The following is a 55,895-nucleotide window of genomic DNA, read 5'->3' on the forward strand; positions in this document are numbered from 1 at the left end:
TGTATAAAAAGTGGCCGGTCCCGGTTTTTCGCAGTCGAGCGATTCCCCTTGTCTAAGTCTGGCAGGGTATTGGTCCCATCGGAGCTGGGGCCTTGTACCCGGTCCCGCTTGTCCGGAGAATGTCCATTCCGACCCCTTCTTCCTGTGTGATCACTAATTTGATGCCTTTACTCTCCGCTATCTCCGCTATCGACTCTGCCCTCGCCAATTTCGCTTCCTTTGTTTGGGGAGCTCCGCTGCTGGTGCTTTTGGTGGGCGGGGGCCTGGCCCTGCTTGTCGTTTCCCGCGGCAGGCCCTACCGCCATCTCGGCCACAGCGTAGCCCTGCTGCGGGGCCATTATGACAACAGCGACGACCCGGGCCAGGTACCCCACTCCCAGGCGCTGTCCACGGCGCTCTCCGGGACCCTGGGCCTGGGCAATATCGCCGGGGTGGCGCTGGCCATCAGTACCGGGGGGCCGGGGGCAATCTTCTGGATGTGGGTGACCGCGCTGGTGGGGGTGGCGACCAAGTTCTACACCGCCTCCCTGGCGGTGATGTACCGCGGCCGCGATGCCGCCGGCGAACTGCAGGGCGGGCCCATGTACGTGATCCGCGAGGGGCTGGGCAGGCGCTGGATGCCGTTGGCGCTGTTGTTCGCCCTGGCGGGGCTCTGCGGCGCGCTGCCGGTGTTCCAGGCCAACCAGGCGGTTCAATTGCTGCGCGAGTCCTTTGCCCTGCCGCTGGGCTGGATTGGGGCGGACAGCGCGCTGGCTTTCAATTTTTCCATCGGCGTGGTGCTGGCGGCACTGACCGCGGTGGTGATCGTCGGGCGCATCCAGCGTATCGGCGCACTGGCGGTGCGCCTGGTGCCGGCCATGGTGCTGTTCTACCTGGCGATGACGTTTGTGGTGATCGGGGCTTTCTGGCAGCAGGTGCCCGCCGCTTTTGCACTGATCTTTTCCGATGCGTTCAGCGGCCAGGCGGTAGCCGGAGGCGCGTTGGGCACCGTGATAAAAATCGGTATCAGCCGCGGGGCCTTTTCCAACGAGGCGGGTATCGGCACCGAGTCCATGGCCCACGGCGCGGCCAAGACCAACGAGCCGATCCGCGAGGGGGTGGTGGCCATGGTGGGGCCGATTGTGGATACCCTGGTGATCTGCACCTGTACCGCACTGGTGATTCTGCTCACCGGCGCTTGGGAGCTGAGCGAGGGTATCGAGGGGGTCACCCTCACCGCCGGCGCCTTCTCCCAGGTGTTCGGGCACTGGGGGCCGCTGTTGTTGTTGATGATGGTGGTGCCGCTGGCGTTCACCACCATCGTGGCCAACTGGTATTACGGGGTGAAGTGCCTGAACTTCCTGTTCAACGGGGTTTACCAGCGCTACTACACGCCGGTCTATCTGCTGCTGGTGGTGATCGGTGCGGTGGCATCGCTCAGTGCGGTGAACAATATCATTATCGGTATGTACGCGATCATGGCGGTGCCCACCATGACTTCCACGTTGCTGCTCGCGGGCCGTGTGAACCGCGCGGCGAAAAAGTATTTTGAGGAATTGGCGCAAACCGGGAAAACGCAGGAGAAAGCGGGGACGGCATTGTAAGTATCAGTTCAGGCTCCATTGGCCCGTATCGGCCTTGAGCCGGAATGGCGAAAATTTTGCGGGGGCGAACGCAAGGACCGCCCCCGCAACAATCCTGTGAGTTCCACTCCCCGCTAATGTACAACGCTGACCCGGGTGCCCACACTCGCATTACGGAAGAAGATTTGCGCCATATGCCAAGGCAGGCGGATGCAGCCGTGGGAGGCGGGATAGCCGGGCACGTGCCCCGCGTGGATAGTGTAGGCGCCGTTAAAGCGCATCATGTAGTCCATGGAGGCGCCGCGGAAAACCGCTCCCGGGGGCCGGCGGTGACGGCGCACGTTCACATTGCTCCTCAGCACATAGCCGCGCGGGCTCACGTAGTGCCCGTACAAAGTGGAGCGGTGGTTCAATTTTTTCTCACTGATGCGGAAGCTGCCGGTGGGTGTGCGGTGGCCGGGTTTGCCGGAAGAAACCGGAGATACCCCGGCGAGGCGGCCTCCCTTGTAGAAATAGGCCTTCTGCTCACTGAGCACTATTTTGATATGTGGCGTGCCGCCCAGTACGTCGGACCGCCAAAAGGCGGAGCCATTGCGTGTTGCCTGCTGGCGCGCGTAGGGGTTGTACGACTGCTGGCGTGAAGTATAGGGGTTGGGGCCGTAGCCGTAGTCCACGGCCTGTGCTATGGAACTCAGCAGCAGTGAGCCGCCGAGCAGCAGGACACCCGCGAATGAACATTTCTTCAGAAGCGATGAGCGTTTTTGCATGGCGTACCTCTCTTACAACAGCCTTGCAAGCAAGCTTGCAGAAACAGCGATTTGCGAGTGCTGACCGCCGCGCGCACTTTTGGGCGCGCTCCGGCGACGTGACAACAGGCAGTGATTTTCCCCAAAGGCGGTTTGCCGGTGTGCCCCGGCCTTTACCGCGGAATGGGCCCGCCCCAGCCGCAGCGGGAGCAAGTGGGAACGATGGTAGGGTGGAGGGGGAGGCGCGATTACATCAAATGGGAATGAGGGCAGTTTCGGTTAGAGCGGATACCTGGTCAGCTCAGACGGGTGCTATGATCCGCCCATGTCCAGCCCACTAATCGACCTGCGCAGCTACGACCGGGAAACCCGGCGGCATCACCACGACTACCACCAACTGGTACTGCCGCTGGCAGGCTCACTGCTGACCAGCATCGGCGGGCGCGAGGGCAGGGTCAGCGAGGCGCAGGGCGCACTCATTTCCGCCGGTGAAGATCACGCTTTTGCCGCGACCAGCGATGACAACTACTTTATCGTTGCCGATATCCCTTCCGCGCTGGCACCGGAACTGGAGCGGCTGCCCGCCTTTATCCCGCTGGACAGCGCCCTTGGCCACTACACTGTCTTCCTGAGATCCGAACTGGAGCACTCCCGCCCCGGTTCCCGCGCCCAGCACCAGATGATGCTGTTGCTGGTACAGTTGCTGACCGAGCGTTACGGCGGAGAGCTGCAAATAGACCGGCGGGTCCAGGTCGCACGGGCCTGGATAGACGAGCACCTGGACCAGCCGTTGTTGCTTGCACAGCTGGCCGCGATCGCCCACCTGAGCCCGCGCCGACTGTCCGAGCTGTTTAAGAATTGTTTCGGTATGACGCCCCAGCAGTACCAAACGGAGCGCCGCATGCAGCTGGCCTGCACTTTACTGGAGAGCGGCAATTTGAATGTGCAGCGCATAGCCGAGCGGGTCGGGTATAGCAATCTCGCCGCCTTCAGTGACCGCTTCCGCCGCCACTTCGGCAGGTCGCCGCGCTATTTCCGTTCCTCTTCTGCCTGCTGAGCAAAAACTTCTGCCGTTTCGCCAAAGTGCTTTCCATTCAGTTGCCCTAATCTGACGCTCTCGGAAATTTATGGAGGCGACAGAGTGACTCGGGGAAAGGCGACGGCCATCGGCGGTATTTCTATTCTGCTCTGGGGCACGCTCGCGCTGCTGACCCAGCTGACCGATAACCGCATACCACCGTTTCAAATGCTGGCGATGACCTTCGGCATCGCCTGGCTACTGATGTTGATGAAGGCGCTGCTGCTCGGCCCCTCGCCGCTGCAAATGCTGCGCCAGCCGCCGCGCGCCTGGCTGTTGGGTGTGGGCGGGCTCTTCGGCTATCACGCCTGCTATTTCGCCGCCATGTCACTGGCGCCGGCGGTGGAGGTGAGTCTGCTGGCCTATTTGTGGCCACTATTAATCGTGATTTTTTCCGCGCTGCTGCCAGGGCAGAAATTACTCGCGATGCATATCGCCGGCGCACTGATGGCGCTGGCCGGCTGCTGGTTATTGCTGGATCGCGACGAGGGTGGCTTCGAATGGCGCTACTGGTCGGGCTACGCGCTGGCCATCGGCTGCGCGCTGATCTGGTCCACCTACTCGGTGGCCAGCCGGCTGCTTGCCCGGGTGCCGTCGGATGCGGTTGGTGGCTTCTGCGCCGCCACCGCCGCACTCGGCTTCGCCTGTCACCTACTGTGGGAGACCTGGGTCTGGCCCCGGGGGAGCACGCAGTGGCTGGGCATTGTCGGCCTGGGGCTAGGCCCGGTGGGCGTCGCATTCTTTACTTGGGATTACGGCATCAAGCGCGGCGACCTGCGCCTGCTCGGCGTGCTCGCTTACGGTGCCCCGCTGGTATCGACGCTGCTGCTGGTACTGGCGGGTTACGCTGAATCCAGCTGGGTCCTGGCCATTTCCAGCCTGCTGATCGTCGGCGGGGCCCTGCTGGCCGCCGTCGGGCCGGGATTGCGGCGGCCAAGCCGGTTTGTGGACGCTACTTCCGGCCCTCACCGCTCTGCGGTAGGGGATCAATAATGTCCTAAGTTTTTACCAATTAACTGGATGCTCATTCAACTTTTTATTGTGTTTTTCTAACCTGCTGAAAAGATGTTTCCGGCGCCAATAAAACTGAAGCAGGACGACACCAATAAATAAAAGAAGTCAGGCCCGTAGCGCCAATAGGGGAGAAGCTCGATGTCCATTTTGTCTAACCGGGATATGAGAGGTAATATCTCTGAAAGCCTGCTGCCTTGGGATTCTCTCCACAAAAAATACGGAATGGCCGGAGCCCATCTCAATGATCTACTTAAGTGTAATGTAAATTAGTTCACTTATGGCCGTCGAAAACCTGGCGGTGGTTGTTCGTTCTTCTCAATAGATCCCGCCCGGACGCAAATGGTGCAGTCGGGCGGTTTATATCGGAACATATGCAAAAACGAGGAGGCCCTGAAATGGAGGATGCGATGCGATCAATCTTCGACAATTTTGTTGTAATCTCTCCGGAGAAACAGGTAGTGGAGGAGAGCAATGATTCATCCCTGTATGAGCGGCTGGGAAGGGAGTACGACGGATTCAAAGGGCATGAGCTGATCTCTGCTTATGAATTTGGTGAAGACTGGGCGACATGGGAAATGCACCCGAAAGGAGATGAGGTGGTCATTTTGTTGTCCGGAAAGGTGCACTTCCGGTTGCAGCTGGAGTCCGGAGAGGAATTACTTACGCTGGAAAATTCCGGGGATTACATCATTGTTCCGAAGGGTGTTTGGCATACCGCAAAAGTCGACGCGAAGGCCGGGATGATTTTCATCACCCCGGGAGAGGGAACTCAGCATAAGCCCGCGTAATATCTGATCATACGTATTTTATCGGCGTGGGGATCTGCTTATAGAAATCCCACCGCGCGGATAACTGCTCCCTCCTTGTGGGAGCGGCCCATGACCGCGATTGGTCTAGCGAAGTGAGAGCTGATCGCGCTCCTACAAGGAAATATCTGCATTCCAGTTATACTCAGGGCAAATAGTTACCCGCGTGAGCTTTCGGTACACTTAAGGTAGTAGTGCATCTCGCGAAAGTTTCTCAGTCCGCAAGATCCAAGATTTCCAGGCTCTGCTCTTCGCAGTAGCGCCGGTAGAGTTCCTGCAATGTCCCGGCACTGTAGCGGGCGCTCACTTCGCCATCGGCATCCAGGTAATCCACCTCGCCCATGACTACTACAAGCAGTACCAGCGGCACCTCGCCGATAGCGCGCCACCTGTCCGTATTGCCGGGGGGCTCATACACATAGTCGCCGGGCCCTATGCGTTCGCCGGTGTGCAATTCGCGCGTGCCCTGCAGGTTGAATGCGTGGACCTCGCCGGTGTGGCGGTGCCAGCCGATCTCCACGCCGGGTTCGAGGCGCAGCAGTTCCACAAAGCCCCTGTTGTCGCACAGGAAGCGCAGCGGCTTGAATGCCTTGCCCTCGCCCAGGGGAACCCAGGGGGCGTCTGTATCGGAAACCGAGCGGGTCGGTAGCCCGGCAATGGCGGTCATATTCATCAGTAGTTTCCTCAGTAATCAAGGTTGTAATTGTTGAAGCAGGTTTTCATCGATACGCTGCCAGTGCCGGGGCGCGGCGCCATGGCGCAGCACTACCAAGTGGGGGAAATTCCGCACTGCGAAGTGCCGGGCAAATATCCCGGCCCTGTCAAAAACCAGGGAGTGATCGATACGGTATTGTTGCCGGTAGCGCTGCAGGCTTTCCGTATCGCTGCTGTAGCGGGTAGCGAAACCGATCAGCCTGACACCGGGTATCTGCCCGAGCCGATTGATGCCCTGGCGGAACTCCGCGCAGGCCTTGGCTCGCTCCGCATCGGTATCCGTAAGGTAGGATTCGCACCAGGTGGCAAAATGGTAGGCGACCAGTATCTCTCCCGGCCCGGCGACCAGCTGCAGTGTGTTGCCGTCCAGATCGGTCAGTACCGGCGGCGGCTCGGGCGCGGCGCTCTGCTCCGCAGTTGGAAGTTTTTCCAGTGCCTGCTTTAGCCGTTCATCGTGACGATAGCCGCTGAAGACAATTTCCCCTTCGGCATTGAGCAGCAGATACATGGGCGTGCCCATCACGTTGAATCGACTCCACAGTTCGCCCGTTTCATCGTAGGCCACTGGCATAGTCAATTCGTGTTCGCGCACCGCGGCGCTTACCTGCTCCGGCGAATCGTTGACGGCGACATTGACCGCGAGAAACTGCACCCGCTTGCCATACTGCTTATAGAGCTTCCGGTAGTCCGGCATCTGCTTAAGGCAGGCGCGGCACCAGGTGGCCCAGAACTTCAACAGTAGCGGCTTGCCCTTCGCACCCCTGTGCAGCGAAAACTCGCCGCCGTCGATCAGCTTTACGGAAAAGTCAGCCACCGGCTCGGCGATGCTTGAGCCCGGCAGCAGGAATAGCCAGAATAGCGCCGGCGTTACAAATTTTTTCATCGGGTCCTCCTCGTCTCGACCGGGTCCAGCTTAGAGGGGGGCCCGGGACGGCGGTAGATCCATTACCGCCGGTCCACCGGGTCCATTCATGAAACCGTCCACGGGTATTCCTTTCAGTTCCATCGTCTTCGACAGCAAAGACGATACGCCCCGCTACCGGCAGTTGTACGCCTATATCCGCGATATGATCCTGAACGGCAGTCTGACCGCCGGTGTGCACCTGCCATCGTCGCGGGAACTGGCGGCGGAAATTGGTGTGTCCCGCAATACGGTTATCGCCGCCTATGAATTGCTGGTGGACGAGCAGTTCGCCGAGTCCGCGGTGGGGCGCGGTACCGTGGTTCGCCCCGTACCGCTATTGGGGCGTTCGGGCAGTCCCTGCGAACCCACAACCCCCCGCGACATGTGTTCCGCCCCCTTGCGTATGGGTTTCGCCCTGCCCGACACGGATCACTTTCCTTCGCCTACCTGGCAGAAAGTGCTGCGGGCTGTGGTAAAAAGGGCTGAGCCGGCTGTGGCCAGGCCGCCGGTTGAAGGTATTGTGCGGTTGCGCAGGCTTGTGAGCGCTTACCTGGGTGCATACCGGGGGGTGCGCTGCCGGGAGGAGCAGGTATTGATTACCGGCGGCGGACAGCAGGCGCTCTATTTGGCCGCCAGGGTATTGCGGGAGATCAGCGGGCAGATCTATATCGAGGACCCCGGCTACGTGGGCGCCCGGCAGGCGTTTGAGGCCTGCGGCTTTGAACTGCGGCCCCTGCCGGTGGATGACGACGGAATACAGCCTGGAGAAATACTGCATTCCCCCGCCGGAGGACCAAAGGCAGTCTACTTGACGCCGTCCCACCAGTTTCCCCTCGGCTCCGTCCTGAGCCTGGAACGCCGGCTACAGATTCTGAATTGGGCAGGCGAATGCGGGGGCTGGATTATCGAGGACGACTACGACGCGGAGTACCGCTATGACGGAGAGCCGCTTACCGCATTGGCGGGACTGGACGATAGCGAAAGGGTGATTTACGTGGGCACCTTTTCCAAGGTGCTGTCCCCGGAATTGCGCCTGGGCTATCTGGTGGTGCCCGAAGCGCTGCTGGAGAGGTTCCGCTCAGTCAAGGGATTCTGCGATGGGGCCAGCCCGGTACTGACGCAGAACGCCGTTGCGGATTTTATCCAGGATGGATATTTCCAGGCTCATTTACGTCAAATGCGGACGCTGTACCGCGGCAAACGCGACCTGTTTTTGCAAACCCTGCGCGAGTGCCAGGTGCCGGTAACCGTACAGACGCGTCCGCACGGTATGCACATTACACTGAAGCTGGATGGACAAAAGCGCGACCTCGATATTGCGCGGCAAATGATGGCTCGCGGGTTTGAGGTACCGGCCCTGAGCAAGCACTACCTGAGGACGGAGCAAGTGCTTCAGGGACTGCTGGTGGGATTTACCAATGCGCGAGAAGAAGATTGCAGGGATTTTGCGGAGAATCTTCTGGAGATCATGGAGTGTACGGAAAGTTAATAGCGCAGGGAGAACAAACATGATGGCAGGCGCCGGCTGACTTTTGTACTCGTTCACGGCGCCTGGCACGGGGGCTGGTGTTGGTCCAACACCACACCGTGGAGTACCTTAGTGTCCTGTCTGGTATTAAATAGTGATATCAGCGGGCCGCTAAGCGGCCAGGTGCTAGGCGCACTTGCGCCGACGTAGTCATCTACGTCAAGCAAGCGCAACGCCGCAGATGGCTGCTTAGCGGCCCGCCCGAAGGGAGCCCCCCAGATTGCCCACAGCGGCGTTGCAGCTCTTGAAAAGGGAATGACCATTCCCTGCGAGCTGCGCCTAACTGTGAACAATCTGGGGGGCTCTGATATGAATGGCACTAAGTTAAGCCATAAGTTCGATGCGAAGGGCCTGATGCCGGGGGTTCTTTGCGGGACTGTCTGCGAGAGGGACCTCGCAGACAAGCCTACAGGGACGTATTCACGGCGTGTCCCGCAAAGAACCCACGGCAGCAGGCCCGCCCCTAAGCCTTAACTTAGTGCCATTCGGCTCTGATATCACTATTTAATACCAGACAGGACACTAGTTCAGCGGGGTATTCCGGCAATGCCCCATATCGGCCTGAGGCCGCAGCACGCCAACGCCATGGGCGGTTTCAAGGCCCAGAGGCGGGATGAGGTGGCCGTGGATCTGCTGGTACGGGAGGCCCGGCCCACGAACAGGGCGGGGGCCTTCTGCCTGTTGGTCGAGGGGGGTCTTTGATAGTGCCGCCCGGCGGATAACCGAGGCCGTTTCCATCCCCACCATCGGAATCGGAGCCTCTGCGGCCTGCGACGGCCAAGTACTGGTCACCGAGGATGTACTCGGGCTCTTCTCCGACTACACGCCGAAGTTCGCGAAGAAATACGTCGATCTCAGTGTGCAGGTTCGGGAGGTATTTGCCGAGTTTGAGCGGGAGGCCCGGACTGGGGCCTTCCCGGCTGCGGAGCACTGTTTCGGGATAAAGAAGTAGCCTGGGGACCGGTGGGATGGTGTAAAATCCCTATTCTTTGTAAGTGATTTGTCAGGATTCCCCCATGAGCGATATGCCCAACTGCCCCAGCTGCGGTTCCGAATATACCTACGATGACGGCGTAAATTACGTCTGTCCCGAATGCGCCCACGAGTGGTCCAAGGACGCCGCGCCGGAGGAAGCCGAGAGCGGCAAGGTGTTCAAGGATGCGCACGGCAATGTGCTGCAGGATGGCGACACCGTCACCGTGATCAAGGACCTGAAAGTGAAAGGTTCGTCATCGGTGGTCAAGGTGGGCACCAAGGTCAAGAACATCCGCCTGGTGGAGGGCGACCATGACATCGACTGCAAGATCGATGGTATCGGCCCCATGAAGCTGAAGTCGGAGTTTGTGAAGAAGGCTTGATAGGCGCAACTGGCGATAGCCCCGCTGTCAAACAAAAGCCCCGGTCGATCCGGGGCTCTTGTGTATCGAGTCAAAACTGCTTAACTTAGTGTTTCAGTACCTTACTGGGAGAGTAGCTGGTAAGGGTCAGCTTTCGGTCTTCGATAGCGTTCACAAAGCGGCCGTGGGCCTTGCCGGTTTTTTTCTTGATATCTTTCCACTCCTGGTCTGTCATAAATTTTTCCCACTGCGCTTTCATGGTTTCCTCGTCCGGCCATTCGAGAAGATAGGCGAACTCGGTTTTTTGGTCGTATTCGGTCTCCCATATGGAGACAATATTGAAATCGTATTTGTCCATGATCCGCATCGCGTGTTTGTGAAAGCGGTCGTGGAAGACGTCCTTGTTCTCCCTGGGTATTTCGTAGATACGCAGTTGGTGAACTACCGGGGGCTTTTTAATAAGGGGAGCCGCCCCGTTGCCGGCCTTTGACTGTACTGCGCCTGCGAGGCAAAGAATACACAGGAGTAATAGGGAGAGACCTGCGTTCGCCTTATTTTTTGATTCCATGGCATATTCCTCGGTGGTTGTCATGTTTTTAGCGCTGACAATATCCTACTGCAGAATGTTTTCCACCCGTTGTCGATTCATCTCCCTCTGGCAGTAACTGGCCGCATGAAATATTGCTATTTCATGGCATTCCACACGAGCCGCATAGGTCGATGCGGGCGGTACCGGACGGGATGGGACTAGGATGCCTGCTGGAGGAAACGGTGCGCGAGCACCTGGACGCGGGGCGCTTGCAGCAGATACTGGAGAGCTGGTGTCCCGACTTGCCGGGTTTCTACCTCTACTATCCATCCCGCCGGCATTTGCCAGCGAAGTTGCGGGTGTTTGCCGAGTTTTTACGCGAGCGGGTTTGAGCCGGTAAGCCCAATCTGTTGAGTTGGCTCCTACAGGCCGACATCCCTTGATTGACCGTAGGCCGGTAACTCCCCACCTTGTGAGGCTGCTTATGGAAAGTCGGGCCTACTGGTTTCCCGCCTGCAGCGCCCGAGATCGCCCGGCAATATATTCGTCTATTTCGGCTTCCAGAATACGCAGTGGCACCGCGCCGTTGCCGAGCACCCGGTCATGAAATTCGCGCAGGTCGAAATTTTCCCCCAGCGCCTGCTCCGCCTTGGCGCGCAGGCGCAGTATGGTCAGTTCGCCCATCTTGTAGGACAGGGCCTGGCCGGGCCAGGAGATATAGCGGTTTATCTCGGTGCGCACTTCGTGTTTCGACAGGGCCGTATTCTCCTCCATCATCCCGATCGCGCGTTCCTTGCTCCAGCCCATTGAGTGCATGCCGGTGTCCACCACCAGGCGCACGGCGCGCCACATTTCGTAGGTGAGGCGGCCGAAGCGGCTGTAGGGGTCGCGGTAGAAACCGGCTTCCTCGCCCAGGTATTCGCTATATAGCCCCCAGCCCTCGCCGAAAGCGGAGATATACAGGTTGCGGCGGAATTCCGGCAGCGCTTCCAGTTCCTGGGTAAGGGCCACCTGCAGGTGGTGGCCCGGAACGGCCTCGTGAAAGGTAAGCGCTTCCAGCACGTAGAGCGGCCGTTTGTCCAGGGCGTAGGTGTTGACCCAGTAGGCGCCATGTAAGCGCCGGAAATAACCGCGCCCGCCACCAGCGGCAACGGCATGCCGAAGCTGTGGCCGATACCGATCATCGCGATACCCGCAGTGCCGGCGGTGCCGAAGGAAGTCCCGGTGGCCAGGGAAGTGACGGCGCAGATCAGGAAGGCCGCGGGCAGGAACAGCTGCGGGCTCATCAGCGACAGGCCATAGTAGATGATACTGGGCACTATGCCGCCCAGTATCCAACTGCCGATCAGCGCGCCCACGGCGATCAGCACCAGCACAGCTTCCATGCCGCTGTGTATACCGTCGATCAGGCCCTGCTGCAGTACCGCATAGCTGTGACCGAGGCGCAGGCCCAGGGCGATGGCGATAAACCAGGCGGTGAACAGCGCCAGTTGGATCGGCAGCGCCAGCAGGTTTAGGAAGACGTAGATGGTGGCGATCAGCGCGACGGTGAGGGCGGCGACCTCCAGGCCACTGGGCAAGCGGGCTTGCGCCGATGATGACGGGAGCATCATAGTGGGTTCTCCGGAGCAGCTGCTGATTATTTTTATCGTGTATTACTTTGCATGCAAAATAACTATTTGTTAAGCACAATAAGAAGAATGTTGGAAGGTGTCAACCGGTTTGGGATGGGCGGATACGAGGAAAGCGGCCCCGGGGTTCCCGGCGGGAAAAATCTTTCTGCTATGTCGATTGCGGGCCGGCCCGTCCGACTAGGGGGTACAAACTCAAGCAAATACCGACCTCAACGGAGAAATAGAGATGTCCAAAAAGATTTTTGTAAACCTGCCCGTCGCTGAACTGGGAAAATCCATCGAGTTCTTTTCCCGGCTCGGATTCGACTTCAATGCCCAGTTTACCGACGAAACCGCAACCTGCATGGTTATCAGCGACAGTATTTTCGTCATGCTGCTCACCCGTGAGAAGTTCAGCAGCTTTACGCCGGGTATGGAGATCTGCGACACGGGCAAGAGCACTGAGGTGCTGATCTGTCTGTCCGCCGACAGCCGGGAAGAGGTCGATGCATTGATCAGTAAAGCCACCGCAGCGGGCGGCAGCGCCTTCAGAGAGCCGGAAGACCACGGTTTTATGTACGGCCGCGCTTTCCGGGACCTGGACGGCCATATCTGGGAAGTTGTGTGGATGGACCCCGCTGCGCTGCAACAGGCCGGTTGACCGGCGGCTCACGAAACCCTTCCTGCAGGCAGGAGTTCTGCCGGGAAAGGTCCTCAGCTTCGGCGAACCCAACCGAGGCTGAGCACATACCGTGTCCCCGATTGCACTTTGCTGACGGAGTGCTCAGATATATCCGGGTGGAAATATTTTATTCGCGGGCTTTCATAGATCGGCGAGTCACATAAAAACTCTCCACCTGCCTTCGCTTTCTTAACCACGATATTGAGCCGGTAGTGTCTTCCGGATTTCACACGATCCGTGTGCGGTGGAATACATATCCCTTCCCTGAATCGCAGCAGATAGAGGTCAAATGGGATTGGCCAGCGTGCCGCCAGAAGAAGTAATTTCTCGTAGCCGGTATTCTGCCTGCCTTTCTCCCAGCGCCAGAATTTCACTTTACTCTCCCAAACGATCCGTTAAAAACTCCACAAACCGCCGCACCCGCACCGGTCTGGGCCCCGTACCGGGATACACCGCATTCAGCGGTGCTGAGCTGCCCTGCCAGTCTCTGAACGCCGGCTCCAGCCTGCCGGCCTCGATATCCCCGCGCACATCCAGTTCGCTTTTGTAGGCGAGGCCGACGCCATCCAGCACCCACTCGCGCACCAGTGCGCCGTCGTTGCAGATGCGGTCGCCGCTCACCTCCACCACCACGGTTTCGCTGCGACGCTGGAAAAGCCAGCGGCGGTAGGGCTGGCCCTGACTCAGGTAGATGACACAGTTGTGGGCAAGCAGGTCCTGGGGATGGCCGGGCCGGCCGTGCCGTTCAAAATATTCCGGGGCGCCCACCACCAAGCGGCGGTTGGCCATCACACGGCGCGCCACCAGCGCCGAGTCCGGCAGTTCGCCGTAGCGCAGGGCGAGATCAAGGGGTTCTGAAACCAGGTCGCGCACCGTGTCGCCGACCAGCAGGGTGAAGCGTACCTGCGGGTGCAGAACCTGGAATTCGTCCATCAGCGGGCGCAGCCACTGGCGGGCAAAGTCCACCGGCGCGGTCAGGCGTATCTCGCCGCTGATATCGGCGCAGTCGAAGTGAACCGCGTGCTGAGCATCTTCCAGCAGCGCCAGGGCGGGGGCGACCCGCTCGCGAAACAGCAGTCCCTCCGGGGTGAGGCGCAGGCTGCGGGTGTTGCGTTCCACCAAGCGCACCTTCAACTCCTTTTCCAGCCGCTTGAGGCTCGCGCTGGCTGCCGCCGGAGTTCGCTCCAGGCTGCGCGCGGCGGCGCTTAGTGAGCCCAGCCGGGCGGCTTCGACAAATAAGCGCAGGTCGTTGAGGTTGGACATTTTCAAATTTTTATTGAGGACAGTTGCAATGGTGATTGATTATTGGCGATCGCGGACGGCACTACAAATCTTTCATTTCAGATCAGAGCCACCGCCATGCGGGGCTCGTGTGGCTGAGCTTTTGAAGTGGTTGTATTTCGTGCAAAGGGAGTGGTGTATCGGCGGAGCAGATACAATCGGCTGCACTTGCAGTTACTCCACTCCTGACCAATTTTCCTGGATTCGTCCACAGGGAATTCGGTGTTTCTGAAGATAGTGAATTCATTGACATCGTCCACTGGCAAGACCTCTCATCAGCCAAGTCTGCTGCAGAAGAAGTTATGACTATTCCCCAATGCGTCGAGTTTTATTCTCGAACGATATACGGGAATAGTTCCCGCTAATGCCTGGGGTGAGGAGCACGGTGCTGTCCGCGGAGAGATGGTGAGAAGTGCGCAGGGAGGGGCTTTCGGCAATATGGAGCAGGCCTGCCAGTCCAGCCGCCCCGGAAATCGTGCACATTGGGCCGCCGGCTTCGCGCAGTGCCGCAACCGCGGTTTGTAACAGGCCCTCGCTGACGACCAGTGGGCGGGTGTCAAAACGCTGCAGAATTTTCAGCGCCGGCGCCGAGGCGATGCCGCAGGACAGCATCTCCGCGGAAGTCTCCAGGTTTCCGGGAATGTGAACCGGTTGTCCGGCGGCCAGGCCAGCTGCTACGCAGGCAGCGGTCGCGGACCCCACGGTGAATATTCGTTTCGGTTTTTGCATTACTGCCCAAAGGCCCTCTGCCATCGCCGCGGCCAGGCCGCCTACACCGGCCTGGACAAAAAGGTGGCTCGGGTATTTATGAGCTCTACTCTGCAGCTGTGTCAACAGTTCCCGCGTGAGCAGCGTGTAGCCAGCCATAACTTCCCTGACGACCGGGTCTTCGGGATCTGCGCTGGTGTCGGGTACCAGCAGGCCCTCCCCCCGCGCGGCCGCGCCGGCCGCATAGCGCACTGCGTCGTCGTAGGTGCCGGCGATAGGGTCGACCTCTCCACCGGCGGCGACAATTCGCTTCACCCGTGTCTCGCTGACTGCCGCCGGCAGGAAGATAGAAGCCCGCGTACGCGCTGCCTTCGCCGCGGCTGCGACGGCGAGACCGTGGTTACCGTCACTTGCACAGATAAGACGCGGCATCGAATCCCCGGAAAGCCCGACCGCTTTCAGTTCGTGGAGATCTTCGGCGCCGACTGCTTTCGCGAGTATTTTCAGGGCGACGGTGAAACCGCCGAGCACCTTGAAGTTTCCCAGGGGGCGTTCCGTTTCGACTTTTACCAGGACGCTCCCGACTCCGATGTGTTGCGCCAGCCGGGGCAGTTCGATCAGCGGCGTGGGTTGGAATTGGTCTTCAGTAAAAGAGAAGGCCAGCTCCGGCCAATCAAACGCTTCACTCATATCGCAAACTCCGTCGAATACTTTGTCGATGCAGGTCATTCTATCGACGGCAGCCGCGGGAAAACCGCAAAAGCCGGCCTCAGCCTGCGGGAAAGTCCCGCGCGTCGATGCAGGCCACCCCCCTGTCGGGGGACACTCGGGACTAAAAGTTGACGGCATTGCCCCATACCCTCAGTTCCGGGCTGCGGAGGGCGGCCCGGAGCAACTCCATCTTCAAATTCTGGTTGAAAGTGTTTTATAGCTGAGAGCAATTATCAGCAGCGCTCCGCGACATCACAATAGCCCATCAAGCAGCAGATAAGCACTGAACGGGAGCGAGTTATGAAAATCGATCTTTCCGGAAAAACCGCCGTTGTATCCGGCTCCACGCTGGGTATCGGCTTTGCCATTGCCTGGGGCCTTGCCGAGTGCGGTGCTGCGGTGGTGATCAACGGCCGCAATCCGCCGGGAGTGGACGACGCGGTCGCCACACTGAAGAAGGATTTTCCCGATGCCGAGGTGCGCGGTGTGGCCGCCGACCTGGGCACCGCAGAGGGTTGTGCGGCGCTGGTCAAGGCCGAGCCCACGGCGGATATTCTGGTCAACAATCTGGGTATCTACCAGCTGCAGGATTTTTTCGAAATACCCGACGAGGAGTGGACGCGCTTTTTCGAAGTGAATGTGCTCTCCGGGGTGCGACTGTCCCGGGCCTATCTGCCGGGGATGCTGGAAAAGAAGTGGGGGCGGGTGATTTTCCTCTCGTCGGAATCGGCGCTGAATATTCCCGGGGACATGATCCACTACGGTTTTACCAAAACCGCCAACCTCGCCGTTTCCCGCGGCCTCGCCAAGCGTTTAGCCGGCACCGGGGTGACCGTGAACGCGGTACTGCCGGGACCGACATTGTCCGAAGGCGTTGGGGAAATGCTGGGGGAGGATGCGAAAAAGGCTGGCGTGTCGATCGAGGAAGCCGGTGTGAACTTTGTGAAAGAGGAGCGCCCCAGTTCCATTATCCAGCGTCCGGCGACGGTAGAGGAGGTGGCGAATATGGTGGTTTACGCGGCCTCGCCCCAGGCTTCCGCCACTACCGGCGCGGCCCTGCGGGTGGACGGGGGCGTGGTGGAGACCATCACCTGACAATGACAACGGAGAATATTTGATGGAATTTAATAAACACAGTGCCCCGCAGCGCCGTTTTCTTAGCCTGCTTCTGGTCTGGATTTTTTTTGCCGTACCGCTGGCACAGGCCTCGGGGGAAAGCGAAGGAAACTGGATTACCACCTGGACCGCCAGCCCGCAGCCGCGCTGGAACGGCGACTTCGCCCTGCCCACCAACACCCCCTTCCACCTGTGGAACCAGACTCTGCGCCAGGTGGCGCGGGTTAGCATTGGCGGCGAGAGGGTGCGGGTGGTGCTGTCCAACAAGTACGGTTCCCGGCCCCTCCGTATCGGTGCCGCGCACCTGGCGCTGGCCGGCGATGAATCGGAGGTTGTCCCCGGCTCTGGTCACGCGTTGGCATTTTCCGGTGACAAGTCGCCGATGATTCCGGCGGGTGCCGAAGTAATCAGCGACCCGGTGGACCTGGCGGTGACGTCACTGCAGCAACTCGCGATCAGTGTCTTCCTGCCCGAGCCGACGCCGCCGGAAACCTTTCATTGGGACGGGTTGCAGACTGCCTATATCGGTGCGGGCAACCAAGTGGACGCTCAAGAGATAGAAGCCCCGGAAACGACCAATACGCGGATTTTCCTCAGCGGCATCCTGGTGGATGCTGCTGAGGAAGCGCGCACGGTGGTGGCTTTCGGCGATTCAATCACCGATGGCAATGCCTCCAGCCTGAACGCCAACCACCGCTGGCCGGATTTTCTCGCCGCGCGCCTGACGGAGAAAGATATCGCGGTGGTCAACGCGGGCATTTCCGGCGCGCGCCTGCTCGACAACATTATGGGAGAGAATGCCCTGGCCCGTTTCGAGCGGGACGTATTGGCCCAGCCGGGTGTAGAGACCGTTATTGTTCTGATGGGAATCAACGATATCGGCTGGCCGGGCTCGGCACTGGCGCCGGAGAAAAAAGTTCCCGCTGCGGAGCGGTTGATCGCCGCCTATCGGCAGTTGATTACCCGGGCACATATTCGCGGTGTGCGGATTATCGGCGCCACCCTGACGCCCTTCGAGGGCGCCCTGGACCAGTCCCCGATGGCGGGTTACTACTCCGCGGAAAAAGAAAAGGTGCGGCGGGCGGTCAACCATTGGATTCGCAGTTCCGGGGAGTTCGACGGGGTGATCGATTTTGATGCGATAACCAGGGACCCGAAGCGCCCCTCCCGTTTCCTGCCCGCCTATGACTCCGGCGACCACCTGCATCCGGGAGACGAGGGGTACCGGGCGATGGCGGAGTCGATCGACCTTCGGCTGCTGTAACAAAAACGCCACACCGGACAAAAACAGACGAAGGCTCTCCCGTCTCTGTTTGCGACGTGGTAATTTCCCGCCCCCCAATCGAGCAGCTCATCCCCTCCTGTTGGGGGGGTGATGACAGGCTGGCACAAATAGAATTGGGTCCGCGCTTTTCGCCGTTGTTCACTCCGATGTGATGCCGACCCTCACCGAGCAGGCGGGTATGACCGAGTCCCTAGGGTCGCTGGTACTGACGCTGTTCGGAGTGGGCGGGATCCTCGGCAATCTGATCGGCGCGCGGGTGGCGGACTGGGATCTGCTGCGTGCAATTCCGCTGATTCTGATTTGGTGCGCCGCGGTGCAGGGGCTGTTTTACTTCGCCGCCAATACTCTGTGGCTGGGGATGCTGTTCGTCGGCCTGGTGGGGGCCAGCATGGCCCTGGGCGCGCCGCTGCAGACGCGGCTGATGGACGTGGCCGAGGGTGGCCAGACCCTGGCCGCCCCTCTCAATCATGCAGCCTTTAACCTGGCCAACGCGCTGGGCGCCTGGCTGGCCGGTGTGACGGTGAAGGCCGGTTTCGCCTGGCCCTCCACCGGTCTAGTGGGCACGCTATTGGCTCTCGGCGGCCTGCTGGTGTTTTTTGTCGGGCGCTGGGTGGAAAAACGTCGCGGCGGGGTGGTGCCGGTGAGCAGTTGATCGGCCGTGGCCAACAGGCGCTGCATCTTGTCCCGGTAGCAAGGAAAGACGTTAGAAACCCTGCAGGAAAGAGAGCCTGTGCCACACTGATTTACCAACTCTGTTCAGCGGAGCGATGTTGGATCAGGTGCCGGCTCCATTGCCGGCGGGACTAAAACAGTCAAAGGAGCAACTTATGAAGGCCATCACCCGTGAGGACCTGGAACGTATGAATGAAACCCAAAAGGAGGATTTTGTACTTATCAATGTCCTCCCCCGGGAGGACTTTAAGAAGGAACATATCCGCACTTCCATCAATATTCCCCAGGACAGCGAGGACTTCATCGAAACAGTGGAAAAAGTCGCCGGTGGCAAGGACCGAGAAGTGGTAGTGTATTGCGCGAACTTCGACTGCCCTGCCTCGCCGGAAGCCGCCAAAAAACTGGACAAGGCCGGATTCCGTCATGTCCTCGACTATGAGGGTGGTACGGAAGACTGGATGGAACACCACCACTAAATAATTTCACTGTCCGGATAAGCAGGTTGCCTGACCGGATCGGCCCAGCGGCAGCCTTGCTCAATCACCATTGAGGAAGCGCACTTCGGATACTTGCCCTTTCTATTCGGTGACGGGGCCGGCCTTATTCAGACCGGCCCCGAAAATTCAGAGGAAAAATTCCTGCCGCGGGCTGCGCTGGTGACTCAGAAACTGGCGAGCACATTCTTGCCGATACTGCGCCCGCTCTCCTGCTTCCCGTGCGCCCTGCGCAAGTTGGCGGCATTGATGGGACCGAGCTCTTCCCTCATCGTGGTCTTCAGTACGCCGGCGTCCACCAGCGCGGCGACCTCGCTGAGCAGGCGATGTTGCTCGATCATATCCGCTGTCTGGTAAACCGGCCTGGCAAACATATATTCCCAGTGCACCGACAGGCCTTTGCTCTTGAAGGGCTTGATATCCAGCGTCGCCGGATCGTCGATCACAGCCATCGCGCCCAGGGGTTCGAGCAGTTCGATGATGGCCGGCAGGTGCTGTTCGGTGCCGGTTAGGGAGGCGACATAGCGCACCTGGGGAATGCCGATTTCCTTCAGCTCGCGATCCAGCGGGTTATGGTGATTGATCACATGGTGCGCGCCCATCGACTGGCACCAGGCGGCGGTTTCCGGGCGCGAGGCAGTGGCGATCACCGTGAGGCCGGTCAGTCGGCGGGCGAGCTGAGTCAGGATGGAGCCTACTCCGCCGGCGCCGTTGATAATCAGCAGGGCATCGTTTTGGGTTTTTATACCGTAGGGGACGCGGAGCCGGTCGAATAGCAGTTCCCAAGCGGTGATGGAAGTCAGCGGCAGGGCGGCGGCCTCGGCGAAGGAAAGGGATTCCGGCTTGCGCGCGGCGATGCGCTCGTCCACCAGTTGGAATTCGCTGTTGCTGCCGGGCCGGTCGATGGCGCCGGCATAGAAGACCTGATCCCCCTTTTTGAACAGCATCACTTCGGCACCGACTTCCTCGACCGTTCCGGCGGCATCGAAGCCGAGGATACGCGGGCTGCCCTCCGGCGGCGCGGCGTTGGCGCGCACCTTGGTGTCCACCGGGTTGACGGACACCGCCTCAACCTTGACCAGGATGTCCCGCGGCCCCGGGGAGGGCCTGGGCAGTTCCAGGTCGACCAGGGATTCCTCGTCGTCGGCGGGCAGGGATTTGTAGTAGCCGATCACTTTCATCGGGTTGCTCCTTATCGCTTCGGGCTGCGTATGGGAAGCCGAAACAATCGCGCCAGCGGGAGCCACCTGATTGCGTCTCTCGCTGGCGTTCCATTTGGTTAGTCGGCAAGCGCCTGTCGAACCATGGCACTGTCGACGTACTGCTCCATGCTTAGCCCCACTTCATTTCGCCCTTGGCGACCTTGGCGCCGATTTGCAGGGCGATGCCCATACCGGCGTCTGGATAGCGCTTGGTCATTGCTGCAATGAGTTCAGCGCTGTCAGCCGCCTTGGCCAACTCCTCTTCGAACGCCAGGAGGTAGTCCCGGGTATAGGTAATTGCAGAGATGTCGGTTGCCGCTCCGGGAGCCAGATGTCCGGGAATTACGGTGACCGGTTTGCGCGCCGCCATGGCGTCCAGGTTCTTCACCCAGTCTGCGCGAACCTCCGCGCTCGCCGTATCTGCCGTCCATACGTGTACGCCAGAGAAAACCATGACGCCACCGAAGATGGCATTGAGCGAAGGTACCCAGAGATAACGGCGGTTGGCCAAGCCATCGGCATCGACGATCTCGATCGTCTCGCCCTCCAGGCTCAGCGTGCGACCATCGAAAGCTTCCGGCAGTACTATGTCAGCCATGGTTTGGGGGCCGTTTTCCTTGAGTTGTGGTCCCCAGGTGACCAATTTCTTGTCGACATTGCCCTTGATCGCAGCAATTGTCGCGGAAGCAGCTATCACGCGTGCATCAGGGAACGCCGCCTTAACCGGAGCGAGGCTGAAGTAATAGTCGGGATCACTCTGGCTGATGTAGATGGTGGTCAACGTCTTCCCGGTAGCCTTGATCGCTTCAACCAGCGCTTTGCCGTCGGGAAAAGTAAAACCGCCGTCAATAAGAATGGCTTCGCGAGCACCGGTGATCAATACCGGGGCGCGAAAGAAGCCGTTTTCGCCGGCCGGGAAATGCTTCCAGTTCAGACCGGTTTCTGCGGCCAGGGCACTGCCGCTGCCGATAAAGGTCGCTGCAACACCGGCTGCGGCAATCGTCTTGAGAACATCGCGTCTTGTCTTCATGGTTTTCTTCCTCTCTATACAATGAAGTGAAACTTCGGGCGGTTTTCGGGCTTACAGGCAAAGTGATGCTGTTCAAGCAGCCCTTAACTGATCTATCAACGCTCGAGGGTTGGAGTAGATTGCGCTTGTATGCAACATTCGACGCTCTTTCCCGGTGTCGGCGACAAAAACCGGCACACCGCGCGCACCGAGTTCCCACATGAGAGTTCCTGCCCGGTTAATGCGGATTCGATTGGCTTCGAGAAGATCCGTATCGGGATGCTCCATCATCACGGCGGCCTCATCCAGGCCGAGTGAAGCCAATAGGGAGGCCAGCAATTTCAAGTCAGTTATGTCTTTGCCGTCGACGAAGCGCGCGCGCTGTATCGCCTTGAGGGCTTCCAGTTCCCGTGCCGGGGCCGTCAGTGACACCGCGGTCAGCGCTACGGTGGTGGGGCCACTGTCGAAAAATTGCCGGCGATCTCCGAGTACCTCTTCGCGATAGCGCTCTGTGAAGCTCTGCCCCGTGAGGCGGGCGATACGCTGGTCGTTGCTCCAGGCGTAGGCCGCGAAATCGTCGTCCATGGGTCTTGCCCCCTCGCCTGAAAACAGGCCGGTGGGAAGCAATTCGATGGTTGCGCCCGGAACTTCCTCCAAGGCAGACAGGGCCGGTGTGGCGCCGTAGCACCAGCCACACAGGGGATCAAACAAATAGCGAAGGGTCGTGTTCATGGCGAATTCCTCTGTTGACGGCGTCCATCATAGGGAAGAGGTATTGATCTTTAAATGCACACGTGATACACATTCTGTATGTCAAAAATATACAATCAAAGTGAAGCCGGCTTGGGAGAGTTGGGAAACCTGAGGCGCCTTGTGTACTTTGCCGCGGTCGTGGAAACGGGCTCCTTCACCGCCGCGGCGGAGCGTCTTGGTATCACCAAGGCGGTGGTCAGCCAGCAGGTTGCCCGTCTGGAAAAGGAGTTCCGAACCTCGCTCCTGGTTCGCACTACGCGCAAAGTGCAGCCTACCGAGGCAGGACACGCCTTTTATCAGCGCTGCGCCTCCATTCTGCGTGAAGCGGAAGATGCTTTCGGTGAATTGGCCGAAGCGCAGGGGGAGCCTGCCGGTACCCTGCGGCTGACAGCGCCCTTCGACTATGGGATCAGCGTGGTGGTGCCGGCTATCGCCGCGTTTGCCAAGCGTTACCCAAATTGCAAAGTGGATGCAGTCTTGAGTGATCGCACGCTCGACCTGATGTCCAGCAATATTGAACTCTCGATTCGTGTTGGCTGGCTCGATGAATCCAATTTGCAAGCCCGGCAAATCGGAACTTTCCGCCAGCTGCTGGTCGCCCCACCGGGAATGCGATCCGAGATTGAACGGCTCACCGGTCCGGCGGATATTGCCGGACTGCCTTTCGTCGCCAATACGGCCCTGCGCGACCCCTTGCGCTGGAGTTTTTCCCTGAACGAGATCGAGCGCCGGAATGTCAGTGTGCAGGCGTCCATATTTTTGGATACCACGCTCGCGGTGGGCGAAGCCGTGCGCCAGGGCGCGGGTCTCTCTGTACTGCCGGATTATGCGGTAGCGGACGATCTCGAAGCCGGGCGCCTGCTGCAGGTACTGCCGCAGTGGTCCCTTCCCGCCGGCGGCATTTATGCTGTTTTTCCCTCTGCACGCTTCCGTCCGGTCAAAGTGCGTGCTTTTGTCGAGGTACTGAGCCGTGAAGAGAAGCTGCGCTATTCAACAAAAGCTTCACGTTCCTGATATCCGCAAAAAAAGCCGGCACAAGTTCGGCGAGGGATACAGATTTCGAAGAGCGCGTTGAAAATCAGGGGAGAGCGGGTTTGGGCGGCCCGGCCCCCTCGGCGGTGCCTCTTTAGGTCTTTGGCCTAACCTGGGTCAGGTGGAGAGCAGCACCCAGGTGGTGATGGCGGTCAGCGGCGGCAGGGCCGCGGCCTTGGCAAGGGCAGGAATATCAACCCGGCAATAAACGTTGCCGGGTTGATAGTAGTGCTCCTATTGATACCGGGAGGCGTCCCTTCCGACCTGGAGCAGGCTCCTATACAGCTTGTCCGGAGGGATCGCGAAGGGCGGCCTTCAGCGCGACGAACTCGAGCCAGGCAAGGGCTGCAACGGCAAGCGCCTGTATACCTATAAAAGCGATGCCGAAAATATTCGCTGAGATCAATCCGGAAATGAGCGCCAGGCTCGCGGCCACCCAAAGTCCATTCCCCGCGATCACTAACCAGACAGCCGGGGGGCGGTGGAGCCAAAACAAAGCGACCAGCAACATAAAAACAGCGATGGGAAACAGACTGAAGCCGGCATAAATCAGCAATAGCTCCGGGATCTGTGTCAGGCCGCCAATGGAATCGTGGGCCAGCGTAAGGAGGATACCCATGGCGGCGCATGTCACGGCGTCGGCAAGCAGAATCTGGCGAAGGGAAATGGGAAGTCTGGCATTTGGCATAAAGCCTCCTCGTCAAGGATGAATAACACTTCTTTCGAACTTCTGCCGTCAACTATCTAACTTCCATGAAGGGAAATCGATTACGTTAGAGGTAATAGGAACCAGCAATTTGGCGTGTTACTGTTCGAATATGAACACTGCATCCAATTCGATCGGTCCTCTGATTCGCGAGTGGCGCCGACGCCGGTCGCTGAGCCAGCTTGCTCTTGCGGCCGAAGCAGAGGTCTCCCAGCGGCATTTGAGCTTTATTGAGTCCGGTCGCAGTGTGCCAAGCCGCGATATGGTCATCCGTCTGTCCGAACGACTTTCCGTTCCGATGCGGGAACGCAATAAACTGCTGGTCGCTGCCGGGTTCGCACCGGTTTACCGGGAGCGAGCCGCGGATGACCCTGAGCTTCACGCGGCGCATAGTGCCGTGGAGCGGATACTAAAAGGTCATGAACCGTTTCCGGCGCTGGCTGTCGATCGGCACTGGACGCTGGTTTATGCCAATCGTATGGTCCCGCAGCTTCTTGAAGGGGTCGATGAATCCCTGGTGCAGACGCCGGCCAACGTTCTACGTCTCAGCTTGCATCCGCAGGGGCTGGCGTCGCGTATTGTGAACTTCCGCGAATGGCGCGAACACATCCTCGTCCGGCTCGCAAATCAAATTGATATCACCGCTGATTCGGCGCTGATGACCCTGCAAGAGGAATTGAAAGCCTATCCAATGCCACCGGGGGCGAAACCCTTTCGGCCAAGCGAGCAGTCGACCTATGGCAAAATCGCAGTCCCGCTACAGATTTCAACAGGGCTGGGCGTCTTGTCTCTTATCAGCACAACAACCGTGTTCGGGACAGCGCTCGATATAACCATGTCGGAACTTGCCATTGAATCCTTCTTCCCGGCCGACGAGGCCACCGCCGATAGATTGGCGGACTTATATAGGGCGGCAAACTAGCCGGCCGCGGTGATGGCGGTCAGCCCCACTTCATTTCTCCCTTTCTCTGTTTGTTGAAGTGGTCAAATGCTGCTGTTTAACTGATTGAGCAGCGCCTGGGAGTTGGAGTAAATAGCGCTGGTATGCAGCATCCGGACTCCAGCGGCATTCACGCAGTTTTCCATCTGCGCGATTTCATTGGGGGTACTTAGCAGTGAAGAGAGATGCGGCGGTACTCAACGAAAGCTTCACGGCCCTGATTCGACTGCGCCGAATTCTATGCCTCGATAAGCCCGCGCTCCGCGAAGACTTCCCGGGCCGCAAAGGCCCCGTTCACTGCGGCCGGGAAGCCCGCGTAGACCGCCATTTGAATAATGACTTCTATGATTTCCTGAGGAGTACAGCCCACATTCAGCGCCCCGTGGATATGCACCTTCAACTGCGGCGCCGCGTTGCCCAGGGCGGTGAGCGCGGCGACAGTGGCGATCTCCCGGGATTTCAGGTCCAGCCCGGGGCGGCTGTAGATGTCGCCGAACGGAAATTCGATCGTATAGCGCCCCAGGTCCGGGGCGATACTTTTCAGGGATTCGATAACCCGCTCGCCCGCCTCCCCGTCGATTTCCCTGAGTTTTTCCCAGCCTCGCTGAAATCGCTCGTTGTTGTCCACATTCATGTTTTGCTCCCAAAGATGTGAAGATTGAATGGGTTCACAACCGGCCAGGCTGCTGTGTCCGCACGCCACTGTGGTCAGCAGGGCCGCGGTGTGCAGAAAGTCTCTTCTACCCGCTGCCATTGGGATTGAGCATAAGGGATAAAAAAGCCGGCACAAGGCCGGCGAGGGGGGGCAGACTCCGCGCGTCGAAATCGTCAGGCGAGGGCCAGTTTGGCAGGCTCGTCAGCGGCGGTAACCTCCTCCGGATCGGTTTCCGGCTTGCGCTCGGTCGCGATCAGCGAGTAGAACACCGGCACCACGAACAGGGTGAACAGGGTTCCCAGCACCATGCCGGTGACCAGCACGGTGCCGATGCTGTTGCGCGCCTCGGCGCCCGGGCCGGAGACCAGTACCAGCGGCAGGTGGCCGAACACAGTGGCGGCGGAGGTCATCAGCACCGGGCGCAGGCGGGTCAGGGAGGCCTCGCGCAGCGCCGCCATCTTGGCCAGGCCGCGGCTTTGCAGGGTGTTGGCGAACTCGACGATCAGGATGCCGTTCTTGGCGATCAACCCCACCAGTGTGATCAGCCCCACCTGCGAGTAGATATTCAGGGTGGTGAAGTCCATAAAGGTGAACAGCAGCGCGCCGGAGATGGCCAGCGGCACCGAGCCGAGCAGCACGATCAGCGGATCGCGGAAGCTCTGGAACTGGGCCGACAGCACCAGGTAGATCAGCAGCACCGCAAAGCCCAGGGTGGCGGCCAGGGTGCCGCTCTCCTGGCGGATCTGGCGTGACTCGCCGGCGTGGTCGATCACTGTGTGCGCGCCGCCCGCGCTCATAGCGGCCTCTTCCAGCACCTGCAGGCCTTCCTCCTTGGTGACCCCGGCACTGACGCCGCCGAAGATGCGCACCGCGTTGCGCTGCTGGAAGCGGTGCAGGGCCCGCGGCGCTGTGCCGGTCTCGATGCGGGTGAAGGTGGAGACCGGCACCAGTTCGCCGCCGGGACCGCGGATCTTCAGGTCCAGCAGCGGCGACAGGGTGGCCCGGTCCTCATCGCCCACCTGCGGGATCACCTTGTAGCTGCGGTCGTAGTAGTTGAAGCGGTTTACGTAGCCGCCGCCGAGCAGGGTGCCGAGTTCCTGGGCCACGCCCGCCAGGTCCAGGCCCAGGTCGGCCACGCGCTCCCGGTCGAGCACCACGCGGGCCTCGGGCAGGTCTATCTTGAGGTCGCTGTCCACGTACAGGAATTTGCCGCTGGCCCAGCCGGCGTTGATCACCTGCTGGGCCAGCGCCTGCATTTCCTCCAGCGGCGCGTCGCTGAGCAGCACCATTTCCACGTCATACATGCCCGGGGTAGGCAGCGGCGCATCCAGGCTGGGGAAGACGCGCAGCCCCGGAATCTGGGACACAGCGGTGTAGACGTCGCCGAACATCTCCGCGGTGGAGCGCTCGCGCTCGGTCCAGTCTTTGGCCACCAGACCGCCGAAACCACCCCACGCCGAGGTCAGCGACCAGTTGAAATCGGTCTCAGGTAGGGCAGTGATGGCCTTGGCCACTTCCTGGGAGTGCCGGTTGGTGGCGGCCAGGGTGGAGTCCGGTGCGGCTTCGAAGAAGAGGCTGATATGGCTCTGGTCCTCCACCGGCGCCAGCTCCTTTTTCGAGAAGTGGTGCAGGGGCCAAGCGGCTGCGGTCACGATCAGCGCCGCGGCCACCACTGCCCAGCGCATGGACAGGGCGGAATCCAATGCGCGGGCGTAGAACCGGCTCACCGCGTCAAAGATGCGGTTGACGCGAATCGTCAGCCAGGCCTCCTTGCCGTGAGGGTGCACGAAGCGCGAACTCATCACCGGCGACAGGGTCAGGGCGACGAAACCGGACACCACCACCGCGGCCGCCAGGGTGATGGCGAACTCCAGGAACAGCGCTCCAGTTAGACCGCCCTGGAAGGCGATGGGGGTATACACGGTGGCCAGGGTAATGGTCATGGCGATCACCGGCCCGCGCAATTCCCGCGCGCCGGCCAGCGCCGCCGCCACCCGCGATTTGCCCGCGCGCACGTGTCGCTCGACGTTTTCCACCACCACGATGGCGTCGTCCACCACCAGGCCCACCGACAGCACTATGGCCAGCAGGCTCAGCAGGTTGAGGCTGAAGCCGGCGCAGTACATCACCAGCCCGGCGCCCACCAGGGACACCGGCATGGCGATCAGCGGCACCAGCGCGGTGCGGATCGAACCCATAAACAGGTAGACCACCAGGCCGACGATCAGGATGGTCTCCACCAGGGTCTTGTTGATCTCCTCCAGGGCGTCGCGCATAAACATGGTGCCGTCCCAGACCAGGCGCATCTCCACGTCCTGGGGCAGGGTCGGGCGGATGCGTTCCATCTCATCCTTCAGTCGCTGCGCCACGTCCAGTTCGTTGGAGCCCACCAGCGGCCAGACACCCAGGTAGACGTTTTCCTGGGTGTTGTACTTGGCCACCATCTCCGCTTCCTCTGCGCCCAGCTCCACCCGGGCCACGTCGCGCAAGCGCACGGTGGCGCCCTGGCGCTCGGCCACGATCAGGTTGGCGAATTCCTCCACCGAGCGCAGGTCGGTGTTGGCCAGCAGGTTCACCTGCACCAACTCGCCCTTGGTGCGGCCCACGGCGGCGAGGTAGTTATTGCGCCGCAGGGCGGCGTGCACGTCGCCGGGGGAGAGGTTCAGCGCCGCCAGGCGGTCCGGGTCTATCCACACCCGCATGGCGACTTGCTGCGCGCCCTCGAAGGTGACCCGCTGCACGCCTTCCAGGGTCGACAGCTGCGGCTGCAGTGTGCGCGACAGCCAGTCGGTCAGCGCCGGCACGGAGCGTTCGGAAGAGGTGAAACCTAAATAGAAAGTGGCGTAGGGCCGGTCGGCCCGCTGCACCTCTACCACCGGCGGCTCCGCCTCCGCAGGCAGTTCTGAGCGCACCTGCTGCAGGCGCGCGGTGACCTCGGCCAGCGCCGCGGTACTGTCGTGGTTGAGTTGCAGGTGCACGGTGACCGTGCTCACCCCGGCGCGGCTGGTGGAGTCGATATGGTCCACCCCGCTGATGGCGGCGACGGCGCGCTCGATGGGGGTGGTGAGGAAGCCGCGCACTGTCTCGGCGCCGGCGCCAGTGTAAACGGTGGTCACTATCACCGAGGAACTCTGCAGGGTTGGATACTGCTGCACTGGCAACGACGACAGGGCCCGCCAGCCGACCAGTAGCAACAGCAGGTTGGCCACCAGTGCCAGCACCGGGTGGCGGATGAAAATATCGGTAAACGCACGCATGGGAAGTTTTCCTTGATCCTGTGTCCGTTCAGGCCCCAGTTCTGTGGGAGCCAGCGCTGCAGGCGATTCGCCAGCAGGGCTGGCTCCCACAGGGATAAGCCTTAACTCAGCGGTATTGGTTCTGTCGCTCTATCAGTTGCTGGCCAGTTGAGCGCCCGCCACCGCCACCAGCGCGCCGTCATAGAGCTTGAAGGAACCGGTCGCGGCGACCGCTTCGCCGGCCTCCAGGCCGCCTTCAACCACCACACTGTCACCCAGCACGGTGCCCGCTTGAACCCGGCGCAGGTGGGCGCGGCTGTTGCCTTCGGCGTCCCGCTCAATCACGAACACCTGGTCGCCCTCCGGCCCGCGGCGCAGGGCGCTCACCGGGACCGTGACTGCCAGGCGGGCGGGTCCTACCGGTACCCGCACCTGCACTGAAGCGCCTGGTGCTGGCATCCGCTCGGCGCCGTCGACGCGTGCGCGCACCGCGGCGTTGCGCGTTTCGGGATCGATGCGCGCGTCCAGGGCGACGACCCTGGCCTCGGTCGGCTGCGCGGAAATGCCGGAGAGGATTTCCAGCGTGTCTCCCTCGCGCAGTTGTTCCGCCACCTGCTGGGCCACGGTGAAGTCCACGTGCACGCCGTCGCCCACACCCTGCAGCGTGGTCAGCAGTGTGCCCTCGCTCAGGTACTGGCCCGGGTGCACGTCGGCGAGGCCGACCCGGGCGCGAAAGGGAGCGCGAATGGTCTTGCGCTCGATAATCGCCTCGGCGCGGCGGATTTCGGCCCGGGCCACGTCCCACTCGGCCTTGGCGCGATCCACTTCGTCCTGGGAGGTGGCCCCGGTCTTGCGCAGTCGCGTCAGGCGCAGGTACACGGTTTCGGCCAATTGAGCCTCGGCCCGGTGCGCCGCCAGTTCGGCCTCTTCAACAGACACGTCGAGCATCACCAGGGGAGTGCCGGCCTCGACGATGGCGCCCGGGGTCAGGTTCATCCGGCGCACCGCGCCCGCCAGCTCGTTGCGCAGGCTGACGGAGCGCAGCGCCAGCACGGTGCCGACGGCGGTGGTGGTGGGCCGCTGCTCGCGCTGTTCAGCGGTTACCGCAGTTACGGTTTCCATCGGTTCGGGCTGGGTTGCGGAAGCCGCCTCGGCCTGTTGCAGGGCGCCGTACTTCCAGGCGCCGAGCATAGCGCCGAGGCCGACGACGGCGCTCAACAGGGCCAGCGGCGCGATGCGGTTGCGATAATTCATAGCGAAACTCCTTCTTCCCGGGGAGCAGACCGCCCTTGACTCGGGGGCCCGCGCTCGGAACAATGTGGCGATACCGATCGGTAACATTCGAAATGTTACTGACCGGTAACTCACAGGTCAATAGGGTAAATGCCATGTGCGCTGCCAAAACTGAATCCGCCGCCTCCGAAAGCCGCCGCCCGGCGCGGGATCGCATCTTCGAGGCGGCCAAGGATCTCTTCTACCGCTACGGCATCCGCGCGGTGGGCGTGGAGAGCATCGCCGCCGAAGCCGACGCCACCAAGATGACCCTATACCGCAATTTCAACTCCAAGGATGAGCTGGTTGCGGAGTGCTTGCGCGATCACGACCGCGAGTTCTGGGAGTGGTGGGCCAATGTGCTGGCCCCGCATGCCGATGAACCAAAGGCGCAGCTTATGGCGTTAATGGAGGCGTTCAGCCGCGATTGCGAGGAGTGCTTGCGCGGCTGTCCGATGAACAATGCGGTGGTCGAGCTACACGAGGAGGGCCACCCCGGGCGCGCGGTGATCGTGGAGAACAAAATCCAGATTCGCGAACGCCTACTCGCCCTGTGTCGGGAAATAGGCGCGCGCGATCCCGAAATCCTGGCGGACGCCTTCTACCTGCTTATCGAAGGCGCTTATATCTCCCAGCTCACCCTGAAGGGCGAAGATGGGCCCGCCAAGACCCTGCCCCGTATCGGGGAGACGCTTATCGCGGCCGAGACCGGGAAGTAATTACAAAAAAAAAGCCGGCACAGGGCCGGCGACGAAGCTCGTCATTGGAGGAGAGAGCAAAAGCAAAAGGTAAAAATAAAGCGCTATTCGCCTGCAAGCAGTTAAGTAGGATGGTCACGCTGCGCTTTGCCCATCCTACTTAACTCAGTTTTTTGCGGTGCAGCACCCGCACACCCGCCAGCGGCAATACCAGTTTCCCGTCCCGGCGCTCGCCGGCAAACAGCGCCGGGGTGATATCTTCGGCATCGGCAAATTCCACCGGCAGGTCAAAAGTCTCTTCGTCTTTGCCCAGGTTCAGCGCCACTAGGAATTCCCCGTTTTCGGCGCGGCGGCAGAACACCAGCAGATCGTTTCGCGTATCCACCACTTCCTGTTGCGCGGTGGCCAGTTCCGGCGGCAGCTGCCTGTGCCAATCGATCAGCGCGCGGAACTGGTTGAGGGTGGAGTGGGCATCGTCCTGCTGCAGACTCACCGCTTTGCGGTGGTGTTCTTCCGGTACCGGCAACCAGGGTTTCACCTTGGAGAAGCCGGCGTTGACCTCGCCGCTGTTGAACCAGGGCATGGGGGTGCGGCAGCCGTCGCGGCCCTTGAATGCCGGCCATAAATTGATGCCGTAGGGGTCCACCAGATCCTCGAAGGCGATTTCCGCTTCCGGCAGGCCCAGTTCCTCGCCCTGGTACAGGCACACGCTGCCGCGCAGGGTCAGCTGCATCAGCAGGAACAGCGGCGCGCGCGCCAGGGCCTGTTCCGCATTGAAGCCCTTGTTCCAGCGGGTGATGGAGCGGGGCACGTCGTGGTTGCTGATAGACCAACAGGGCCAGCCCTTTTCGATCACCTCGCGGTTTTTCTCCAGCGTATTGCGCAGGAATTCGGCACTGCTCTCTTCGGTCAGCAGGTCGAAGGAATAGGCCATGTTCAGGCGATCACCGGTGGTGTATTCGGCCATGATCTTGTGGGTGTTGTCGTCGCCCACTTCGCCCATGGTGACAGTGCCAGGATACTGATCCATCAACTGGCGGACGCGGTGCAGGAAGTCGAGGTTTTCCGGCTGTGACTTGTCGAATACGTGCCACTGGTACTGGTAGTGATTGACCGGTGGCAGGCCTTTTTCGTCCAACTGGAGCGGGCGCGCCGGGTTGTCGCGCAGGGACTGGTGGTGAAAAAGATGATTCACCGCATCGAGCCGGAAGCCGTCCACGCCGTGTTCGAGCCAGAATTTCAGGTCTGACAGCAGCTGCTCCTGTACCTGCGGGTTGTGCAGATTCAGGTCCGGTTGTTCTTTCAGGAAGTTGGCCAGGTAGTACTGGCGGCGGCGGGTACACCAGTGCCAGGAGCAGCCGCCGAAATTGGAGACCCAATTATTCGGCGGGGTGCCGTCGGCCTTGGCATCGGTCCATACATACCAGTCGGCCCTGGGGTTGTCGCGGCTGGCGCGGCTCTCCTCGAACCAGGGGTGCCGGTCGGAGGTGTGGCTGAGAATCTGGTCGATGATCACCTTGAGGCCGCGGCTGTGGGCGGCCACGATCAGTTGGTCGAAATCCGCCAGGGAGCCGAACAGAGGGTCCACGTCGCGATAGTCGGAAACGTCGTAACCGAAGTCCACCATCGGCGATTTGAAGAACGGCGATATCCAGATGGCGTCCACACCCAGGGACTGCATATAGTCGAGCTTGCGGCTAATGCCCGGCAGGTCGCCGATGCCGTCGCCGTTGGCGTCGCAGAAGCTGCGGGGGTAGATCTGGTAGATAACGCTGTTGCGCCACCATTCCCTTTTGTTGCCGCTGATGGTGTTGCCACTCACACTCATGGGTTACTGCCTATTTCATTATTCGCTGCGTCCGTAGGGCGACTGCGGGACGATCCTCCAAGGATAGGGTGAGTATGGCGGGGCGGGGAGGCGGGCGCCTCCTCCCCGGGTGGGGAGGAGGGGGAGGGCGGAATCCCAGTGCCTTCCGGCAGCTTGCGGGAGGTGTGATGGGGTCGCTGACGCGGGTTGTCTTTTCGTTCTCGGGGCCGGTACGATCCGGGTGACCCATTGGACTGAGCTGTTCACGGAGCAGCGAAAGCGCCAGATTGGGGCGTCCGGCGACTGTGAAGCACCAAAAGTGTGCGATTCGAAGGTTGCTGCCGGAAGGCGCACTGGCTGATATCCCCCCAGCGGCGGGCCAGGGAGAAGCCCCGCGACCTGGCATGGCTTTTGCTGCAATCAGGATGCAGAGCATTCTTGGTGGTCTCAAAAAGAATGCGGTAATGGGGCCGGATAGTCGCAGACCTAGGTCAGCGTCAGAAGCGCCTCTTCACAATGTGCAATGGACAGCTAGGGTTCCGATCAGTTGACTGATGACTGGACCGAGAGCTGTCGACCTTTCGTGGGTATCGGGATGAGCGCGGCGCTCATCTCAGGAAGGTTACACGGCGGGATAAAAGCCCGGGAGGATACTTCGGCAATAGTGCCGGGAATGCCTCTGCGTGTATAACCATAACCACATGAAAGGTTCCGCTATGAAATCATTTTTTTCTCAGCTGTTTATACGCTCTTTCCTGGTCGCTGCACTATCCACCCTTTGTATTATCCCCGCGCAGGCTAAAGAAAGTTTCAAACTCTGTTGGTCGATTTATGTCGGCTGGATGCCCTGGGAGTATGGCGACAGTTCCGGGATCATCGACAAGTGGGCGAAAAAATACGATATCGATATCGAAGTTGTACAGATCAACGACTACATAGAGTCCATCAATCAGTATAGCGCGGGCGCCTTCGACGCCTGCGCCATGACCAACATGGACGCTCTTACCATTCCATCCGCCGGCGGTGTCGATTCCACGGCGCTGATCGTCGGCGACTTTTCCAATGGCAACGACGCTGTCATCCTCAAGGAAAAAACCTCTATCGAGGATATCAAGGGGCAGAGAGTCAATCTGGTAGAGCTGAGTGTTTCCCATTATCTGCTCGCGCGGGCGCTGGATTCGGTGGGGCTGTCCGAGCGCGACGTGCAGGTGGTCAATACTTCCGACGCCGATATGGTCGCCGCCTACGGCACAGATCAGGTAACAGCCGTTTCCACCTGGAACCCTCTGGTCAATGAAATCCTGAACATGCCGAAGAGCAACCAGGTCTTCGACAGTTCGCAGATTCCCGGCGAAATCATCGACCTGCTTGTTGTGCATACCGAAACCCTCGATAAATATCCCGCTTTCGGCAAGGCCCTGGTAGGTGCCTGGTATGAGATCATGGAAAAGATGCAGGGGGATGAATCCGTGCGTGAACATATGGGCATTGCCTCAGGCGCCGATCTCGCGCGTTATGAATCACAACTGGCGTCTACGAAGATGTTCTACCAGCCCGGCGACGCGGTGGAGTTTGTCCACAGTCCGGAGCTGAAGAAGACCATGGCGGATATCGCCGAGTTTTCCTTTGACCACGGACTGCTCGGTGAGGGGGCGCCGGATGCGCAATTCATCGGCATTGAAACTCCCGCCGGCATCTATGGCAATGCTGCCAATGTCATGTTGCGCTTCAACCCCGAATATATGCAGCTGGCCGCCGATGACAAGTTGTAACGAAAAAATTGCTTGCGAGTCGTTATTAAACAATAAGAGTTCGCCATGAAGCGCCTGATCAACCGACAACCGTCATCCGTCACGCGGGCCTTTCTCGGGATACTGCCACTTGTCCTGGCCCTGCTGGTGTACCAGTGGGGTTCCACGGTGCGCAAGGCAGAAAACCCGCAGGACAAGCTGTTGCCCGGATTCGTCGAAATACACGATGCGATGGAGCGGATGGCCTTAACCCCGAGCAAGCGCACTGGCGAACTGCTGATGTGGGAAGATACAAAAAGCAGCCTGAAAAGACTGGTGAGCGGTGTGGCGATTGCGGCCGCCATCGGTCTGACCGTGGGTCTGCTGACAGGCGCCATTCCGTTGTTCGGGGCCAGCCTGACACCGGTGATCACAGTGATTTCACTGATTCCACCGATGGCTCTGCTGCCGATACTTTTTATTGTTTTCGGTATTGGTGAGGTTTCCAAGGTGGTGCTGATCGTGATCGGGGTTGCCCCTTTCCTGATCCGCGACCTCTATCAGCGTACCTGTGAGCTGCCGCGCGAGCAGTTGGTCAAATCCATGACGCTCGGCGCCAACTCGGGCCAGATCATCTTCCGGGTGCTGTTGCCGCAAATACTGCCGCGGCTCTTCGCCTCAGTTCGCCTGAGCCTGGGCGCGGCCTGGTTATTCCTGATTGCCTCTGAAGCGGTGGCTTCTACCGACGGCTTGGGTTACCGCATATTTCTGGTGCGTCGCTACATGTCGATGGATGTGATTCTGCCCTATGTGGCCTGGATTACGTTGCTGGCGTTTCTTATCGACTGCCTCCTGCAGCAGGGCAGTAAGCGGCTGTTCCCCTGGTATCACGCGGCGAAATAGGAGCCGAAGAATGGGCGGCCCGGATTTTTGTTGTCGACTTCGCCTGTGCAAAGAGAGTGAAACCCATGATTGAATTCAGGAATTTGTGGAAAAACTATGACGACAATGTCGTCCTCGAAAATCTGAGTGCGCAGGTAGGCAGCGGAGAATTCATTACGCTGGTAGGAACTTCGGGGTGCGGCAAAAGTACCTTCCTGAAACTGTTGCTCGGCACGGAGGTGACGAGCAGGGGAAGCATACTGCTCGATGGCCGGCCCATCGCCGATGAGCCGGGCCCGGACCGGGGCATTGTTTTTCAGAAATACTCGGTCTTTCCGCACCTGACAGTCAGGGAAAACGTGGCTCTTGGGCGCGAGTTCGAGTGCGGGCCGATTTTCGGCAGGGTATTCGGCAGCGCCAGAAAGGCCATCCTGGCTGAAGCGGATCACTGGCTGGAATCGGTGGGCTTGACCCCTGCCAGGCACCGATACCCCCACGAGTTATCAGGGGGCATGCAACAACGCCTGGCCATCGCCCAGGCCCTGATCAAGCAGCCGCGGCTGCTGCTCTTGGACGAACCTTTCGGCGCGCTCGACCCGGGTATCCGCAAGGACATGCACCAGTTGGTATTGAGCCTGTGGGGGCAGCATAAACTGACCGTATTCATGGTCACCCACGACTTGAGTGAGGGCTTCTATCTGGGAACCCGGCTCTGGGTGTTTGACAAATGCCGCATGGATCCGCAGGCACCAGAACGCTTTGGCAGCACCATTACATTTGATCTGCCCGTGGGGAAAACCGACCGGCAGAGTCTTGACAAGATTAAGGAATCACTCGCGCGATCCGCGCAAATTCCCGTCGCGGTCTGACACCGAAGGGCGCGCGACAAGGTCAATGGACATAAAAACAGTGGAATTTGGCACTCCTGGAGTTTACACAAGCATGAGCCTTAATATTCTCAATCCCGGTTCAAACGCAGTCCGTTATACAACAACCCTCTCTCCCGCGGCGCACTGGTCTCTGGTGGTGCGTCGCGGCGTCAGCCTGACCATGACGGACCTGGAAGGCGGCGCCAATGTGGGCCTGCTGATGTACAACCCGAATCTGCTGGCCGAAAAATACAACGCACCGGATACCCTGAAATGCCAGCATACCTTCAAGCTTACCCGGGGAAACTGTCTCTACTCGGATATGGGGCGGATCTTCTGTTCGATTGTCGAGGACACTTTTGGCTGGCATGACACTGTCTGCGGTAACAGCGATGCCGATATTGTCCGCCAGCGGTGGGGCGGTCGCGATTACCAGAGCGACAGAAACCTGTGGCAGCAGAATGGCCGCGACAGCTTTTTGGTGGAGCTGGTCAAGTATGGATTGAGCCGCCGTGACATGCCGGCGAATGTCAATTTTTTCAGCCGGGTCGAAACGGACCAGCAGGGCAATCTGCAACTGGGCCGGCGGGCAGCCGCCGGCGACAGGGTCACCTTGCGATTTGAGATGGACGCTCTGGTAGTTCTGCACAGTTGCCCCCATCCGCTCAACCGGGAAAGGACCTATCCGCGCCGGCCGGTCAAGCTCGAACTGTCTGAATCCCGGGAGATACGGGCGGACGATCCCTGTTTGAATCACTGTGACGAAAACAGAAGGGGGTTTGAGAACAACGCGCTGTACCACCTCGGCCTCGGGACCGCCGGCATTCGGGCGGAAGAACCGTCGGTCGCCGGTGCCTGAGCCGGCCCCGCAATCAAGAAATCGACTATTGGGATATCCATGATTGTCCACAGCAATTTACATGTTGAAGATGCCGTTTTCCGCCGGGTGATCGAGGCGGGAGATTATGGTATTCACCGGGTCCGTGAGGGCCAGTTCCTGCGTATCCTCGATTTGGAGGGTAACCAGGCCGCCGACACCCTGTTTTACAGGACTGACGATCCGGGGGAGCGCTACTGTGCGATGAACACGGTGCGGGAGCAGGGCAATGTGTACCTGACGGCAGGGTCCACCCTGAAAACCAACGAAAACAATGACATGCTGCGAATTGTCGCCGATACCTGCGGGCGTCACGACACGCTCGGTGGCGCCTGTGCCACTGAGTCCAATACGGTGCGTTATGGCTTGGAAAAGCGCTTTATGCACGCGTGCAGGGACAGCTGGATGCTCGCCATTCAAGAGCATGAAGAATTCGGCCTGAGCAAGGAGGATATTACCCACAACATCAACTTCTTCATGAATGTGCCCATCACCACAGACGGCGGCCTCACCTTCGCTGACGGTATTTCGGGCGCCGGCAAGTATGTGGAACTGAAGGCGCTTATGGATGTGGTGGTGCTGATTTCCAATTGTCCGCAGCTGAACAACCCCTGTAACGGATACAACCCCACGTCTATCGAACTGCTGGTCTGGGACAGCTAACGCTCCCCGGTATTGGGACGACCCAACACCGTATCGCCAATGCGGGACGGCCCGCTCCACGCTAAAGTGTTCGCCATGATTGAAAATGGATTATTCCGCAAGGTGCTTGTGGCCAACCGCGGCGCCATCGCGACGCGGATCATCCGCACTCTGAAACGTCTCGGCATCCATGCGGTCGCTGTATACAACGAAGCCGACGCGGAGTCACTGCATGTGCGGCAGGCCGATACTGCTATCAGTCTCGGCGCCGGCAGCGCTGCCGAGACCTACCTGAAAATTGATCGGATACTGCAGGCCGCTGAGGAGAGTGGCGCCGGCGCCATTCACCCCGGCTACGGTTTTCTGAGTGAGAATACGGATTTTGTCAAAGCCTGTGAGGCGCGCGACATTGTCTTTATCGGCCCCACTGCCGAGCAGATGAGCCTGTTTGGCCTGAAACACCGCGCCCGCGGGGCGGCCGAAGACGCCGGTGTGCCCCTGGTGCCCGGTTCGCCCCTGTTGACAAGACTGGCCGACGCCATCGATTGGGCGGAAACCGTGTCCTATCCGGTGATGCTGAAAAGTACCGCAGGCGGCGGTGGAATTGGCATGCGGGTTTGTCGCGACCGAAGCGAACTGGAAAGTGCGTGGCACAGCGTAAGACGGCTGAGTGAAACTTATTTCGCCAATGATGGCGTTTTCCTCGAGAAGTACATCGCCCGCGCGCGCCATATCGAAGTACAGATATTTGGCGACGGCCTCGGCAATGCCATTTCCCTGGGTGAGCGGGACTGTTCGGCGCAGCGGCGCAACCAGAAAGTCATTGAAGAGACCCCCGCGCCCAACCTGCCGGCAACTGTGCGGGAGCAGCTGCACCGGACAGCGGAGCGGCTGATGGCATCGGTCAACTACCGCAACGCGGGTACGGTGGAATTCATTTTCGATGTCGACAGCAAGCAGTTTTATTTTCTCGAGGTGAATACCCGCCTGCAGGTGGAGCACGGGGTCACGGAGGAAGTTTGGGGCCTGGATCTTGTGGAGCTGATGATTCGCCAGGCCGCCGGCAATCCAATCGGTCTTTTCGATTTCAAAGCGCAGTTGACGCCGCGCGGTCATGCCATCCAGGTCAGGGTCTACGCCGAGGACCCGGATCAGGATTTCCGCCCGTCGGCGGGGCTGTTGTCGGAAGTGATCTGGCCGGAGGCGGACGGGCTGCGCATCGACCACTGGATAGAGGCGGGCATTGAAGTTTCCGGTCTGTTCGATCCGATGCTGGCAAAAGTCATTGTCAGTGCCGAGAGTCGCGAACTGGCGCTGGCGCAACTCTGCGCGCACCTGGACGCCAGTTCGATATATGGTATAGAAACCAATATCGACTACGTCGGCAGTGTTCTGCGCACACCGGAATGCGCAGCAGGGCAGCTGCTGACCCGCAGCCTCGCGCAGCATCGCTTTCAGCCGGCCAGCGTGCGGGTTCTGGCAGCCGGCACCCAGACCACCATCCAGGACTACCCCGGGCGCGAGGGACTGTGGCATATCGGTGTGCCGCCGTCGGGTCCCATGGATTCGCTCTCGTTTCGCCTCGCCAACCAACTGGTGGGCAATGCGTCCGGGGCCGCGGCGCTGGAAATTACCGTTAACGGGCCGACGCTCCAGTTCAGTCGCGACGGTTGCATCGCCATTACCGGGGCAGCGATCGAAGCGGAATTGGATGGTGAAGTGATAGCACTTTACCAGACTCAAAAAGTAGTGGCCGGCCAGGTGCTGAAACTCGGCAGGGTACTGGGCAACGGGGCCCGCGTCTATCTGGCTGTTGCGGGCGGGGTCCGGTGCCCGGATTATCTCGGGTCCCAATCCACTTTCTGTCTCGGGCAGTTCGGCGGCCACGCCGGCCGGGCCTTGCGGGCCGGGGACGTGTTGCACCTGGCAGAGCAGGCCGGGCCGGCAGTGGTGCCGGAACTGCGGCTGGGCGAATTGCAGCGGCCGGAAATGCCCGGGATCTGGACGCTGCGCGTGCTCTACGGCCCTCACGGCGCGCCGGACTTTTTTACCCCCGCGGATATAGAGACCTTTTTCAATAGTGAATGGGAGGTGCACTACAACTCGAGCCGCACCGGGGTGCGCCTGATCGGGCCCAAGCCGGAGTGGGCCCGTCAAAGCGGCGGCGAGGCGGGATTGCACCCGTCCAATATTCACGACAATGCCTACGCGTTTGGCACCGTCGATTTCACTGGTGACATGCCGGTGATCCTCGGCCCGGACGGGCCGTCGCTGGGCGGTTTCGTCTGTCCGGCGACCGTTATTCAGGCAGACCTTTGGAAGCTGGGGCAGCTGAAAGCAGGTGCTCGCATTCGCTTCCAGCCGGTCACTTACGAGCAGGCGGTGGCGCTGGAGCGCCGGCGGGAAGAACTGATCGCGCAGCTGGGCGAAATGGCGCCATTGAATACGCCGGCGGATGCGGTACCTGTCGAACACGAGCAGCTGCCGTCACCGGTGTTGGCCCAGTTCAACGTGGCCGGTGAAGAGGTCGTCATCCGTATGGCCGGGGACCATTTCCTGCTGGTAGAGCTGGGGCCCCAGGAACTGGATATCGAGCGCCGTTTCAAGGTGCATGCCCTGATGCTGTGGCTACAACAGCATCCGCTCGACGGCATTCTCGAGCTGACACCGGGTATCCGTTCGCTGCAGGTTCACTACCGGCCGTTGCGCATCGACCTGCGTCGATTGCTGCAGCATTTGCAAACGGCGTGTCAGGCACTGCAGCAGGTCGGCGACCTCTCCCTGACTTCGCGCATCGTGTATCTGCCGCTGAGCTGGGACGACACAGCCTGTCAGCAGGCCATCGAAAAATACATGCAGTCGGTGCGCACCGATGCGCCCTGGTGCCCGAGCAACCTCGAGTTCATCCGCCGTATCAACGGCCTGCCGGATTTGGAATCGATCAGGCGTATCGTGTTTGACGCTTCCTACCTGGTGATGGGGCTGGGGGACGTCTATCTCGGCGCTCCCGTTGCCGCGCCCCTCGACCCGCGCCATCGTCTGGTGACCACCAAGTACAACCCGGCTCGCACCTGGACGGCGGAAAACTCGGTGGGGATCGGCGGCGCCTACCTCTGCGTGTATGGCATGGAGGGGCCCGGCGGCTATCAGTTTGTCGGCCGCACCCTGCAGATGTGGAACCGCTACCGCCAGACGGAGGTGTTCGAGCAGCCCTGGCTGCTGCGCTTCTTCGATCAGATTCGCTTCTATCCGGTGAGTGCCGGGGAGCTGGAGCAGATCAGGCGGGATTTCCCGCTGGGGAATTATCCGCTGAGAATCGAGCAGACACAATTCAACCTGGCGGAATACAAGGCATTCCTGCAGTCGGAAGCCCCCGGCATTGCCGACTTCCAGCGCCGCCGCGAAGACGCTTTTGCCGCCGAGCTGGCGGACTGGGAAGCCCGGGGCCTGCTGACCTACCGGGAGCACGACGAGGGGGCGGCCGTCGTCGATGAACTCAGCTTGCCCAGCGGCGTCGAGGGTGTGGACAGTCCGGTTTCCGGCAGCATCTGGCGGGTGCTGGTGGAGCCCGGCCAGGCGGTGGCGGCCGGCGAACCGCTGATGATTCTCGAGTCCATGAAAATGGAAATCGAAGTGCAGGCGTCGCGCGCCGGACGCGTGGAAAAACTCTTGAAAGAACAGGGGCAGGCCGTCACCGCAGGGCAGGGCCTGGTCTGGCTGTCAAGCGAACCACAGGAAGCCTGAACAGGGGGAAGACGATGGCGATACACAATCTCAGCTTGCGCGCCTTGCGCGAATCCTACCGCAACGGCGACCTGGAGGTCCGCGCCCTGGTCGCGGAACTCCGTGCTCAGGCCCTGGCGCAGAGCGATTACAATGCGTGGATCACCCTGCTGGATGAGGCGCAGTTGGAGCCCTATCTGGTCCGTCTCGACGGTGTTTCCCCAGACAGCCTGCCGCTTTATGGTGTGCCGTTCGCGATCAAGGACAATATCGACCTGGCCGGGCTGCCTACCACGGCGGCCTGCCCGGACTTCGCCTATACCGCCGCCGAATCGGCTCCGGTCGTCGAGGCATTGGTCGCGGCGGGGGCTATTCCACTGGGCAAGACCAACCTGGATCAGTTTGCTACGGGGCTGGTCGGCGTTCGCTCGCCCTACGGAGAGGCCAGGAACAGTTTCAATCCGGATTACATTTCCGGCGGCAGTAGTGCGGGCTCAGCGATTGCGGCGGCACTGGGGCAGGTGAGTTTTGCTCTGGGCACCGACACCGCCGGCTCGGGGCGGGTGCCCGCAGTCCTCAATAACCTGATCGGCCACAAGCCCAGCAGGGGCTTGCTCAGCAGCCGCGGCCTGGTGCCTGCCTGCCGCAGTCTCGACTGTATCAGCCTGATGACCCTTAACTGTGAGGATGCGGCCCGCCTGTTCGACATTGTGGCTCGCTACGACAGTGGGGATTCCTTTGCGAGGGCCAATCCGCACTACAATCGCGCACGCTACTTTCACCACTCGGCCGCCGGCGGCATTGACCGCCGGTTTCGCTTTGGCATTCCCGCGCAGTTGGAATTCTGCGGCAATCCGGAGACCCGGGCGCTGTTCGAGCGCAGCGTCGAGCAGTTGTGCGCCCTGGGTGGGGAAGTGGGAGCGATTGATTTCGCCCCATTTGAAGAGGCCGCGCGCCTGCTTTACGAGGGGCCCTGGGTCTGTGAGCGGGCGCTGGCGACCCAGGCCGTAAGCCGCTCCAGCATGTTGCCGGTTATCGCCGAAATTATCGCCCAGGGGGACGGCAGAACCGGTATGGAAGCCTTCGCCGCGCAATATCGCCTGGCCGCCTTGAAGCGCCGCTGCGACCAGTTGATGACCGGATTTGATTTCGTCCTCACGCCGACGACTCCGACGCTGTTCAGCCGCGCCGAACTGCGGGCGGAGCCCATTGCGCACAATGCCACCCTGGGCAGATACACGAATTTCATGAACCTGCTGGATTATGCAGCCACTGCGGTTCCGGTGGGTTTCACCGGTTGTGGCGTGCCCTGGGGAGTGACCCTGTTCGGGCCGGCGTTCAGCGATATCCGCTTGCTCGGATTCGCGGATCTTCTGCACCGGGATTGCCAGCTACCTGTCGGGGCCACGGATCTCGCGCCCGTCTATGCCGCAGTGCAGCGGGCTGCCGCGCCACCGTCGGAAACGGTTGATCTGGTGGTTTGCGGTGCGCATCTGGAAGGACAGCCGCTCAACTGGCAGCTGACTGAGCGGGGTGGGGCGTGTGTGGCGCGGACCCGTTCGGCGGCCGCTTACCGGCTCTATGCACTGAGCGACGGCGTGCGCCCCGGCATGGCGCGCGATGAGGCTGGGGGGGCGGCCATCGAGGTGGAAGTCTGGCGACTGCCGAGCGAGGCATTGGGCAGCTTTGTCGCCGCGATACCGGCGCCCCTGGGGATCGGCAAGGTGGAAGTCGCCGACGGCCGCTGGTTGAGCGGTTTTATCTGCGAGGCATATGGGCTCGCCGGCGCCACGGATATTACCGAGTTCGGTGGCTGGCGCGCCTGGCTGCAGCGCGGGGTCAGTGACTAGTTTGGTGTAAGGTACTAAATATGGGATATCAGCGGGCCGCTCAGCGGCCAAATGCAAGGCGGCGGATTTGCGCGAGCGTAGCCCGCTACGGCAAGCAAATGCAACGCCGCAGATGACTGCTTAGCGGCCCGCCCGAAGGGAGCCCCCACTATCAACCGCTATCCTGCACCGAGCGCAGCATCTGCTCCGCCAGAGCGATGGCCTCCTGCCGGTCCTTCACGTCCAGCTTCTGGTACAGGCTGCGGATATGGGTCTTGATGGTGCTGGGCGCCACTTTGAAGTGGCGCGCGATACGCTCGTTGGAGAGGCCGGAGTGGATGGCGTTGAGCACCTGCCACTCCCGCGGCGTGAGCGGCGAGTGGCGCAGGAAGTCGGGCACGGCGTCGCTGTCGAGGATCTCGCGGATGATGGTCTCGTCCAGCTCGATGCGGATGCCGCCGTCCAGCTCCGGCTGCTGCTGGGCCAGGCGGATCAGTCCCCGCGCCCGCGCGGCCTGCTCCTCGCCGGGTTCTCTCTCGAGGAACGCCTTCAGGATTACGATCAGGGTCTTGCCGATCTGCAGGAAACTGGCGCTGAAGTCGCGTCCGGCGGCCAGGTCGAGGGCCTCGCCGATAGCTTGCAGCGCGCCGTCGCGCTGTTCGCGCAGCCACAGCAGGTGGGATTCCAGCACCAGGTTGCGCAGGGTGTCGGTTACCAGGCCGCACTCCCGCGCCACCTGCTGCAGGCGACTGAGCAGGCGGTTGGCGTCGGACCAGCGGTGCACTTCGATCAGCGCGCGCACATGGTTGCGCCCGTGACACTGTTCGAAGTGATTGGCGGGCCTGTCCACAACCGGCTGGGCCTGTTCCAGCCACGCGGCGATGGCCTCCCGGTCCCCAAGCGCGCGCCAGGCCCGCAGCCGCGCGGCGTCGGCGTTGGCCACCCAGTCGCGGTGGTAGCGTTCGCCGGCTAGCAGGCGGTCGATGCGCGCCAGCCACTCCAGGGATTCGTCCTTCTCGCCGCGGGCCTGGGCCACCTTGAGCAGCAGGGTGTACTCCGGCAGCAGCCAGCGCTCCCCCACCTTGCGGTTGATCTGCATGCCGTGGCGGGCGGATCTGGCCGCCGCGTCCAGTTCGCCGCGCTCCCACTGCAACTGGCCACGCAGGCGGCAGATGAATTCGGAAATGGGCAGGCCGGACAAATGGTGTTCCTGCACCAGCCGGTGGGCGCGCTCCTGCAGTGCGGCGGCCTTTTTCAGTAGGCCCTGGGCGATGGCGATCTCGGTCTGCTGGCAGGTGGCCCAGACGGCACTGGGGTAGTCGCCCTCGGCACTGGCCAGGGCTTCCACCTCCTGCATATAGGCGATGGCCCGGTCAAGTTCCCCCAGGCAGAAACTGGTCTCGCCGGTGACCAGCAGCGCCGCGGTGCGCTCGCCCCGCTGCTCCGGGCGCAGCAGTCCCAGGGCCTCCTCGGCGTATTCCTTGGCCACAAGGGTCTGGCCGCGGGATACCGCCGCCTGGGCGCGCATGGTGGCGAAGGCACCCTCGTATTCGCGCCACTGGGCCGGGTCCTCGCGCTGCAGCCAGCTCTCGGCGGCGGCCAGGTATTTCTCGCACTGGTCGTATTCGAAATTGTCCCGCGCCATCCTGGCCGCGAGCAGGGTGAAGGGGGCGTTTCGGCGCAATGTGTCCGCGCCCAGCCATTCCAGGCAGTCGGACAGCACGCGGTTGTGGCCCTCGCGCAGGAACTGCTCGCCCTGCTCCCCCAGCAGCTGTTGCAGCCGCTCGCCGTCCTCCGCTGCCAGCGCGTGGCGCAGGGCCTCCAGCGGCTGGCCCAGCTGTTGCCAGCTGTCGCTGGCGGTCCTGTGCAGCTGCTGCAGTCGGGATTTGTCGGTGAGCTGGCGCTGCAGGAAACGGGCGAATACCGGGTGGAAACGGAACCACTGGCGGCTGGAGTCCTGGGCCTGCAGGAAGAGTCCGCGCCGGGCGGCCTGCTCCAGCAACTGCTGGCCGCCGTCGAGGCCGCTGAGGTTCTCCGCCAGCCTGGCGTCAATCCGGGTGAGGATGGAGGTGCAGGCGAGCAGTTCACGCAGTTGCGGCTCCAACCGTTCCAGCACCTCTTCCGCCAGGTAGTCGAGAATATGGCTGTGGCCCTGTTCCAGTTCTCCCAGGTAGCGGTCCACCTCCTCGCGGTCACGCACTGACAGCGCGAACAACTGCACCGCCGGCGGCCAGCCTTCGCTCAACTGGTGCAACTGCCCGATACGGTCGCTGCCAAGCTCGAATGGCAGCCGTTGCTGTAGCAGTTGGGCGGTCTCATCCACAGTCAGCGCCAGTTCCTCAGTGCCGGTTTCCCGCAACCGGCCCTGCACTCGCAGTGCGGCCAGGCCCAGGGGCGGCTGGCTGCGGCTGGTGAGCACCACGCCGATGCCCGCGGGGGCGTGGCGCAACAGGAAGCGGGTGACATCGTGCACCGCCTCGCTGTCGATCTGGTGGTAGTCGTCGAGCACGATACGCAGTTCGCTGGGCAGCCCGCGCAGTTCCGCCAACAGCTGGCTGATCACCAGCGCCGGGTCCGGGCGCCGCTGGGCGGCGAGCAATTGGTGGGTTTCCGGCACGCCGTTGCCGGTGGCACGGTGCACGCTCTCCACCAGATAGCGGCAGAACTGGCCCGGCTCGTTGTCGCCGGAATCGAGGGAGAGCCAGGCCACCGGGTCCTCCTGGGCTGCGGCCCAGGAGGACACCAGGGTGGTTTTGCCGTAGCCCGCCGGCGCGGTGACCAGCAACAGCTGGTCACAGTTGCACGCGTCCAGCAGGGAAAGCAGACGCGGCCGCGCCAGGGTGTGCTCCGGGCAGTCCGGCAGGCTGTATTTTGAGGCTAGTAGCATCGCTGAGTCGGGTGTTTGTTTTTTGTACAGGCGCAATTATGCACTTTGAGTCTGCCTTGGCTACCGCTGCGTTACCTCCTCCCCCGGTGGGGCGTAGGCCGGCCTTTCTTTCCAAACCGCAGGTGAGGTGGTAGTTTCGTTCAATACGGCGACGCACCTCCCTATGTCCGGGGGAGACGTCACGGCACAATAAGAAAGAGGCGAATATGGCCGATATAGTCATTCTGGCGGCGCCGGGCATGGGGGCGGTGGACGAGCGTTTCGCCGAGCCGCTGTTCGCGACGCTGCGCGAGAAACTGGGGGGCGACTGGTCTCGCATTCACTGCGACACCATCCTGTGCCAGGGACACCTGCAGGGGAATATCGATCGGGTGTTCGAGGCGATGCAGAAGCGCGATATGGATTTCCTGCGCGCGCGCAAATTCATGCTTTACGGGCTGGCCGAAAGTGCCGCGCAACTGGGGGATATCCAGCAGCGCGGCGGCAACTACGACAAGGCCCAGCAGGCGGTGTACAGCACCCTGGAAAGGGCTGCGGCGGCCGCTTCCGACAATGCGCCGGTGGTGCTGCTCAGTCACTCGGTGGGTTGCACCATCCTCTCCAATTATCTTTGGGATGCCCAGCGCCCCAGTGTGAGTTACGGCATTTGGCGGGACGGCGGTCCGCGGGGCGTGCACAAAGGCTCGGCGCGGGATCTGTTCCTGCGTTTCAAAACCCTCAGCCACTGGTACACCCTGGGCGCCCCCAATCCGCTGTGGTGCGCTGGGATGGGGCGGGACCAGATCCAGGCGGTCACTGCCGACACCCGTGGCTACAACTTCCGCTGGAAGAATTTCTACCACCCGGACGATCTCTTCGGCTGGCCCCTGAAACCCCTGAGCCCCTCCTACAATCAAGCGGTGTACCGCGATTACGAGACCCGCCCGCTGGCGGACTGGAGCGCCGCCAACTGGGGCCCGCAACTGGTGGCCCACGACGGCTACTGGAGCAGCGAGCTGGTGCAGCAGCAGCTGTTGGAGGACCTGCGCGAGCTGTTGCAGAAGACCCGCGCGCGGCGCGGGGCGCCACCGGCGAGAAGCCGCGCTGCGGTCACGGTATAATCCCCGGGTAATTCCGCACAAATCCCCGAAGTCCTGGTCGCGCCTATGTCCTTGCAATTCCACACGGTTCCGGTTACTCCCTTCCAGCAGAACTGCACCTTGCTCTGGTGCGACGACAGCAAACGCGCCGCGGTGGTGGACCCGGGCGGGGATATCGAGCGCATCCTCTCAGCGGTGGAGGAGCGCGGGCTCAAGCTGGAAAAAATACTCCTCACCCACGGCCACCTGGACCATGTGGGCGGCACCGCGCAGCTGGCCAGGCAGCTGCAATTGCCGGTTGAGGGGCCACACAGGGAGGACGGTTTCTGGATCGAACAACTGCCGCTGCAGACACAGATGTTCGGCTTTCCGCCGGTGGAGACCTTCACTCCGGATCGGTGGCTGGAGCAGGGGGACAGGGTGACGGTGGGCGACGAGGAACTGGAGGTCTACCACTGCCCGGGCCACACCCCCGGCCACGTGGTCTTTTTCCACCGCCCCAGCGGGCTGGCGCTGGTGGGGGACGTACTCTTCGCCGGCTCCATCGGCCGCACCGACTTTCCCAAGGGGGACCACGACACCCTGATCCGCTCGATCACCGAAAAGCTCTGGCCGCTGGGCGACGAAGTGCGCTTTATCCCCGGCCACGGCCCCATGTCCACCTTCGGCGAGGAGCGGCGCAGCAATCCTTTTGTTGCGGACAAGCGCTTCGGTTGATTCAGTTGCGGTTTATCGACAGCGGGGATAATGGCGCGAAAGCGGAGAAAACCATGAACAGTTCCAGCCTGCGCCCGTTGATCCTGCTGCCCGTTCTGCTGGCTGGCTGCGCAGTGGTTTCCGAAGACGAGTGTCGCTCGGGCCTCTGGTACGAGCGCGGGCTGCAGGACGGTGCCCGCGGCCGCAGCCAGGCGCTGGTCTACCAGATAGCGCAGAAGTGCCAGGAGTACGGCGAACGGGTGGACAGCGACGCCTGGCTGCGCGGCCACGAGGAGGGGGTGGAGCAGTACTGCACCCCGGAGAACGGCTACTACCAGGGGCGCCGCGGCAACAGCTACGAGGGCGTCTGCGCCGGTCCCACCGCGGACCTGTTTATGGCGGAATACCAGCGCGGCCTCGCCGCCTACCAGATAGAGCTGGAATACCGCCGTTTGGTGGACCGCTATGAGAGCACCGAGAGGGACCTCCACAGCGTGCGCGTTGCGCTGGCGGAGGCGAAAGACAAAGATCAGATCCACCGACTCAAACATCGCCGCCGCGCACTGGTGCGGGAGTTGCGCAGGCTGGATTTGGCGTTGAGCCGCTTTACCGGCTTTGGCTTCGGCCTTATGTACTGACCTGGTGTAACGACTCTCTCCCTGTCGCCTGAATAACGGGAAATAAACAATGGCAATCTGGCACACGACCCCCACCCTCGAACAGCTCAACCAGAGCGCCGCCGATTGCATGCCGGGATATATCGGCCTGCAGATCACCGAACTGGGCGATGACTACCTGGTGGGCACCCTGCCGGTGGACGAGCGCACCCGCCAGCCGTTCGGCATACTGCACGGTGGCGCCAGCGTGGTGCTGGCGGAAACCCTGGGCTCCTTCGGCGCCAACCTGGTGGTGGATACGGACAGGTTTTACTGCGTGGGCCAGGAGATCAATGCCAATCACCTGCGCCCGGTGGCGGAGGGCACGGTGACCGGCACCGCGCGCCCGGCGCATCTCGGCCGCAGCAGCCAGGTGTGGGAAATCCGCATTACCGATCCCCGGGGCAAGCTCAGCTGCATTTCCCGGATTACCATGGCGGTGGTGGCGCACGGGGTAAACGGGGGGCAATGAGCGCGGAGTTCGTTTTCGAAAATATTCCCTATCGCCTGGTGCGCTCGCCGCGGCGCAGGCGCCTGGGCCTGGTGCTGGCGGAGTCCGGCGTGGAGGTGCGTATCCCCGAGCGCTGCGCCGCGCGCCACGGGCATCAGTTCCTGCGGGAGAATATCCACTGGGTGCGCACTCAGCTGTTGCGCGCCGAGGAGCGCGCGGCGCAGATTCCGCAACATCGCTACGCCTTTGGCGAAAGCTTTCCCTGGCTGGGGGCGCGCTATCCCCTGGTGCGCGTCACCGGCCCCACACACAGCGGTATCGCCGCCGGCGCCACACACAGCGGTATCGCCGCCGGCGCCATTTCCCTGTACACCCGCTATCGCGAGCCCGATGAATCCCAACTGCAAACCGCGCTGCAGCGGCTCTATCAAAAGGAGGCCCTGGCGCTGCTGGAGGAAAAGTCGCATCAGTTTGCCGACCGGCTGGAGCTTGCGTTTTCCTCGGTGCGCGTGCGCCGCACCAAGAGCAAATGGGGCCACTGCAGTGTGCGCGGCGAGCTGCAGTACAACTGGCTGGTGTGCCTGGCGCCGGAGGTGGTGGTGGATTACCTGGTGGCCCACGAGGTCTGCCATCTGCGCCACCACAATCACAGTCCGGCTTTCTGGCACTTGGTGGAGAGCGTCTGCCCGCGCTATCGGGAATTGCGTCGCTGGCTGCGCGACAACGGCCACCAGTTGCACCTGTAGGAGAAAACCTTGCGCATGCCCTTTGCCTGAGTTGGGCGCCCGCTCGCGAGCGCCCGCATTCTGGCGTAAACTCCTCTCAAATTCCCGAGGTGCCGCCATGCAAGCCGAATCCCTGAGCGATGATTTCGAAGACAACTGCGCGCGTTTTTTGCCCGAGTGCGCAGGGCAGGGCTGCGTCTGGGCGCTGGAGGGCGAAGAGGGCTTCGCACTGTGCGAGTCGGAAAAATATCCCCGGACCGAGGTAATGCCTTTTTGGTCCCAGCGGGAATTTGCCGAACTGCACGCCGATGGCGACTGGGACGATTACCACGTCGTGGCCATCGACCTGGAAGAGTTTATGGACGACTGGCTCACCGGCATGCACGAGGATGTACTGCTGGTGGGCATCAACTGGAACGATGAACTGGAAGGTATCGAACTGGAGCCGCTGGACCTGCTGGAACAACTTGAGCAGGAGTTGCAGTAGATCGCGCCGGAGAGGGCGCCAGTTGGGATAAAAACAGAAACGCGGGGAGTCTCAGGATGGGACCGTTCCCCGGCCTGATCGAAAACCCCCACTTCAAAGCGGAGTAGAGAACCCTTCCCGTGAACAAACCACCCGCGTCCCGATTCCGCCCATCCGACCGCGCCTTCGCCGCCGAGAGCCTGGCGCAGATCGGCCGCGGCTATGTGGTGCCGGACCGGGTGGCGCTGATCACCGGCTGTTCCAGCGGTATCGGCCGCGAGCTGGCGCTGGCCCTGCACCGCCGCGGCACCATCGTGATCGCCACCGCGCGGCGACCGGAGAGCCTGCAGGAGCTGGCGGACCTGGGTATCGCCACCGAGGCGCTGGACGTCAATTCCCAGGCGGATATCAGCCGCGTGGTGCACGCCCTCAAGGCCGCCTACGGGCGCCTGGATATCCTGGTGAACAACGCCGGCTACGGGCAGATGGGCCCGCTGCTGGAGCTGGACACCCGCTCTCTGGAGAGCCAGTTTCGCACCAATGTATTCGCGCCCATGGCGCTGATCCGCGCCTGCGCGCCGCTGATGAAATCCGAACGGCGCGGGGTTATTTGCAATATCGGTTCTGTATCCGGGGTGATGCCCACGCCTTTTTCCGGCGCCTACTGCGCCTCCAAGGCGGCGCTGCACGCGCTATCCGAAGTGCTGCGGCTAGAGCTGAAACCTTTCGGTATCCGCGTGATGACAGTGCAGCCGGGAGCCATCGCCTCGGAGTTCGGCCGCCACGCGGAGACTTCCCTGCGCGGTCTGCTGGCCCCGGACTCCTGGTACAAGCGCCAGGAGGAGGCAGTGCGCGCGCGGGCGCAGGAGTCGCAGCAGAACGCCACCCTGGCCAGCAGCCTGGCGCGCAAGCTGGCGGCTGAACTGTTGCGCAAGCGCCCGCCGGCACTGGTGCGCCTGGGCAACAAGAGCCGCCTGCTGCCGTGGATGGCTCGCTGGATGCCGCAGCGATTGAGGGACTGGTTGCTGTCGCGGCGCTTTCATTTGCGGCGGATTCCGCTTAAATCTTAGTGGCCGCGTTGCGGAACTGAAGCTCGGTATTCCCGAGAACCATCCCCCTGGGACCGCGAAGCTCCAGCTCCGCAGGCCCGCCGGGGGCTAAATTTATCAGGTGGGAGTAACCCTCCTACCGTTCAGCCAACCACTCCGCCACTTCATCAAAACTGCCGCGAAACAGAATCTCCCCCTCGCGCTTGCTCATCAAGTAGTCGTAACTGCCGTCGTAGTAATCGCGCAGCAGCGCCATCACTAGCGGGATATAGGTGTCTGCGTTACCGCTTCGCTCCAGTTCGAGATTGGCATCTCGCAATTGTTCGTCCAACTGCTGGTAGCGGAGGCCGCCCAGGCGTTTCTGGATTTTGCCGAGATTGCTACGCAGTTCCTCCCCCAGTGCCGCCGGGCCGTCGAAGCGCGACAGGGCCCCGGCCACATAGCCTTCGACGATACGCCGGGCGCGCGCTTCCACCGGCTCCTCCACCAGTACACGGGGAGCCGCCTGCATCGCCGCCTGCAACGGCAGAGGCAGGGCGCAGCGGCCGATGAGGTGGCTCTCGTCTTCCAGAAACACAGGGCCGGCGGTCTGTGCCAGTTTGAGCAGGTCGATACTGATGCAGTTTTCAAAATCAATCTGTGCCGGCTGTGGCTGTCCAGTCCGCCCGAAGCTGGAGCCGCGGTGGCGGGCGATGCCTTCCAGGTCCACTGTGCGCGCGGCGCGCTGGATCAGTTCCGTCTTGCCGCTGCCGGTGCGGCCGGCGATCACCACCAGCGGCAGCTGGGCGCAGTTCTGTTCCAGCCCCGCGAGCAGGAAGTTGCGCATGGCCTTGTAGCCGCCCTCCACCAACGGATAGTGGATGCCCTCGTCGAGCAGCAACTGCTGTGCGGTGCGCGAGCGCAGGCCACCGCGGAAGCAATAGAGGCAGCCATCCGGGTGCTGGCGCACGAAATCGCTCCAGTTGGACAGGCGCTGGGCGCGCACCTCCGGCGTGGCCAGTTTCCAGCCCAGTTCAATCGCCGCCTGTTGGCCGGAGCGCTTGTATTCGGTGCCCACCAGTTCCCGCTGGTGGTCGTCCAGCAGCGGGTGGCTTTCCGCGGCGGGGAAGGCGCCGCGGGCGAATTCCACCGGTGCGCGCACGTCCATCAGCGGTATGTCGAGCAAAAAAAGCTGGCGGTAATCGTTCTGGCGCAAATTCAATCTCCAAAAAGTTGCCGGCAAGTTTACCCTGAATAGGCGCCGTTGCGGATTCCCAGGACCTGTTAACACTAGATGAACGCTGAGCAGTTCACTATCCTCGCCATTCTCGCCGCCACCGTGGTGCTGTTCATATCGGGCCGCTGGCGACACGATATGGTGGCGCTTGCGTCGCTGTTTGCCTGCGTATTTGTCGGCCTCATCGAACCCGCCGACGCCTTTATGGGGTTTGCCCACCCGGCGGTGGTCACCGTGGCCTCGGTGCTGATCCTGAGCCGGGGGCTGCAAAGTACCGGGGCAATGGACATGCTGGCCCAGCGGCTGATGCCCAAAACCGATTCCCCCACCCTCGCCATTGGTGTTCTCGCCGCCGTCGGTGCGGTGATGTCCGGCTTTATGAACAATGTGGGTGCCATGGCGCTGCTGATACCGGTGGCTGCGGATGTGGCGGGCAAATGCCAGCTGCCGCCCGGCAAGGTCCTGATGCCGTTGTCTTTCGGCACCATCCTCGGAGGCATGACCACCCTGATCGGTACGCCGCCGAACCTGATCGTATCAGGCTTCCGCGCCAGCGTTGGGGCCGGCAGTTACGGCATGTTCGATTTCACCCCGGTGGGGCTCACGGTGGCTCTGGTTGGGGTGACCTTTGTGGCGCTGCTCGGCTGGCGGCTGGTGCCTATGCGCACCCAGGCCGGTGCCGCCACTTTCGACACCGGTACCTACCTGACGGAGGCGGTGGTGGAGGAGAAGAGTTCTGCCGCCGGTAAATCCCTGGCGGAGATCGAGGAGATCCTCAGCGAGGCGGATGCCCAGGTGGTGGGCCTGGTGCGCAACGAGCGGCGATTGTCCGTGGCCTCGCCGGGCAGGGCGGTGTATGAAGGCGATATCCTGGTGATCGAGGCGGAGCCCGAATCCCTCTCCGCGGCGATTTCCACCCTGGGGCTAAAACTGGAGGGGGAGAAATCCCAGGAGGAGGAAGAGGAAAACAAGAAGAAGGAGGAGTCCTCCCCGAGTCGGTTGCGGCGCGATAAGCGGTCGAAATCCGACGACAAGGAGGAATCCAAATCTTCCGAGGACAGCGAGGCCCTGTTACGCGAACTGGTGGTGATGCCCGATTCCCCCCTGGTGGGCCGCTCGGTAGAGGCGATGCGCATCCGCACCCACTATGAGATCAGCCTGCTGGCGCTCTCCCGCCAGGGTCGCCGCTCGGTGCGCCGACTGCGCTCGACGCCGATGCGCGCCGGGGACGCGCTGTTGATGCTGGGCACCGATGCGCGCCTGAACAATTTCGCCAGCGAACAGGGCTGCGTGCCGCTGGCGCAGCGCTCGATCAATATTCCCCATATGCACAAGGCCGCCATCGCCCTGCTGGCCATGGCTCTTGCCGTGGCCGGCGCGGCCTTTGGGCTGCTGCCAGCGGCTATTTCCTTCTCCGCCTGCGTGCTGGCGTTCATGGTGTTCAAGGTACTGCCTTTGCGCGAGGTATACGGGGCCATAGACGGGTCGGTGGTTGTGCTGCTGGGGGCTCTTATTCCCGTCGCGGGAGTGATGGAGTCCACCGGCGCCGCCGAGCTGGTCGCCAAGGGCATGCTGGAGTACGTCGCCCGGGGGCACGCGGTGGTGGCCGTGGCGCTGCTGCTGGTGATCACCATGACCCTGTCGGACTTTATGAACAACGCCGCCACCGCCGCGGTGATGTGCCCCATCGCCCTGGGGGCGGCAGCGCAACTGGAGGTCAACGCGGACAGCTTCCTGATGGCGGTGGCCATAGGCGCATCCTGCGCCTTCCTGACCCCGATCGGACACCAGAACAATACCCTGATCCTCGGTCCCGGCGGTTTCCGGTTTGGTGATTACTGGCGCATGGGGTTGCCGATGGAGATTCTGGTGGTGGTGGTCGCTATTCCGATGCTGCTGTGGGTCTGGCCGCTGTAAATGGTCGGTGACGGTGTAGGAGCGGCCGCTGGCCGCGATCGGCCTTCAATCGCGGCCAGCGGCCGCTCCTACAGGGGAATTTATTCAGGCGACGGAGTCATCTTCCTGCCGCGCCAGGTCCGCCAGGTATTCGCTGCAGAAGCGCAGGGCGTCGGTGACGGTGACAATTCCCGCCAATTCCCCTTCGCGCATCACTAGCACGGAGCCGATGCCCGTTTCGGCCATGGCCAGCAGTATCCTGTCCAGCGGGTCGTGAATATCGGCGATATAGGGGCGGCGGGCACAGAGATCGTGCACATACAGCTGCTGCTCCTCCAGGCGGTGGCCGGGGGCATTGGCCCTTTCGATATCCCGCCGCGATATAACCGTCTCCAGGTCGCCGTCGCGGGTGACCGGCAGGTGGTGTACCCCATGCTCCTCCATGAGCGCCAGCGCCTCCTCTACGGTGGCGCTTATATCGATATGGTAGGGGAAGGGGGTCATCAGTGCCGCCAGGGTGGGCATATGATGGATATTGCGGGGTTTGGACATAGGCACAAAACCTGAATCAGGAGACGGTTGCATTCAAAAGCATAGGCCAGTGGCGGATGTTCACCAAATCGTCCCCTGGGCGTTGATTATAGCGATATAGTCAAATATCGGTTGATATTTACCGGCGAAAGCTTATTATTCGCGACCTCTGCCCAAGTTCTGCGCAGACTCTGTAATATCGGGGCTCCCCGGCTCGCAAGGAGTTGCCGATTTACTGATTTTCAGCCGTTTGGCTGCAAATATAGTTTCACATGTTATATACCGTGATATTTACACTTCTTATCCGATAAAAGCCGGATAGGGGGTTTATTAAGCAATTTATATCGTCCGGTTTCCGGAGCCCAAACCCTGTGCCGTTTTGCGGTTCAGTTACTATCTCTGTATTTGATAACAGCAGTTGAGGTTTATTGAATGTTTCAGGAATACGATCAAATCGAACAACAAATCGCCGAGCACCAGGCAAAAATTGAAGAGCTGCAACAACAGCGGGAGCAGGTCGAACGCAAAAAGCAGGGCGTTATCGCTTTCGACAAGGCCCTGGTAAACCTGGCTGCGGAATACGATATGGCGGAGGAGGAATTCTTCGTTGCGCGCGCCGAGGAAATGGTGAACTGGCTGGTGGGCCAGCTGAACCAGGAGGATGCACCGGACTATATCCAAAGCCTCAAGTCCCGCGTCGCCCGCTCCCTGAAACGCGAAGGCGATTCCCCCCGTCGCACCCGTCGCGCGGTCGCCGCCAAATCCAGCGAACCGAAACTGGAGACCGGTCACTACCGCAACCCCTACACCGGCGCCACCGTGGAAAAGAAAAAGCGCAATCCCAAGCAGCTGAATGACTGGATTGCCGAGCACGACCTGGAAACCGTTAAGACCTGGAAGATCTAGTCCCTCCAGCTCCCCGTGTCGCGGCTGTGGCCGCGATATTCCTTTCGGTTACTACCGGGAATTTTCCAGCAGCTCCCGCACAAATCCGGCCACTACCTCGGAAGCCGGTCCGTAGCGATGCTCGTGGAAAGCGTCGTGTGTGCTGCCCGGCTCCAGGTTCAGTTCCACACTGTGGGCGCCGGCGGCGTTGGCGCATTCGACAAAGCCCGCCGCCGGGTACACATTGCCCGAGGTGCCGATGCTGATAAATAAATCGCACCCGCTGAGCGCATCGGAGATACGCTCCATTTCCAGCGGCATTTCCCCGAACCAGACCACGTGCGGGCGCAAACTGCCCGACACCCCGCAGCAGTTGCATGGATCGCCGGTGCGCAAGTCGCCGCGGATCGGGTAGAGACTGCCGGTATTGCCGCAACGCGCTTTGAGCAATTCCCCGTGCATATGGATCAGGTTGCGGCTGCCGGCGCGCTCGTGGAGGTCGTCGATATTCTGGGTGACCAGCAGGAGATCGCCGGGGAATTCCCGCTCCAGTTCCGCCAACGCCTGGTGCGCTGCGTTGGGTGCGATCTGCGGGGAGAGCAGTTGCCGGCGCCGCTCGTTGTAAAAGCGCTGTACCAGCTCCGGGTCGCGGTCAAAGGCCTCGGGAGTGGCCACGTCTTCCAGGCGGTGGTTCTCCCACAGGCCGTCGGCGCCGC

54 protein-coding genes and 1 riboswitch (1 of these 55 only partly in view) are annotated in these 55,895 nt (G+C 61.4%); of the genes, 34 read left to right on the top strand and 20 right to left on the bottom strand.

The features are described from left to right. Window positions 1-161 precede the first annotated feature (161 nt). On the top strand, window positions 162-1,583 hold the full coding sequence (locus FHS09_RS16435) for an alanine/glycine:cation symporter family protein (RefSeq protein WP_183461885.1): 1,422 nt from the start codon (window positions 162-164) through the stop codon (window positions 1,581-1,583). A 113-nt stretch (window positions 1,584-1,696) separates the two neighbouring features. On the opposite strand, the gene FHS09_RS16440 is transcribed toward FHS09_RS16435, so the two are convergent. Continuing rightward, window positions 1,697-2,329: a L,D-transpeptidase family protein gene (locus tag FHS09_RS16440; protein WP_183461886.1), complete on the bottom strand. Its 633-nt coding sequence runs from the start codon at window positions 2,327-2,329 to the stop codon at window positions 1,697-1,699. A gap of 304 nt (window positions 2,330-2,633) precedes the next feature. Between FHS09_RS16440 and FHS09_RS16445 the strand changes: the two genes are divergently transcribed. The 3 genes from FHS09_RS16445 (at window position 2,634) to FHS09_RS16455 (ending at window position 5,188) form a co-directional block, all read left to right on the top strand. Then, entirely contained in the window at window positions 2,634-3,365 is a 732-nt protein-coding gene (locus FHS09_RS16445) for an AraC family transcriptional regulator (RefSeq protein ID WP_183461888.1), read from the top strand. Between the two features lie 84 nt (window positions 3,366-3,449). Further along, window positions 3,450-4,379, top strand: coding sequence for an aromatic amino acid exporter YddG (gene yddG / locus FHS09_RS16450; protein ID WP_183461890.1), 930 nt, complete (start codon window positions 3,450-3,452; stop codon window positions 4,377-4,379). 416 nt (window positions 4,380-4,795) lie between these two features. Further along, complete coding sequence (locus FHS09_RS16455; protein WP_183461892.1) at window positions 4,796-5,188, top strand: cupin domain-containing protein; 393 nt, start codon at window positions 4,796-4,798, stop codon at window positions 5,186-5,188. A gap of 232 nt (window positions 5,189-5,420) precedes the next feature. Here FHS09_RS16455 and FHS09_RS16460 read toward each other — a convergent pair whose 3' ends face one another. Together FHS09_RS16460 and FHS09_RS16465 are read right to left on the bottom strand one after the other, a co-directional pair. Further along, window positions 5,421-5,879, bottom strand: coding sequence for a cupin domain-containing protein (locus FHS09_RS16460; protein WP_183461895.1), 459 nt, complete (start codon window positions 5,877-5,879; stop codon window positions 5,421-5,423). Between the two features lie 18 nt (window positions 5,880-5,897). Then, complete coding sequence (locus FHS09_RS16465) at window positions 5,898-6,803, bottom strand: TlpA family protein disulfide reductase (RefSeq protein WP_183461897.1); 906 nt, start codon at window positions 6,801-6,803, stop codon at window positions 5,898-5,900. A gap of 88 nt (window positions 6,804-6,891) precedes the next feature. Between FHS09_RS16465 and pdxR the strand changes: the two genes are divergently transcribed. From pdxR to FHS09_RS16480, 4 genes are all read left to right on the top strand, one after another. Then, a complete protein-coding gene (gene pdxR / locus FHS09_RS16470; RefSeq protein WP_183461899.1) occupies window positions 6,892-8,313 on the top strand; it encodes a MocR-like pyridoxine biosynthesis transcription factor PdxR in 1,422 nt (473 codons plus the stop codon). 546 nt (window positions 8,314-8,859) lie between these two features. Beyond that, on the top strand, window positions 8,860-9,054 hold the full coding sequence (locus FHS09_RS22930) for a 3-methyl-2-oxobutanoate hydroxymethyltransferase (protein ID WP_343057506.1): 195 nt from the start codon (window positions 8,860-8,862) through the stop codon (window positions 9,052-9,054). Then, entirely contained in the window at window positions 8,966-9,304 is a 339-nt protein-coding gene (locus FHS09_RS23425) for a 3-methyl-2-oxobutanoate hydroxymethyltransferase (RefSeq protein ID WP_221192063.1), read from the top strand. Before FHS09_RS22930 ends, FHS09_RS23425 begins: the two co-directional genes overlap by 89 nt. Before the next feature lie 64 nt (window positions 9,305-9,368). Next, the gene (locus FHS09_RS16480; protein WP_183461901.1) at window positions 9,369-9,710 is read left to right on the top strand and encodes a zinc ribbon domain-containing protein YjdM; all 342 of its coding nucleotides are present in this window, start codon (window positions 9,369-9,371) and stop codon (window positions 9,708-9,710) included. An 85-nt stretch (window positions 9,711-9,795) separates the two neighbouring features. On the opposite strand, the gene FHS09_RS16485 is transcribed toward FHS09_RS16480, so the two are convergent. Then, a complete protein-coding gene (locus FHS09_RS16485; RefSeq protein ID WP_221192064.1) occupies window positions 9,796-10,281 on the bottom strand; it encodes an NIPSNAP family protein in 486 nt (161 codons plus the stop codon). Window positions 10,282-10,409: 128 nt separating this feature from the next. Here FHS09_RS16485 and FHS09_RS16490 point away from each other — a divergent pair, with 128 nt between their 5' ends. Further along, window positions 10,410-10,610, top strand: coding sequence for a LysR substrate-binding domain-containing protein (locus FHS09_RS16490; protein ID WP_183461906.1), 201 nt, complete (start codon window positions 10,410-10,412; stop codon window positions 10,608-10,610). A gap of 106 nt (window positions 10,611-10,716) precedes the next feature. Here the strand turns inward: FHS09_RS16490 and FHS09_RS22590 are convergent, their stop codons facing one another. Beyond that, a complete protein-coding gene (locus FHS09_RS22590) occupies window positions 10,717-11,466 on the bottom strand; it encodes a DUF885 domain-containing protein (RefSeq protein ID WP_343057507.1) in 750 nt (249 codons plus the stop codon). On the opposite strand from FHS09_RS22590, the gene FHS09_RS23285 reads away from it, so the two are divergent. Next, on the top strand, window positions 11,385-11,735 hold the full coding sequence (locus FHS09_RS23285; protein ID WP_221192075.1) for a hypothetical protein: 351 nt from the start codon (window positions 11,385-11,387) through the stop codon (window positions 11,733-11,735). The genes FHS09_RS22590 and FHS09_RS23285 overlap by 82 nt on opposite strands. 343 nt (window positions 11,736-12,078) lie before the next feature. Continuing rightward, complete coding sequence (locus FHS09_RS16500) at window positions 12,079-12,492, top strand: VOC family protein (protein WP_183461910.1); 414 nt, start codon at window positions 12,079-12,081, stop codon at window positions 12,490-12,492. A 53-nt stretch (window positions 12,493-12,545) separates the two neighbouring features. Here FHS09_RS16500 and FHS09_RS16505 read toward each other — a convergent pair whose 3' ends face one another. From FHS09_RS16505 to FHS09_RS16515, 3 genes are all read right to left on the bottom strand, one after another. Then, window positions 12,546-12,887, bottom strand: coding sequence for a 2OG-Fe(II) oxygenase family protein (locus FHS09_RS16505; RefSeq protein WP_221192066.1), 342 nt, complete (start codon window positions 12,885-12,887; stop codon window positions 12,546-12,548). A 1-nt stretch (window position 12,888) separates the two neighbouring features. Next, window positions 12,889-13,776: a LysR family transcriptional regulator gene (locus FHS09_RS16510; RefSeq protein ID WP_183461912.1), complete on the bottom strand. Its 888-nt coding sequence runs from the start codon at window positions 13,774-13,776 to the stop codon at window positions 12,889-12,891. A gap of 324 nt (window positions 13,777-14,100) precedes the next feature. Then, a complete protein-coding gene (locus FHS09_RS16515) occupies window positions 14,101-15,192 on the bottom strand; it encodes a pyridoxal-phosphate dependent enzyme (RefSeq protein WP_183461914.1) in 1,092 nt (363 codons plus the stop codon). Between the two features lie 321 nt (window positions 15,193-15,513). Here FHS09_RS16515 and FHS09_RS16520 point away from each other — a divergent pair, with 321 nt between their 5' ends. From FHS09_RS16520 to FHS09_RS16535, 4 genes are all read left to right on the top strand, one after another. Continuing rightward, window positions 15,514-16,308 (top strand): SDR family NAD(P)-dependent oxidoreductase, encoded by a 795-nt coding sequence (locus tag FHS09_RS16520; protein WP_183461916.1) that lies wholly within the window; start codon window positions 15,514-15,516, stop codon window positions 16,306-16,308. A gap of 22 nt (window positions 16,309-16,330) precedes the next feature. Beyond that, window positions 16,331-17,593 (top strand): SGNH/GDSL hydrolase family protein, encoded by a 1,263-nt coding sequence (locus FHS09_RS16525; RefSeq protein WP_183461918.1) that lies wholly within the window; start codon window positions 16,331-16,333, stop codon window positions 17,591-17,593. Window positions 17,594-17,765: 172 nt separating this feature from the next. Next, complete coding sequence (locus FHS09_RS16530) at window positions 17,766-18,266, top strand: MFS transporter (RefSeq protein WP_343057508.1); 501 nt, start codon at window positions 17,766-17,768, stop codon at window positions 18,264-18,266. Between the two features lie 175 nt (window positions 18,267-18,441). Beyond that, window positions 18,442-18,762, top strand: coding sequence for a rhodanese-like domain-containing protein (locus FHS09_RS16535; RefSeq protein ID WP_183461919.1), 321 nt, complete (start codon window positions 18,442-18,444; stop codon window positions 18,760-18,762). A 185-nt stretch (window positions 18,763-18,947) separates the two neighbouring features. Here the strand turns inward: FHS09_RS16535 and FHS09_RS16540 are convergent, their stop codons facing one another. From FHS09_RS16540 to FHS09_RS16550, 3 genes are all read right to left on the bottom strand, one after another. Then, window positions 18,948-19,961 (bottom strand): zinc-binding alcohol dehydrogenase family protein, encoded by a 1,014-nt coding sequence (locus FHS09_RS16540; RefSeq protein ID WP_183461920.1) that lies wholly within the window; start codon window positions 19,959-19,961, stop codon window positions 18,948-18,950. Window positions 19,962-20,112: 151 nt separating this feature from the next. Beyond that, window positions 20,113-21,012, bottom strand: a complete 900-nt coding sequence (locus FHS09_RS16545) for an MBL fold metallo-hydrolase (RefSeq protein ID WP_183461921.1) — start codon at window positions 21,010-21,012, stop codon at window positions 20,113-20,115. Window positions 21,013-21,084: 72 nt separating this feature from the next. Next, window positions 21,085-21,723, bottom strand: coding sequence for a DsbA family protein (locus FHS09_RS16550; protein ID WP_183461922.1), 639 nt, complete (start codon window positions 21,721-21,723; stop codon window positions 21,085-21,087). Window positions 21,724-21,801: 78 nt separating this feature from the next. Here FHS09_RS16550 and FHS09_RS16555 point away from each other — a divergent pair, with 78 nt between their 5' ends. Next, complete coding sequence (locus FHS09_RS16555; protein WP_183461923.1) at window positions 21,802-22,758, top strand: LysR family transcriptional regulator; 957 nt, start codon at window positions 21,802-21,804, stop codon at window positions 22,756-22,758. Between the two features lie 295 nt (window positions 22,759-23,053). Here FHS09_RS16555 and FHS09_RS16560 read toward each other — a convergent pair whose 3' ends face one another. Further along, window positions 23,054-23,464 carry a hypothetical protein gene (locus FHS09_RS16560; protein WP_183461924.1) on the bottom strand — a complete coding sequence of 137 codons (411 nt, stop codon included), beginning with the start codon at window positions 23,462-23,464 and terminating at the stop codon, window positions 23,054-23,056. A 130-nt stretch (window positions 23,465-23,594) separates the two neighbouring features. Here FHS09_RS16560 and FHS09_RS16565 point away from each other — a divergent pair, with 130 nt between their 5' ends. Continuing rightward, a complete protein-coding gene (locus tag FHS09_RS16565; protein WP_183461926.1) occupies window positions 23,595-24,404 on the top strand; it encodes a helix-turn-helix domain-containing protein in 810 nt (269 codons plus the stop codon). A gap of 256 nt (window positions 24,405-24,660) precedes the next feature. On the opposite strand, the gene FHS09_RS16570 is transcribed toward FHS09_RS16565, so the two are convergent. The 3 genes from FHS09_RS16570 to FHS09_RS16580 form a co-directional block, all read right to left on the bottom strand. Further along, window positions 24,661-25,056, bottom strand: a complete 396-nt coding sequence (locus tag FHS09_RS16570) for a carboxymuconolactone decarboxylase family protein (protein ID WP_246395100.1) — start codon at window positions 25,054-25,056, stop codon at window positions 24,661-24,663. A gap of 194 nt (window positions 25,057-25,250) precedes the next feature. Continuing rightward, window positions 25,251-28,334, bottom strand: a complete 3,084-nt coding sequence (locus tag FHS09_RS16575) for an efflux RND transporter permease subunit (protein ID WP_183461930.1) — start codon at window positions 28,332-28,334, stop codon at window positions 25,251-25,253. Window positions 28,335-28,466: 132 nt separating this feature from the next. Next, window positions 28,467-29,567, bottom strand: a complete 1,101-nt coding sequence (locus FHS09_RS16580) for an efflux RND transporter periplasmic adaptor subunit (RefSeq protein WP_183461932.1) — start codon at window positions 29,565-29,567, stop codon at window positions 28,467-28,469. A gap of 134 nt (window positions 29,568-29,701) precedes the next feature. Between FHS09_RS16580 and FHS09_RS16585 the strand changes: the two genes are divergently transcribed. Beyond that, a complete protein-coding gene (locus FHS09_RS16585; protein ID WP_183461934.1) occupies window positions 29,702-30,304 on the top strand; it encodes a TetR/AcrR family transcriptional regulator in 603 nt (200 codons plus the stop codon). Between the two features lie 139 nt (window positions 30,305-30,443). Here FHS09_RS16585 and FHS09_RS16590 read toward each other — a convergent pair whose 3' ends face one another. Continuing rightward, window positions 30,444-32,111 (bottom strand): alpha-amylase family glycosyl hydrolase, encoded by a 1,668-nt coding sequence (locus FHS09_RS16590; RefSeq protein WP_183461936.1) that lies wholly within the window; start codon window positions 32,109-32,111, stop codon window positions 30,444-30,446. 499 nt (window positions 32,112-32,610) lie between these two features. Beyond that, window positions 32,611-32,741: riboswitch (guanidine-I (ykkC/yxkD leader) on the top strand. 65 nt (window positions 32,742-32,806) lie between these two features. Between FHS09_RS16590 and FHS09_RS16595 the strand changes: the two genes are divergently transcribed. The 7 genes from FHS09_RS16595 to atzF all read left to right on the top strand — a co-directional run bounded on the left by FHS09_RS16595 (window position 32,807) and on the right by atzF (window position 42,663). Beyond that, window positions 32,807-33,862 carry a putative urea ABC transporter substrate-binding protein gene (locus tag FHS09_RS16595; protein WP_183461938.1) on the top strand — a complete coding sequence of 352 codons (1,056 nt, stop codon included), beginning with the start codon at window positions 32,807-32,809 and terminating at the stop codon, window positions 33,860-33,862. Between the two features lie 45 nt (window positions 33,863-33,907). Further along, window positions 33,908-34,723, top strand: coding sequence for an ABC transporter permease (locus tag FHS09_RS16600; protein WP_183461940.1), 816 nt, complete (start codon window positions 33,908-33,910; stop codon window positions 34,721-34,723). Window positions 34,724-34,788: 65 nt separating this feature from the next. After that, window positions 34,789-35,571 carry an ABC transporter ATP-binding protein gene (locus tag FHS09_RS16605; RefSeq protein ID WP_183461942.1) on the top strand — a complete coding sequence of 261 codons (783 nt, stop codon included), beginning with the start codon at window positions 34,789-34,791 and terminating at the stop codon, window positions 35,569-35,571. 73 nt (window positions 35,572-35,644) lie between these two features. Beyond that, window positions 35,645-36,430 carry an urea amidolyase associated protein UAAP1 gene (locus FHS09_RS16610; RefSeq protein ID WP_183461944.1) on the top strand — a complete coding sequence of 262 codons (786 nt, stop codon included), beginning with the start codon at window positions 35,645-35,647 and terminating at the stop codon, window positions 36,428-36,430. A gap of 39 nt (window positions 36,431-36,469) precedes the next feature. Beyond that, window positions 36,470-37,111 carry an urea amidolyase associated protein UAAP2 gene (locus FHS09_RS16615; RefSeq protein ID WP_183461946.1) on the top strand — a complete coding sequence of 214 codons (642 nt, stop codon included), beginning with the start codon at window positions 36,470-36,472 and terminating at the stop codon, window positions 37,109-37,111. A 75-nt stretch (window positions 37,112-37,186) separates the two neighbouring features. Further along, window positions 37,187-40,834 (top strand): urea carboxylase, encoded by a 3,648-nt coding sequence (gene uca, locus FHS09_RS16620; protein ID WP_183461948.1) that lies wholly within the window; start codon window positions 37,187-37,189, stop codon window positions 40,832-40,834. Window positions 40,835-40,848: 14 nt separating this feature from the next. Beyond that, window positions 40,849-42,663, top strand: a complete 1,815-nt coding sequence (gene atzF, locus FHS09_RS16625) for an allophanate hydrolase (RefSeq protein WP_183461950.1) — start codon at window positions 40,849-40,851, stop codon at window positions 42,661-42,663. Window positions 42,664-42,814: 151 nt separating this feature from the next. Here atzF and malT read toward each other — a convergent pair whose 3' ends face one another. Then, window positions 42,815-45,529, bottom strand: coding sequence for an HTH-type transcriptional regulator MalT (gene malT, locus FHS09_RS16630; protein ID WP_183461952.1), 2,715 nt, complete (start codon window positions 45,527-45,529; stop codon window positions 42,815-42,817). Between the two features lie 206 nt (window positions 45,530-45,735). Between malT and FHS09_RS16635 the strand changes: the two genes are divergently transcribed. The 7 genes from FHS09_RS16635 to FHS09_RS16665 all read left to right on the top strand — a co-directional run bounded on the left by FHS09_RS16635 (window position 45,736) and on the right by FHS09_RS16665 (window position 50,672). Further along, window positions 45,736-46,629 carry a hypothetical protein gene (locus FHS09_RS16635; protein ID WP_183461954.1) on the top strand — a complete coding sequence of 298 codons (894 nt, stop codon included), beginning with the start codon at window positions 45,736-45,738 and terminating at the stop codon, window positions 46,627-46,629. A 45-nt stretch (window positions 46,630-46,674) separates the two neighbouring features. Beyond that, the gene (locus FHS09_RS16640) at window positions 46,675-47,325 is read left to right on the top strand and encodes an MBL fold metallo-hydrolase (protein WP_281383176.1); all 651 of its coding nucleotides are present in this window, start codon (window positions 46,675-46,677) and stop codon (window positions 47,323-47,325) included. A gap of 53 nt (window positions 47,326-47,378) precedes the next feature. Next, on the top strand, window positions 47,379-47,942 hold the full coding sequence (locus tag FHS09_RS16645; RefSeq protein WP_183461956.1) for a DUF2799 domain-containing protein: 564 nt from the start codon (window positions 47,379-47,381) through the stop codon (window positions 47,940-47,942). Between the two features lie 49 nt (window positions 47,943-47,991). Further along, window positions 47,992-48,432 (top strand): hotdog fold thioesterase, encoded by a 441-nt coding sequence (locus FHS09_RS16650; protein ID WP_183461958.1) that lies wholly within the window; start codon window positions 47,992-47,994, stop codon window positions 48,430-48,432. Beyond that, the gene (locus tag FHS09_RS16655; RefSeq protein ID WP_183461960.1) at window positions 48,429-49,157 is read left to right on the top strand and encodes a M48 family metallopeptidase; all 729 of its coding nucleotides are present in this window, start codon (window positions 48,429-48,431) and stop codon (window positions 49,155-49,157) included. Before FHS09_RS16650 ends, FHS09_RS16655 begins: the two co-directional genes overlap by 4 nt. A gap of 97 nt (window positions 49,158-49,254) precedes the next feature. Beyond that, complete coding sequence (locus tag FHS09_RS16660) at window positions 49,255-49,623, top strand: DUF2750 domain-containing protein (RefSeq protein WP_183461962.1); 369 nt, start codon at window positions 49,255-49,257, stop codon at window positions 49,621-49,623. Window positions 49,624-49,742: 119 nt separating this feature from the next. Beyond that, window positions 49,743-50,672: an SDR family oxidoreductase gene (locus tag FHS09_RS16665; RefSeq protein ID WP_183461964.1), complete on the top strand. Its 930-nt coding sequence runs from the start codon at window positions 49,743-49,745 to the stop codon at window positions 50,670-50,672. A gap of 115 nt (window positions 50,673-50,787) precedes the next feature. On the opposite strand, the gene mnmH is transcribed toward FHS09_RS16665, so the two are convergent. Then, entirely contained in the window at window positions 50,788-51,846 is a 1,059-nt protein-coding gene (gene mnmH, locus FHS09_RS16670; protein ID WP_246395101.1) for a tRNA 2-selenouridine(34) synthase MnmH, read from the bottom strand. Between the two features lie 78 nt (window positions 51,847-51,924). On the opposite strand from mnmH, the gene FHS09_RS16675 reads away from it, so the two are divergent. Further along, complete coding sequence (locus FHS09_RS16675; protein WP_183461966.1) at window positions 51,925-53,784, top strand: SLC13 family permease; 1,860 nt, start codon at window positions 51,925-51,927, stop codon at window positions 53,782-53,784. Between the two features lie 84 nt (window positions 53,785-53,868). Here the strand turns inward: FHS09_RS16675 and FHS09_RS16680 are convergent, their stop codons facing one another. Continuing rightward, window positions 53,869-54,315 carry a CBS domain-containing protein gene (locus FHS09_RS16680; RefSeq protein WP_246395102.1) on the bottom strand — a complete coding sequence of 149 codons (447 nt, stop codon included), beginning with the start codon at window positions 54,313-54,315 and terminating at the stop codon, window positions 53,869-53,871. A 411-nt stretch (window positions 54,316-54,726) separates the two neighbouring features. Here FHS09_RS16680 and FHS09_RS16685 point away from each other — a divergent pair, with 411 nt between their 5' ends. After that, window positions 54,727-55,200 (top strand): hypothetical protein, encoded by a 474-nt coding sequence (locus FHS09_RS16685; RefSeq protein WP_183461967.1) that lies wholly within the window; start codon window positions 54,727-54,729, stop codon window positions 55,198-55,200. A gap of 51 nt (window positions 55,201-55,251) precedes the next feature. Here the strand turns inward: FHS09_RS16685 and cobB are convergent, their stop codons facing one another. Beyond that, window positions 55,252-55,895: the 3' portion of a Sir2 family NAD+-dependent deacetylase gene (gene cobB, locus FHS09_RS16690; protein WP_183461968.1), read on the bottom strand. It continues 70 nt past the right edge of the window; only the last 644 of its 714 coding nucleotides appear in the window; its start codon lies beyond the right edge, outside the window; it ends in the stop codon at window positions 55,252-55,254.

Origin of the sequence: Microbulbifer rhizosphaerae, assembly GCF_014191725.1 — a bacterium.
In the GTDB taxonomy this organism is placed as follows: Bacteria; Pseudomonadota; Gammaproteobacteria; order Pseudomonadales; family Cellvibrionaceae; genus Microbulbifer; species Microbulbifer rhizosphaerae.

Coding starts and splice junctions, on each gene's coding strand:
- malT (WP_183461952.1), bottom strand. CDS start 45,529: ATGCTACTAGCCTCAAAATACAGCCTGCCGGACTGCCCGGAGCACACC.
- FHS09_RS16550 (WP_183461922.1), bottom strand. CDS start 21,723: ATGAACACGACCCTTCGCTATTTGTTTGATCCCCTGTGTGGCTGGTGC.
- FHS09_RS16500 (WP_183461910.1), top strand. CDS start 12,079: ATGTCCAAAAAGATTTTTGTAAACCTGCCCGTCGCTGAACTGGGAAAA.
- FHS09_RS16615 (WP_183461946.1), top strand. CDS start 36,470: ATGATTGTCCACAGCAATTTACATGTTGAAGATGCCGTTTTCCGCCGG.
- FHS09_RS16585 (WP_183461934.1), top strand. CDS start 29,702: ATGTGCGCTGCCAAAACTGAATCCGCCGCCTCCGAAAGCCGCCGCCCG.
- uca (WP_183461948.1), top strand. CDS start 37,187: ATGATTGAAAATGGATTATTCCGCAAGGTGCTTGTGGCCAACCGCGGC.
- FHS09_RS16490 (WP_183461906.1), top strand. CDS start 10,410: ATGCGGGCGGTACCGGACGGGATGGGACTAGGATGCCTGCTGGAGGAA.
- FHS09_RS16645 (WP_183461956.1), top strand. CDS start 47,379: ATGAACAGTTCCAGCCTGCGCCCGTTGATCCTGCTGCCCGTTCTGCTG.
- FHS09_RS16650 (WP_183461958.1), top strand. CDS start 47,992: ATGGCAATCTGGCACACGACCCCCACCCTCGAACAGCTCAACCAGAGC.
- FHS09_RS16560 (WP_183461924.1), bottom strand. CDS start 23,464: ATGCCAAATGCCAGACTTCCCATTTCCCTTCGCCAGATTCTGCTTGCC.
- FHS09_RS16565 (WP_183461926.1), top strand. CDS start 23,595: ATGAACACTGCATCCAATTCGATCGGTCCTCTGATTCGCGAGTGGCGC.
- FHS09_RS16515 (WP_183461914.1), bottom strand. CDS start 15,192: ATGAGTGAAGCGTTTGATTGGCCGGAGCTGGCCTTCTCTTTTACTGAA.
- FHS09_RS16455 (WP_183461892.1), top strand. CDS start 4,796: ATGGAGGATGCGATGCGATCAATCTTCGACAATTTTGTTGTAATCTCT.
- FHS09_RS16440 (WP_183461886.1), bottom strand. CDS start 2,329: ATGCAAAAACGCTCATCGCTTCTGAAGAAATGTTCATTCGCGGGTGTC.
- FHS09_RS16575 (WP_183461930.1), bottom strand. CDS start 28,334: ATGCGTGCGTTTACCGATATTTTCATCCGCCACCCGGTGCTGGCACTG.
- FHS09_RS16545 (WP_183461921.1), bottom strand. CDS start 21,012: ATGAAGACAAGACGCGATGTTCTCAAGACGATTGCCGCAGCCGGTGTT.
- FHS09_RS16540 (WP_183461920.1), bottom strand. CDS start 19,961: ATGAAAGTGATCGGCTACTACAAATCCCTGCCCGCCGACGACGAGGAA.
- FHS09_RS16590 (WP_183461936.1), bottom strand. CDS start 32,111: ATGAGTGTGAGTGGCAACACCATCAGCGGCAACAAAAGGGAATGGTGG.
- FHS09_RS16660 (WP_183461962.1), top strand. CDS start 49,255: ATGCAAGCCGAATCCCTGAGCGATGATTTCGAAGACAACTGCGCGCGT.
- FHS09_RS16480 (WP_183461901.1), top strand. CDS start 9,369: ATGAGCGATATGCCCAACTGCCCCAGCTGCGGTTCCGAATATACCTAC.
- FHS09_RS16445 (WP_183461888.1), top strand. CDS start 2,634: ATGTCCAGCCCACTAATCGACCTGCGCAGCTACGACCGGGAAACCCGG.
- FHS09_RS16525 (WP_183461918.1), top strand. CDS start 16,331: ATGGAATTTAATAAACACAGTGCCCCGCAGCGCCGTTTTCTTAGCCTG.
- FHS09_RS16520 (WP_183461916.1), top strand. CDS start 15,514: ATGAAAATCGATCTTTCCGGAAAAACCGCCGTTGTATCCGGCTCCACG.
- FHS09_RS16680 (WP_246395102.1), bottom strand. CDS start 54,315: ATGTCCAAACCCCGCAATATCCATCATATGCCCACCCTGGCGGCACTG.
- FHS09_RS16460 (WP_183461895.1), bottom strand. CDS start 5,879: ATGAATATGACCGCCATTGCCGGGCTACCGACCCGCTCGGTTTCCGAT.
- FHS09_RS16570 (WP_246395100.1), bottom strand. CDS start 25,056: ATGAATGTGGACAACAACGAGCGATTTCAGCGAGGCTGGGAAAAACTC.
- FHS09_RS16510 (WP_183461912.1), bottom strand. CDS start 13,776: ATGTCCAACCTCAACGACCTGCGCTTATTTGTCGAAGCCGCCCGGCTG.
- pdxR (WP_183461899.1), top strand. CDS start 6,892: ATGAAACCGTCCACGGGTATTCCTTTCAGTTCCATCGTCTTCGACAGC.
- atzF (WP_183461950.1), top strand. CDS start 40,849: ATGGCGATACACAATCTCAGCTTGCGCGCCTTGCGCGAATCCTACCGC.
- FHS09_RS16675 (WP_183461966.1), top strand. CDS start 51,925: ATGAACGCTGAGCAGTTCACTATCCTCGCCATTCTCGCCGCCACCGTG.
- FHS09_RS16655 (WP_183461960.1), top strand. CDS start 48,429: ATGAGCGCGGAGTTCGTTTTCGAAAATATTCCCTATCGCCTGGTGCGC.
- FHS09_RS16595 (WP_183461938.1), top strand. CDS start 32,807: ATGAAATCATTTTTTTCTCAGCTGTTTATACGCTCTTTCCTGGTCGCT.
- FHS09_RS16435 (WP_183461885.1), top strand. CDS start 162: ATGCCTTTACTCTCCGCTATCTCCGCTATCGACTCTGCCCTCGCCAAT.
- FHS09_RS16485 (WP_221192064.1), bottom strand. CDS start 10,281: ATGACAACCACCGAGGAATATGCCATGGAATCAAAAAATAAGGCGAAC.
- FHS09_RS16605 (WP_183461942.1), top strand. CDS start 34,789: ATGATTGAATTCAGGAATTTGTGGAAAAACTATGACGACAATGTCGTC.
- FHS09_RS16610 (WP_183461944.1), top strand. CDS start 35,645: ATGAGCCTTAATATTCTCAATCCCGGTTCAAACGCAGTCCGTTATACA.
- FHS09_RS16530 (WP_343057508.1), top strand. CDS start 17,766: ATGCCGACCCTCACCGAGCAGGCGGGTATGACCGAGTCCCTAGGGTCG.
- FHS09_RS16685 (WP_183461967.1), top strand. CDS start 54,727: ATGTTTCAGGAATACGATCAAATCGAACAACAAATCGCCGAGCACCAG.
- FHS09_RS16535 (WP_183461919.1), top strand. CDS start 18,442: ATGAAGGCCATCACCCGTGAGGACCTGGAACGTATGAATGAAACCCAA.
- FHS09_RS16465 (WP_183461897.1), bottom strand. CDS start 6,803: ATGAAAAAATTTGTAACGCCGGCGCTATTCTGGCTATTCCTGCTGCCG.
- FHS09_RS16640 (WP_281383176.1), top strand. CDS start 46,675: ATGTCCTTGCAATTCCACACGGTTCCGGTTACTCCCTTCCAGCAGAAC.
- FHS09_RS16600 (WP_183461940.1), top strand. CDS start 33,908: ATGAAGCGCCTGATCAACCGACAACCGTCATCCGTCACGCGGGCCTTT.
- FHS09_RS23425 (WP_221192063.1), top strand. CDS start 8,966: ATGAGGTGGCCGTGGATCTGCTGGTACGGGAGGCCCGGCCCACGAACA.
- FHS09_RS16580 (WP_183461932.1), bottom strand. CDS start 29,567: ATGAATTATCGCAACCGCATCGCGCCGCTGGCCCTGTTGAGCGCCGTC.
- FHS09_RS16555 (WP_183461923.1), top strand. CDS start 21,802: ATGTCAAAAATATACAATCAAAGTGAAGCCGGCTTGGGAGAGTTGGGA.
- FHS09_RS16635 (WP_183461954.1), top strand. CDS start 45,736: ATGGCCGATATAGTCATTCTGGCGGCGCCGGGCATGGGGGCGGTGGAC.